50 protein-coding genes and 2 pseudogenes (2 of these 52 running past the window's edge) are annotated in these 56,214 nt (G+C 67.6%); 33 read left to right on the forward strand and 19 right to left on the reverse strand.

The window, feature by feature from the left end; translation table 11 throughout:
* Window positions 1–1,213 carry the 3' portion of a collagen-like triple helix repeat-containing protein gene (locus BX604_RS22320; RefSeq protein ID WP_098553062.1) on the forward strand. The gene continues 2 nt to the left of window position 1, outside the view, so only the last 1,213 of its 1,215 coding nucleotides appear in the window; its start codon straddles the left edge of the window (only 1 of its three bases is visible, at window position 1); the stop codon is at window positions 1,211–1,213.
* Window positions 1,214–1,344: 131 nt separating this feature from the next.
* On the opposite strand, the gene BX604_RS22325 is transcribed toward BX604_RS22320, so the two are convergent.
* Window positions 1,345–2,493: a sigma-54 interaction domain-containing protein gene (locus BX604_RS22325; RefSeq protein WP_098553063.1), complete on the reverse strand. Its 1,149-nt coding sequence runs from the start codon at window positions 2,491–2,493 to the stop codon at window positions 1,345–1,347.
* 511 nt (window positions 2,494–3,004) lie between these two features.
* Here BX604_RS22325 and msuE point away from each other — a divergent pair.
* Both msuE and sfnG read left to right on the forward strand, forming a co-directional pair.
* Complete coding sequence (gene msuE, locus BX604_RS22330) at window positions 3,005–3,565, forward strand: FMN reductase (protein ID WP_098553064.1); 561 nt, start codon at window positions 3,005–3,007, stop codon at window positions 3,563–3,565.
* A 35-nt stretch (window positions 3,566–3,600) separates the two neighbouring features.
* Window positions 3,601–4,704 carry a dimethylsulfone monooxygenase SfnG gene (gene sfnG, locus BX604_RS22335; protein WP_098553065.1) on the forward strand — a complete coding sequence of 368 codons (1,104 nt, stop codon included), beginning with the start codon at window positions 3,601–3,603 and terminating at the stop codon, window positions 4,702–4,704.
* Between the two features lie 175 nt (window positions 4,705–4,879).
* On the opposite strand, the gene BX604_RS22340 is transcribed toward sfnG, so the two are convergent.
* On the reverse strand, window positions 4,880–5,527 hold the full coding sequence (locus tag BX604_RS22340) for a LysE family translocator (protein WP_098553066.1): 648 nt from the start codon (window positions 5,525–5,527) through the stop codon (window positions 4,880–4,882).
* A 106-nt stretch (window positions 5,528–5,633) separates the two neighbouring features.
* Here BX604_RS22340 and BX604_RS22345 point away from each other — a divergent pair, with 106 nt between their 5' ends.
* A complete protein-coding gene (locus BX604_RS22345) occupies window positions 5,634–6,485 on the forward strand; it encodes a LysR substrate-binding domain-containing protein (protein WP_098553067.1) in 852 nt (283 codons plus the stop codon).
* 30 nt (window positions 6,486–6,515) lie between these two features.
* Here BX604_RS22345 and BX604_RS22350 read toward each other — a convergent pair whose 3' ends face one another.
* Window positions 6,516–7,406, reverse strand: a complete 891-nt coding sequence (locus BX604_RS22350) for a LysR substrate-binding domain-containing protein (RefSeq protein WP_098553068.1) — start codon at window positions 7,404–7,406, stop codon at window positions 6,516–6,518.
* A 152-nt stretch (window positions 7,407–7,558) separates the two neighbouring features.
* Here BX604_RS22350 and ydiJ point away from each other — a divergent pair, with 152 nt between their 5' ends.
* The 7 genes from ydiJ to BX604_RS22385 all read left to right on the forward strand — a co-directional run bounded on the left by ydiJ (window position 7,559) and on the right by BX604_RS22385 (window position 16,634).
* On the forward strand, window positions 7,559–10,606 hold the full coding sequence (gene ydiJ, locus BX604_RS22355; RefSeq protein WP_098553069.1) for a D-2-hydroxyglutarate dehydrogenase YdiJ: 3,048 nt from the start codon (window positions 7,559–7,561) through the stop codon (window positions 10,604–10,606).
* A 133-nt stretch (window positions 10,607–10,739) separates the two neighbouring features.
* Entirely contained in the window at window positions 10,740–12,059 is a 1,320-nt protein-coding gene (locus BX604_RS22360; RefSeq protein ID WP_098553971.1) for an NAD(P)/FAD-dependent oxidoreductase, read from the forward strand.
* A gap of 24 nt (window positions 12,060–12,083) precedes the next feature.
* On the forward strand, window positions 12,084–12,890 hold the full coding sequence (locus tag BX604_RS22365; RefSeq protein WP_098553070.1) for an NAD(P)-binding domain-containing protein: 807 nt from the start codon (window positions 12,084–12,086) through the stop codon (window positions 12,888–12,890).
* 74 nt (window positions 12,891–12,964) lie between these two features.
* Window positions 12,965–14,293 carry an MFS transporter gene (locus BX604_RS22370; protein ID WP_098553071.1) on the forward strand — a complete coding sequence of 443 codons (1,329 nt, stop codon included), beginning with the start codon at window positions 12,965–12,967 and terminating at the stop codon, window positions 14,291–14,293.
* Window positions 14,294–14,385: 92 nt separating this feature from the next.
* Complete coding sequence (locus BX604_RS22375) at window positions 14,386–15,870, forward strand: FAD-dependent oxidoreductase (RefSeq protein ID WP_098553072.1); 1,485 nt, start codon at window positions 14,386–14,388, stop codon at window positions 15,868–15,870.
* Between the two features lie 46 nt (window positions 15,871–15,916).
* Window positions 15,917–16,267: a cupin domain-containing protein gene (locus BX604_RS22380; RefSeq protein ID WP_098553073.1), complete on the forward strand. Its 351-nt coding sequence runs from the start codon at window positions 15,917–15,919 to the stop codon at window positions 16,265–16,267.
* 13 nt (window positions 16,268–16,280) lie between these two features.
* On the forward strand, window positions 16,281–16,634 hold the full coding sequence (locus BX604_RS22385) for a RidA family protein (RefSeq protein ID WP_098553074.1): 354 nt from the start codon (window positions 16,281–16,283) through the stop codon (window positions 16,632–16,634).
* Between the two features lie 14 nt (window positions 16,635–16,648).
* Here BX604_RS22385 and BX604_RS22390 read toward each other — a convergent pair whose 3' ends face one another.
* Window positions 16,649–17,695, reverse strand: coding sequence for a GlxA family transcriptional regulator (locus BX604_RS22390; RefSeq protein WP_098553075.1), 1,047 nt, complete (start codon window positions 17,693–17,695; stop codon window positions 16,649–16,651).
* A 38-nt stretch (window positions 17,696–17,733) separates the two neighbouring features.
* On the opposite strand from BX604_RS22390, the gene BX604_RS38500 reads away from it, so the two are divergent.
* The 7 genes from BX604_RS38500 to BX604_RS22420 all read left to right on the forward strand — a co-directional run bounded on the left by BX604_RS38500 (window position 17,734) and on the right by BX604_RS22420 (window position 26,466).
* Window positions 17,734–17,973: a hypothetical protein gene (locus BX604_RS38500; protein ID WP_143748075.1), complete on the forward strand. Its 240-nt coding sequence runs from the start codon at window positions 17,734–17,736 to the stop codon at window positions 17,971–17,973.
* 21 nt (window positions 17,974–17,994) lie between these two features.
* A complete protein-coding gene (locus BX604_RS22395) occupies window positions 17,995–19,395 on the forward strand; it encodes an NAD(P)/FAD-dependent oxidoreductase (RefSeq protein ID WP_098553076.1) in 1,401 nt (466 codons plus the stop codon).
* 50 nt (window positions 19,396–19,445) lie between these two features.
* Complete coding sequence (locus BX604_RS22400; RefSeq protein WP_218926876.1) at window positions 19,446–20,372, forward strand: NAD(P)-dependent oxidoreductase; 927 nt, start codon at window positions 19,446–19,448, stop codon at window positions 20,370–20,372.
* An 8-nt stretch (window positions 20,373–20,380) separates the two neighbouring features.
* On the forward strand, window positions 20,381–21,820 hold the full coding sequence (locus BX604_RS22405; protein ID WP_218926885.1) for an aldehyde dehydrogenase family protein: 1,440 nt from the start codon (window positions 20,381–20,383) through the stop codon (window positions 21,818–21,820).
* 171 nt (window positions 21,821–21,991) lie between these two features.
* Window positions 21,992–22,879, forward strand: a complete 888-nt coding sequence (locus tag BX604_RS22410; protein ID WP_098553078.1) for a LysR family transcriptional regulator — start codon at window positions 21,992–21,994, stop codon at window positions 22,877–22,879.
* 108 nt (window positions 22,880–22,987) lie between these two features.
* Window positions 22,988–24,955: an aconitase family protein gene (locus BX604_RS22415; RefSeq protein ID WP_098553079.1), complete on the forward strand. Its 1,968-nt coding sequence runs from the start codon at window positions 22,988–22,990 to the stop codon at window positions 24,953–24,955.
* A 59-nt stretch (window positions 24,956–25,014) separates the two neighbouring features.
* The gene (locus tag BX604_RS22420; RefSeq protein WP_098553080.1) at window positions 25,015–26,466 is read left to right on the forward strand and encodes an MFS transporter; all 1,452 of its coding nucleotides are present in this window, start codon (window positions 25,015–25,017) and stop codon (window positions 26,464–26,466) included.
* Window positions 26,467–26,521: 55 nt separating this feature from the next.
* On the opposite strand, the gene BX604_RS22425 is transcribed toward BX604_RS22420, so the two are convergent.
* A complete protein-coding gene (locus BX604_RS22425) occupies window positions 26,522–27,427 on the reverse strand; it encodes a LysR family transcriptional regulator (RefSeq protein ID WP_098553081.1) in 906 nt (301 codons plus the stop codon).
* A gap of 103 nt (window positions 27,428–27,530) precedes the next feature.
* Here BX604_RS22425 and BX604_RS22430 point away from each other — a divergent pair, with 103 nt between their 5' ends.
* Window positions 27,531–31,127 carry an indolepyruvate ferredoxin oxidoreductase family protein gene (locus BX604_RS22430; RefSeq protein ID WP_098553082.1) on the forward strand — a complete coding sequence of 1,199 codons (3,597 nt, stop codon included), beginning with the start codon at window positions 27,531–27,533 and terminating at the stop codon, window positions 31,125–31,127.
* 111 nt (window positions 31,128–31,238) lie between these two features.
* Here BX604_RS22430 and BX604_RS22435 read toward each other — a convergent pair whose 3' ends face one another.
* Window positions 31,239–31,532, reverse strand: a complete 294-nt coding sequence (locus BX604_RS22435; protein WP_098553083.1) for a DNA-binding protein — start codon at window positions 31,530–31,532, stop codon at window positions 31,239–31,241.
* 87 nt (window positions 31,533–31,619) lie between these two features.
* Window positions 31,620–32,774, reverse strand: a complete 1,155-nt coding sequence (locus BX604_RS22440) for a branched-chain amino acid ABC transporter substrate-binding protein (RefSeq protein WP_098553084.1) — start codon at window positions 32,772–32,774, stop codon at window positions 31,620–31,622.
* Window positions 32,775–33,046: 272 nt separating this feature from the next.
* Here BX604_RS22440 and BX604_RS22445 point away from each other — a divergent pair, with 272 nt between their 5' ends.
* Window positions 33,047–33,316 (forward strand): hypothetical protein, encoded by a 270-nt coding sequence (locus BX604_RS22445; protein ID WP_143748076.1) that lies wholly within the window; start codon window positions 33,047–33,049, stop codon window positions 33,314–33,316.
* Window positions 33,317–33,384: 68 nt separating this feature from the next.
* Here BX604_RS22445 and BX604_RS22450 read toward each other — a convergent pair whose 3' ends face one another.
* Window positions 33,385–34,281, reverse strand: coding sequence for a DMT family transporter (locus BX604_RS22450; RefSeq protein WP_098553086.1), 897 nt, complete (start codon window positions 34,279–34,281; stop codon window positions 33,385–33,387).
* 57 nt (window positions 34,282–34,338) lie between these two features.
* On the opposite strand from BX604_RS22450, the gene BX604_RS22455 reads away from it, so the two are divergent.
* The 4 genes and pseudogenes from BX604_RS22455 (at window position 34,339) to BX604_RS22470 (ending at window position 37,322) form a co-directional block, all read left to right on the forward strand.
* Complete coding sequence (locus tag BX604_RS22455) at window positions 34,339–35,328, forward strand: LysR substrate-binding domain-containing protein (protein ID WP_098553087.1); 990 nt, start codon at window positions 34,339–34,341, stop codon at window positions 35,326–35,328.
* Window positions 35,329–35,497: 169 nt separating this feature from the next.
* Window positions 35,498–36,154, forward strand: a complete 657-nt coding sequence (locus BX604_RS22460) for a nitroreductase (protein ID WP_098553088.1) — start codon at window positions 35,498–35,500, stop codon at window positions 36,152–36,154.
* 58 nt (window positions 36,155–36,212) lie between these two features.
* Entirely contained in the window at window positions 36,213–36,680 is a 468-nt protein-coding gene (locus BX604_RS22465) for a sodium:proline symporter (RefSeq protein WP_098553089.1), read from the forward strand.
* Window positions 36,681–36,845: 165 nt separating this feature from the next.
* Window positions 36,846–37,322: pseudogene (locus BX604_RS22470) on the forward strand (hypothetical protein).
* Between the two features lie 73 nt (window positions 37,323–37,395).
* On the opposite strand, the gene BX604_RS22475 reads toward BX604_RS22470, so the two are convergent.
* Together BX604_RS22475 and BX604_RS22480 are read right to left on the reverse strand one after the other, a co-directional pair.
* Window positions 37,396–38,568 carry a porin gene (locus BX604_RS22475; RefSeq protein WP_098553090.1) on the reverse strand — a complete coding sequence of 391 codons (1,173 nt, stop codon included), beginning with the start codon at window positions 38,566–38,568 and terminating at the stop codon, window positions 37,396–37,398.
* Window positions 38,569–38,719: 151 nt separating this feature from the next.
* Window positions 38,720–38,929 carry a response regulator transcription factor gene (locus tag BX604_RS22480; RefSeq protein WP_373562429.1) on the reverse strand — a complete coding sequence of 70 codons (210 nt, stop codon included), beginning with the start codon at window positions 38,927–38,929 and terminating at the stop codon, window positions 38,720–38,722.
* On the opposite strand from BX604_RS22480, the pseudogene BX604_RS22485 reads away from it, so the two are divergent.
* Window positions 38,895–39,482: pseudogene (locus BX604_RS22485) on the forward strand (aldehyde dehydrogenase family protein); the annotation flags it as partial. The gene BX604_RS22480 and the pseudogene BX604_RS22485 overlap by 35 nt on opposite strands.
* Before the next feature lie 45 nt (window positions 39,483–39,527).
* Here the strand turns inward: BX604_RS22485 and BX604_RS22490 are convergent.
* Window positions 39,528–41,378: an ABC transporter ATP-binding protein gene (locus tag BX604_RS22490; protein ID WP_098553091.1), complete on the reverse strand. Its 1,851-nt coding sequence runs from the start codon at window positions 41,376–41,378 to the stop codon at window positions 39,528–39,530.
* A 190-nt stretch (window positions 41,379–41,568) separates the two neighbouring features.
* On the opposite strand from BX604_RS22490, the gene BX604_RS39070 reads away from it, so the two are divergent.
* The 4 genes from BX604_RS39070 to BX604_RS22505 all read left to right on the forward strand — a co-directional run bounded on the left by BX604_RS39070 (window position 41,569) and on the right by BX604_RS22505 (window position 45,356).
* Entirely contained in the window at window positions 41,569–41,724 is a 156-nt protein-coding gene (locus tag BX604_RS39070; RefSeq protein WP_179894856.1) for a hypothetical protein, read from the forward strand.
* Between the two features lie 45 nt (window positions 41,725–41,769).
* A complete protein-coding gene (locus BX604_RS22495) occupies window positions 41,770–42,249 on the forward strand; it encodes a carboxymuconolactone decarboxylase family protein (protein WP_257146393.1) in 480 nt (159 codons plus the stop codon).
* A 155-nt stretch (window positions 42,250–42,404) separates the two neighbouring features.
* Complete coding sequence (locus BX604_RS22500) at window positions 42,405–43,643, forward strand: MalY/PatB family protein (protein ID WP_098553093.1); 1,239 nt, start codon at window positions 42,405–42,407, stop codon at window positions 43,641–43,643.
* Window positions 43,644–43,922: 279 nt separating this feature from the next.
* On the forward strand, window positions 43,923–45,356 hold the full coding sequence (locus BX604_RS22505; protein WP_098553094.1) for an amino acid permease: 1,434 nt from the start codon (window positions 43,923–43,925) through the stop codon (window positions 45,354–45,356).
* 83 nt (window positions 45,357–45,439) lie between these two features.
* Here BX604_RS22505 and BX604_RS22510 read toward each other — a convergent pair whose 3' ends face one another.
* On the reverse strand, window positions 45,440–45,784 hold the full coding sequence (locus tag BX604_RS22510) for a carboxymuconolactone decarboxylase family protein (protein WP_098553095.1): 345 nt from the start codon (window positions 45,782–45,784) through the stop codon (window positions 45,440–45,442).
* 92 nt (window positions 45,785–45,876) lie between these two features.
* Window positions 45,877–46,650 (reverse strand): SDR family NAD(P)-dependent oxidoreductase, encoded by a 774-nt coding sequence (locus tag BX604_RS22515; protein ID WP_098553973.1) that lies wholly within the window; start codon window positions 46,648–46,650, stop codon window positions 45,877–45,879.
* A 275-nt stretch (window positions 46,651–46,925) separates the two neighbouring features.
* On the opposite strand from BX604_RS22515, the gene gcvA reads away from it, so the two are divergent.
* Window positions 46,926–47,837: a transcriptional regulator GcvA gene (gene gcvA, locus BX604_RS22520; protein WP_098553096.1), complete on the forward strand. Its 912-nt coding sequence runs from the start codon at window positions 46,926–46,928 to the stop codon at window positions 47,835–47,837.
* A gap of 18 nt (window positions 47,838–47,855) precedes the next feature.
* Here gcvA and BX604_RS22525 read toward each other — a convergent pair whose 3' ends face one another.
* The gene (locus tag BX604_RS22525) at window positions 47,856–48,701 is read right to left on the reverse strand and encodes an AraC family transcriptional regulator (protein WP_098553097.1); all 846 of its coding nucleotides are present in this window, start codon (window positions 48,699–48,701) and stop codon (window positions 47,856–47,858) included.
* A 165-nt stretch (window positions 48,702–48,866) separates the two neighbouring features.
* Between BX604_RS22525 and BX604_RS22530 the strand changes: the two genes are divergently transcribed.
* The 3 genes from BX604_RS22530 to BX604_RS22540 all read left to right on the forward strand — a co-directional run bounded on the left by BX604_RS22530 (window position 48,867) and on the right by BX604_RS22540 (window position 52,524).
* The gene (locus BX604_RS22530; protein WP_098553098.1) at window positions 48,867–50,189 is read left to right on the forward strand and encodes a tetratricopeptide repeat protein; all 1,323 of its coding nucleotides are present in this window, start codon (window positions 48,867–48,869) and stop codon (window positions 50,187–50,189) included.
* Window positions 50,190–50,321: 132 nt separating this feature from the next.
* Entirely contained in the window at window positions 50,322–51,584 is a 1,263-nt protein-coding gene (locus BX604_RS22535; protein ID WP_257146394.1) for an MFS transporter, read from the forward strand.
* A 31-nt stretch (window positions 51,585–51,615) separates the two neighbouring features.
* Window positions 51,616–52,524 (forward strand): LysR family transcriptional regulator, encoded by a 909-nt coding sequence (locus tag BX604_RS22540; RefSeq protein WP_098553974.1) that lies wholly within the window; start codon window positions 51,616–51,618, stop codon window positions 52,522–52,524.
* A gap of 4 nt (window positions 52,525–52,528) precedes the next feature.
* Here BX604_RS22540 and BX604_RS22545 read toward each other — a convergent pair whose 3' ends face one another.
* The 5 genes from BX604_RS22545 to BX604_RS22565 form a co-directional block, all read right to left on the reverse strand.
* Complete coding sequence (locus BX604_RS22545) at window positions 52,529–53,572, reverse strand: alcohol dehydrogenase (protein WP_218926877.1); 1,044 nt, start codon at window positions 53,570–53,572, stop codon at window positions 52,529–52,531.
* The gene (locus BX604_RS22550) at window positions 53,569–54,762 is read right to left on the reverse strand and encodes a flavin monoamine oxidase family protein (RefSeq protein WP_098553100.1); all 1,194 of its coding nucleotides are present in this window, start codon (window positions 54,760–54,762) and stop codon (window positions 53,569–53,571) included. Before BX604_RS22550 ends, BX604_RS22545 begins: the two co-directional genes overlap by 4 nt.
* Window positions 54,763–54,764: 2 nt before the next feature.
* The gene (locus BX604_RS22555) at window positions 54,765–55,442 is read right to left on the reverse strand and encodes a cupin domain-containing protein (protein ID WP_098553101.1); all 678 of its coding nucleotides are present in this window, start codon (window positions 55,440–55,442) and stop codon (window positions 54,765–54,767) included.
* 78 nt (window positions 55,443–55,520) lie between these two features.
* Window positions 55,521–55,802 carry a hypothetical protein gene (locus tag BX604_RS22560; protein WP_098553102.1) on the reverse strand — a complete coding sequence of 94 codons (282 nt, stop codon included), beginning with the start codon at window positions 55,800–55,802 and terminating at the stop codon, window positions 55,521–55,523.
* 273 nt (window positions 55,803–56,075) lie between these two features.
* A protein-coding gene (locus BX604_RS22565) for a cupin domain-containing protein (RefSeq protein WP_098553103.1) crosses the window boundary here: on the reverse strand, window positions 56,076–56,214 show its 3' end. 212 nt of this gene lie beyond the right edge of the window; 139 of the gene's 351 nt are visible here — the last part of the coding sequence; its start codon lies off the right edge, out of view — the gene reads right to left on this strand; its stop codon occupies window positions 56,076–56,078.

Here is a 56,214-nt window from a genome sequence, read left to right on the forward strand (position 1 = left end):
GTACCGATTCCGCATTTTCACGCCCGCAGCGTTGCTGGCCGCCGCTGGCGTGCTGAGCGCTTGTGGCGGCAGCGACGTGACCGCGCCGGCGGCCGGTACCGGCAGCACGAGCGTCACCGACAACAAGCCGCCCGGCCCCGGCATGACCGATGACGGCGGCTTCGGCACCAGCGGTTCACCCGGCACGAAGGGGGTCATCAGCACGGCCGGCCAGCTCGCGATCGCCGTCGGCTCGACCGTCGGCGGCGTGACGCTGCCCGGACTCGGCAATGCCGCGACGCGCAGCGCCGGCGACACGATTTCCAGCATCAACACGATCACGCGCGCGACCGCCGATGCGCTCAGCGACGGGCTCGGGCGGATCGGCACGACGGCCGATCCGGTCGGCACGACACTCGCGAGCGTCGGCAATGTCGTCGGCGCGACCGCGAATCCGGTCACGGGGCTCGCGCAAACCGTCCGGGCACTGGGCACGGGGCCGCTGGCGCCGCTCGCGCCGGTCACGACGCCCGTCGGCGCGGTGCTCGATACGGTGGCCGGCGGCCTCGGCGCGGTCGGCGCGACGCTGTCGTCGAATGCCGTGTACCCGGTCACGCAACCGCTCAGCGCGATCGTGACACCGCTCGTCCTCACGGCCGGGCAGGCCACCCAGCAGATCGGCACGGCGACCGGCCTCGGGCAACCGGTGGCCGACCTGCTCGGGCAGGTCGGCGGTGCGCTGTCGACGGCGGGCTGGCGCGCGGGGACCGTTGCGGCGCAACCGGCGCTCGGCCCGGCGAGCCCGTTCATCGGCACGGCGGGCGGGCTCGTCGGCGCACTCGGCAATACCGTGAGCAACGCGGCCGGACTGTTCAACGCCAACGGCCTGAACGGCGTCGCGCCGATTCCCGGTTTGATCGTGAGCGTCGCGGGCGCGTCGGTGACGACCGTGAGGAACGGTTCGGCGCCCGGCGCGGGGAGCAATGCGGGTGCGTCCGGGCCGCTCGGCGGCCTGCTCTCGGGGCTTGGGTCGACACCGCTCGGTTCGGTGACCGGCGCGCTCGGCGGCACCGCCGGCGCGGCGAGCCCGCTTGCGCCGGTGACGAGTCTCGTGTCGACGGTGACCGGCACGCTGGGCGGTGTGGCGGGCGGTGCGGGATCGGGTGCTTCGGCGAATCCGCTTGCGCCGGTGACGTCGCTGCTCGGTGGAGCGTTGGGCGGCGTCGTGAAATAGTCGTGCATGGTGCGGCGAGCGTCGGGGCCGGCTGCTTGCCGCCGAACGCGCGTCGCATCGTGCGGGACGGGCTTTGTTTTCGCGATTGGTTTCAGGCGACAGCGGAAGCGAATCCCGGCGCGCACGCCTGGTTACTTGATCGCCGCGATCGCCTTCGCGCGAATCAACCGCGCCCGCAACACATTGCGGCTGATGCCGAGCAGTCGCGCGGCCTGAATCTGGTTGCGGTGACTGAAGTCGAACGCGACGCGCATCACGGTGTCCTCGATCCGTTCGAACAGGTGCGCGTGTTCCTCGTCGAACAGCGCGCGCAGCGCCTGTTCGAGCGCTGCCTCGGCCGGCACCGGGTTCGCCGGCGCCGTCCCGCGCGCGGTCGCCACCGGTGCGCATGACGACGCCAGGTTCAGGTCGGTTTCCTGCAGCGTGTCGTGGCGGCTCACCAGCAGCGCGTGATGAATCACGTTCTCCAGCTCGCGGATATTGCCGGGCCACGCATGCGCTTCGAGCCTGCGCGCCGCGCGCGGGTCGATGCTGCGCGGCCCGTGGCCGAGGCGGCCGCGGTAGTCGTCGACGAAGTGGCGTGCGAGCGGCAGGATGTCGGCCGGCCGTTCGCGCAACGTCGGCACGTCGAGCTGCACGACATTGAGCCGGTAGAACAGGTCGCCGCGAAACCGTCCGTCCGCGACGGCCTGCCGCAGATCGACGTTGGTCGCGGCCACCACGCGCACGTCGACCGGCGTGCCGGTGCGCGAGCCGAGCCGCACGACTTCACGCTCCTGCAACACGCGCAGCAGCTTCACCTGCATCGACAGCGGCAGATCGCCGATCTCGTCGAGAAACAACGTGCCGCCGTTCGCGGCCTCGAACCAGCCCGGCTTCGCGCAGAGCGCGCCCGTAAACGCCCCTTTCTCGTGACCGAACAGTTCGCTGTCGACGAGCGTGTCGGACAGCGCGCCGCAGTTCACGGCGACGAACGGGCCGTCGCCGCGGCGGCTGAGGTCGTGAACGCGGCGCGCGATCAGTTCCTTGCCGGTGCCGGTCTCGCCGGCGATCAGGACGTTCGCGTCGCTCGGTGCGACGAGCCGGACGCGTTCGAGCAACGCGAGCGAACGCGGATCGACGAACACGTGCGCGCGGGCCGCTGCCTGGCGTTCGGGCAAGGCAAGGACGGGCGCGACGTGCTCGGCCGCGGAGCCGCGCGCCGGCGCGCGCCGTTCGTCCGCGGACGCAGCGACGACATGAAGACTGACCGGGCGCGACGAGGCAATAGGGGATGTCATGGCGATGAAGGCATCGATCGGTCGAACGGAGCGGACGCGCGCCGACGGGCGGCGCGTTTCGGTTGCTGCCTGATCAGCAGAGTGTTCAGCGTTTTGCGGCGCGCGGGAAACATCAATTTCTGATAACCAAAGCGGGATTGCTGCGCAGCGTGCGGCGACGCCGGAGGGCGGCGCGATGACGGCGGATGCGACGTCATCGCGTTCGATGCGGGACGGGGCCGCCGTCACGATCGGACAAGCCGCACGGCACGGCTGCTGCTTGAGCAGCATCGCATCAGCAGTGCTGTTTGCTCCGGTTCATCGCGCTGCGGAATATCCATGTGACGCGCTGTCGGGAACGCTTGCCGCAGCTGTGTATTTGCCACGGGCGCCCCGCCAGACGGGCGACTGACGGAAGATTCGTGGTGCAGATTACTTTGCATTGCTGAACGCATCGAAAATGGCATGGTCCTTGCAAACCCGAAGCGGTATTGGCGCGGCGACGCGCGGCTCGACGACGGGAACGCATGGAATGAGCAACACAATCAACGTAGTCGCCATATCGGGCGGCCTGCAACGGCCGTCCCGCACGCTGGCGCTGACCGACGCAATCGTCGGCGCGCTCGGCGACGCACTGCCGATCGACACGCAACGGATCGAACTCGGCGAGATCGGCAACCGGCTGGCCGGCGCGCTGAAGCGCGCGCAGGTACCGCCGGATCTCGAAGCGCTGATTCGCGCGATCGAGACAGCCGATGCGCTCGTCGTCGCGAGCCCCGTGTATCGCGCGTCGTACACGGGCATCTTCAAGCACCTGTTCGACCTCGTGCATCACGCGTCGCTGATCGATGTGCCGGTGCTGCTCGCGGCCACCGGCGGCAGCGAGCGTCATGCGCTCGTGATCGATCATCAGCTCCGGCCGCTGTTCAGCTTCTTCCAGGCGCGCACGCTGCCGATCGGCGTGTATGCGTCCGAAAGCGATTTCGACGGCTACGAGATCGCGAACCCGGCCCTGCGCGCGCGCATCGCGCTTGCGGTGGACCGCGCGGTGCCGCAACTGCGCCCGCGTGCGCTGTCGGCCGTCGCGGCCTGACGCCCTTCGTTTTCCCCTTCGATCAGGACATTTTCATGAGCATTCAAGAACCTTCGGCCGACGGCGTCAAATTCGCGTACTGGGTGCCGAACGTCAGCGGCGGACTCGTCGTCAGCACCATCGAGCAGCGTACCGACTGGAGCCTCGAATACAACCAGACGCTCGCGCGCACGGCCGAGGCGGCCGGCTTCGACTATGCGCTGAGCCAGATCCGCTTCACGGCCGGCTACGGCGCGGAATACCAGCACGAGTCGGTGTCGTTCAGCCAGGCGTTGCTGCATGCGACGACGAAGCTCAAGGTGCTCGCCGCGATCCTGCCGGGGCCGTGGCATCCGGCGGTGGTCGCGAAGCAGCTCGCGACGATCGACCATATTTCGAACGGACGCATCGCGATCAACGTCGTGAGCGGCTGGTTCAAGGGCGAGTTCACCGCGATCGGCGAGCCGTGGCTCGAACACGACGAGCGCTATCGGCGCTCGAAGGAATTCATCCAGGCGCTCAAGGGCATCTGGACGCAGGACAACTTCACGTTCAAGGGCGACTTCTACCGCTTCAACGATTACACGCTGAGCCCGAAGCCCGTGCAGAAGCCGCATCCGGAGATCTTCCAGGGCGGCAGCTCGCGCGCCGCGCGCGACAACGCGGCGAGCGTGTCGGACTGGTACTTCACGAACGGCAACACGCCGGAGAACCTGAAGGCGCAGATCGACGACATTCGCGCGAAGGCGGCGGCAAACAACCATCGCGTGCGGATCGGCGTCAACGCGTTCGTGATCGCGCGCGACACCGAGGAAGAGGCGCGCGCCGTGCTCGACGACATCATCCGGCACGCGCACGTCGAGGCCGTGCATGCGTTCGGCGATGCGGTGAAGCAGGCGGGCAGCGCGTCGCCGGAAGGCGAGGGCAACTGGGCGAAATCCACGTTCGAGGATCTGGTGCAGTACAACGACGGGTTCCGCACGAACCTGATCGGCACGCCGCAACAGATCGCCGAGCGGATCGTCGCGCTGAAGGCGATCGGCGTCGATCTCGTGCTGACCGGTTTCCTGCATTTCATCGAGGAAGTCGAGTACTTCGGCAAGCGCGTGCTGCCGCTCGTGCGCGAACTCGAGGCGCAGCAGCAGGCGGTGGCCGCGTGATGCGTGACGGTTCGGAATCCGATGCGACGGCGCACGGTTGCGTGACCGGATGAACATCGGGGCCGGCGACGGGTGTCGCCGGCCGTGATGAAGCACTGCTGCGCGACGGGCGGCGCAGCCCGCGTGTTACGTCATCCGAGCGCTGCCGCATACCGCGGCGTACCCGCCGCGCCCATCACGCCACGCCCGCCATCCGCGATGCATCGACAAGCATCTCGACGCCGAGGCCGCCCAGCACCATCCCCATCGCCCAGCGCTGCGCCAGCAGCAGCGTCGGACGCCCATGCAGGAATTTCGCGATGCCGCTCGAGCAGATCGCGACCATCCCGTTGGCCGACGCGAACGCGGCGATCAGCAGCGAGCCGAGAAAGAGCGACTGGCCGAACACGCTGCCTTGCCGGTAGTCGATGAACTGCGGCAGCAGCGACACGAACAGCATTGCGAGCTTCGGATTCAGCACGCTGGTGGTCGCACCCATCGCGAGCAGCCGCAGCGGCTGCTCGCTGGGTAGCGTCTTGACCTCGAACGGCGAACGGCCGCCGGGGCGCACCGCCTGCCACGCGAGGTACAGCAGATACGCGGCGCCGACCACGCCGAGCACGGTGCCCGCGTACGGCACGCTCAGGAACAGCGTGGTGATCCCGAACGCCGCGCCGAACATGTAGAACAGGTAGCCCACCATCACGCCCGCCAGCGAAATCAGCCCGGCGGTGCGCCCCTGCGCGATCGAGCGCGACATCACGTAGACCATGTTCGGCCCCGGCGTGACCGCGAGCATCCCGCCGATGACCAGAAATCCGTAAAGCGAGCCGGAGGTATGCATGGTTGCCGTTTCCTGCGATGAGCGTCGATGACATGCATTGTCCGACCGTGGAGGTGCACAGTAAAACGGGATAAACTGAATCAATTGCTCAGATTTTCTGAAGAAAATGAAAAAGCTCGACCTCGATGTGCTGGCGATGGTGGTGGCCGTGACGGAGTCCGGTTCGTTCGCGCAGGGCGCGCAAGCCGTGCACCGTTCGCCGTCGGCGGTGAGCATGCAGATCAAGGCGCTGGAAGACGCGCTCGGCAAGCCGCTGTTCATCCGCGACACGCGCAACGTCACGGCCACCGACGACGGCCGCATGCTCACCGAATACGGCCGCCGGATGCTGGCGATGCGCGACGAGGCGTGGGCGTCGGTCGTGCGCCCGGAGATCAGCGGCCGCGTGACGATCGGCGTGCCCGACGACTACATCTCGTCGCTGCTGCCGCAGGTGCTGGGGAAATTCGCCGCGATGCATCCGCGCGTGGAAGTGCGCGTGATCGGCCAGCCGAGCAGCGCGCTCGTGCCGATGCTCAAGGACAACACCGTCGACCTCGCCTGCCTCACGCGCATCAAGGGCGTGACCGGCGAACGGGTTCGGCTCGAGCCGATCGTGTGGACGGGCTCGGCGAAACGCAACGTGTGGGAGGAGCGGCCGTTGCCGGTCGCGTTCTTCACGCACGGCGGCAGCATGGCGCGCGACCACGCGGTCAAGGCGCTGAACCGGCAGAACATCCCGTACCGGATGTCGTACGAAAGCCCGAGCTTTCTCGGTCTGTTGAGCATGGTCGAGGCCGGCCTCGCGGTCGCGCCGCTCGCGCGGTGCAGCATTCCCGCGCATCTCGTCCAGCTGTCGCAGAACGAAGGGCTGCCGCCGCTGGGCGAGCTCGAAGTCGTGCTGGCGCGCAGCGCGCACTCGGCGCGCCCGCCGTGCGATTACCTCGCCGAGCAGATTCTCGACGAATGGCGGGCATGAGCGCGCGGCGGCGCTGCCCGCTGTCGATACTCAGCACGACTTCAGCAACCATTCCCTGAACGCCGCCAGCGACGGCAACGTGTCGTTTTCCGGCGGATACACGAGGTAGTAGCTGCGCTGGCTCGTGATCGCGTCGCCGACCGACACGAGCTCGCGGCGGCTCAGCTCGTCTTCCACCAGCACCTTCGGTACGAGGCCGATCCCCATCCCCGCGCGCACGGCCTGGATCAGGTGCGACGTCAGCTCGAAGCTCGGGCCGATCCGCATCTCGCGATGATCGAGCCCGAAATGCGAGAACCATTCCGCCCACGCATGCTGATTGCTCGTCACCCCGAGCAGCGTTTGGCCGGCCGCCCACGCCGGCGCGTGCGGGTCGGCCTCGCGGCTGCCGTCCGCGTCCGGGCTCGCGATCGCGATCAGGAATTCGTTGTACAGCCGGTGTGCGTGCAGGCCGGGCCAGTCGCCCGCGCCGACGGTGATGGCCGCGTCGAGATCGTCGGTATGGAAGTCGATGCCGCCGATCCGCGAATGCAGGTGCACGGTCACGCCCGGGTGCGCGGCATAGAAGTCGTGCAGGTGCGGCAGCAGCCATTTCGAGCCGAAGGTCGGCAACGTGGCCAGCCGCAGCGTGCCGGCCCCGGCGTGGTGCGACATGGCCTGCAGCGTCGCGCCGCGAATGCGCCCCAGTGCGCCGCTCAGCTCGATGAAGTAGCGGCGCCCGACCTCCGTCAGCTTCACGGAGCGGCCCTCGCGCCGGAACAGCGGCACGCCGAGTTGATCCTCGAGCGTCTGGACCTGCCGGCTGATCGCGCTCTGGCTGAGCGACAGCTCATCGGCCGCGCGGGTATAGCTCTCGTGCCGGGCGGCCGCCTCGAACACGAGCAGCAGCGACATGGACGGGGTCAGACGACGGTAATTCATGAGTTTTATGCAAGTTTTGCCGGGGGAGAATTCGTTTGTTTCTGGCGCTGATTAGCAAGATACTGGATTTCCGGCGTGCATGGAATCTTGCTCAAAACTCATGTTTCTGACCTGACGGCACGCCGGCCCGACCCACCTCTCGCGTTTATCCCATGTCGATCGCCCCGTTGCCCCGTCCCGCCAGCCAGCCTGAAAGCCGTTACCGCGATTTTCTCGCCGCCCTACAGGCCGCCGGCTTCGCCGGGGACATCCGTGCGGATCACGCGAACCGGACCGTGCAGGCCACGGACAACTCGATCTACCAGCGGCTGCCGCAGGCGGTGATCTGTCCCGCGCATGCGGACGACGTGCGGCTCGTCGCGCGGCTGCTCGCCGAGCCCGCGCATCGCGACGTCGCGGTGGCGGCGCGCGGCGGCGGCACCGGCACCAACGGGCAGTCGCTGACCGATGGCGTGGTCGTCGACCTGTCGCGCAACATGAACCGGATCCTGGAGATCAACGTCGCCGAGCGCTGGGTGCGGGTGCAGGCGGGCGTCGTCAAGGATCAGCTCAATGCCGCGCTGAAGCCGCACGGCCTCTTTTTCGCGCCGGAGCTGTCGACCTCGAACCGCGCGACGGTCGGCGGGATGATCAACACCGACGCGAGCGGGCAGGGCAGCTGCACGTACGGCAAGACGCGCGACCACGTGCTCGCGCTCGACTTCGTGCTGATGGGCGGCGAGCAGCTGCACAGCGACGCGCTCGCGGACGACGAACTGACGCGCCGCTGCGCGCAGCAGGACCGGATCGGCAAGGTGTATCGCACCGCGCGCCGCATCGCCGATGAAAAGGCCGCGCTGATCGACGCGAAATTTCCGAAGCTCAATCGCTGCCTGACCGGCTACGATCTCGCGCACCTGCGCGAGCCGGACGGCCGCTTCAACCTGAACAGCGTGCTGTGCGGCGCCGAAGGCTCGCTCGGCTTCGTCGTCGAAGCGCGGCTTAACGTGCTGCCGATCCCGAAGTACTCGGTGCTGGTGAACGTGCGCTACGCGAGCTTCATGGATGCGCTGCGCGATGCGCGCGCGCTGCTCGAACTGAAACCGCTGTCGATCGAGACGGTCGACTCGAAGGTGCTGATGCTCGCGATGAAGGACTTCGTGTGGAGCAGCGTCGCCGAATATTTCCCGCAGGACGACCCGCGTCCGACGCTCGGCATCAACCTGATCGAATTCAGCGGCGACGACGCGCAAGACGTCGATGCGCAGGTACGCGCGTTCGTCGACCATCTGCGCAACGATACGAGCGTCGAGCGGCTCGGCCATACGCTCGCGAGCGGCGACGACGCGGTGAAGCGCGTGTATGCGATGCGCAAGCGCGCGGTCGGCTTGCTCGGCAACGTGCAGGGCGAAGCGCGTCCGCAGCCGTTCGTCGAGGACACCGCGGTGCCGCCCGAAAACCTGGCCGCATACATCGCCGAATTCCGCGCGCTGCTGGATGGCTACGGGCTGCAGTACGGGATGTTCGGCCACGTCGACGCGGGCGTGCTGCACGTGCGCCCGGCGCTCGACATGAAGGACCCGAAGCAGGCGGCGCTGGTGCGCCCGGTGTCGGATGCGGTGGCCGCGCTCACGCAGCGCCATGGTGGCCTGTTATGGGGCGAGCACGGCAAGGGCGTGCGCTCCGAATATGCGCCGGCGTTCTTCGGCGAGCTGTATCCGTCGCTGCAGCAACTGAAGGCCGCGTTCGATCCGCACAACCAGTTCAATCCGGGCAAGATCGCGACGCCGCCGGACAATACGCTGCGGCTGCTCAAGATCGACGAGGTGCCCACGCGCGGCGACCACGACCGGCAGATCGACGAGCGCGTGTGGCAGAGCTACGGCACGGCGATGCACTGCAACGGCAACGGCGCGTGCTACAACTTCGACCCGGACGACGCGATGTGCCCGTCGTGGAAGGCGACCCGCGAACGCGTGCATTCGCCGAAGGGGCGTGCGTCGCTGATGCGCGAATGGTTGCGCCTGCAAGGACAGGCCGGCGTGGACGTGGTCGCGGCGGCGCGCGCCCGGCAGCCGTGGCTGAGCGGCCTCGCGACCCGCTGGCGCAACAGCCGCGCGGCGCGCAACGGGGAAGCCGATTTCTCGCACGAGGTGTATGACGCGATGGCCGGCTGCCTCGCATGCAAATCGTGCGCGGGGCAGTGCCCGGTCAAGGTCAACGTGCCCGAGTTCCGCTCGCGCTTTCTCGAGCTGTATCACCAGCGCTATCTGCGGCCGCTGCGCGACTACCTGATCGGCTCGCTCGAATACACGATGCCGTGGATGGCGCGGGTGCCCGCGCTGTACAACGGGCTGATGCGCGCCGGCTGGGTGCGCACGCTGCTGGAGCGGCACGTCGGCATGGTCGACAGTCCGCTGCTGAGCCGCTTCGATCTCGCGGCCGTGATTCGCCAGTGGCGTGTGCGGCCCGCCGATCCGCAGGCGCTCGCGGCGCTGACCGATGCGCAACGCGCACGCAGCGTCGTCATCGTGCAGGACACGTTCACGCGCTACTTCGATACCGAGCAACTGGCGACGCTGATCGAGCTGGCGGCGCGCGCGGGCTTCCAGGTTTGGCTCGCGCCGCTCGCGCCGAACGGCAAGGCGCTGCACGTCCAGGGCTTCCTGCGCGCGTTCGGGAAGGCGGCGATCCGCAACGCGACGCAACTGGCCGCGCTGGCGCGCCCGGGCATCGCGCTGGTCGGCCTCGATCCGGCGATGACGCTCACGTATCGTCAGGAGTATCTGAAGGTGACCGGGCTCGCCGACGTGCCGAAGGTCGCGCTGCCGCAGGAGTGGCTGCTGCACGCACTGCCGGAATCGGCCGCGGGCAGCGCATCCGGGTCGTACCGGCTGCTGCCGCACTGCACCGAGAAGACCAACGCGCCGGACAGCGGCAAGCAGTGGGGGCAGGTGTTCGCGCGCCGCGGCTTGCGCCTGCAGGTGCAGGCCGCCGGCTGCTGCGGGATGTCGGGGACGTACGGGCACGAGGCGCGCAACCTGGACACGTCGCGCACGATCTATGCGCAGTCGTGGGCCGCGCACGTCGACGCGCCGGACGACGCGGGCGAAGCGCTGGCGACCGGGTATTCGTGCCGCAGCCAGGTGAAGCGCATGTCGGCGCGGCAGCTGCGCCACCCGCTGCAGGCGCTGCTCGATCACGTGCGCGCGGCGGGGTGATGGGCGGCGCGCGGCGTGCGTCGCTGCTTAAGGGGATACCCTGAATGGCACTGGCGTCATAGCAATTGCCTCATTCCTTATATGCGCATTTCGCGCGCCGACTCGATACTTGCGGCACACATTGGTGCTGAACATGAAACGAGTCAACTACTTGCCGGCCGACGACAGATCCTGCGGCTGGTTTCACCTGAGCCGGACCCGGCGACCCGCCGCCGCGCATACGGGCAAGACCTCCGCGCGCTGGGTCGTCGTCGGTGCCGGGCTCACGGGCCTGGCGGCGGCGCGCCGCATCGCGCTGCGCCATCCGAACGATGCCGTCGTCCTGCTGGACGCACAGGAAGTCGGTTATGGGGCGTCCGGCCGAAACTCCGGATTCGCGATCGACCTGCCGCACGACATCGGCGCGCCCGATTACATCGGCGATCCCGCGACGGCGCGGATGAACCTGAAGCTCAACCAGGCCGCGCAGCAGATCATCAAGCAATTGGTCGCCGAGCATGGGATCGAGTGCGACATGCGCGCGGTCGGCAAGTACCAGGCTGCCGTCGAACCGCGCGGCATCGCGGTGCTCGATGCGTACCGGAAAGGGCTCGAAAACCTCGGCGAACACTGCGAGGTGGTTGCGGAAGACGAACTGCCGGAACGCATCGGCACGCGCTTCTACAAGCAGGGGCTGTTCACGCCCGGCACGATCCTCCTGCAGCCGGCGGCGCTCGTGAAAGGGCTCGCCGACAGCCTGCCGGACAACGTCACGCTGCACGAATACACGCCGGTCACGTCCGTCGACTACGGCGACCGGATCACGCTCGCGCATCGGCACGGCGAAATCGTCGCGGACAAGCTGCTGCTGACCAACAACGCATTCGCATCGAGCTTCGGCTTCCTGAAGCGACGACTGCTGCCGGTCTTCACGTATGCCAGCATGACGCGCGTGCTGACCGACGACGAGCAGGCACGGCTGGGCGGCTTGCCCGTGTGGGGCATCATCCCGGCCGATCCGTTCGGCAGCACGTTGCGGCGCACGCCGGACAACCGTCTGCTGGTGCGCAACAGCTTCAGCTTCAACCCGAACGGCCACAGCAGCGAGGCGTTCCTGCAACGCGTCGCGCAGCGCCATCGCGCGTCGTTCGAGCGGCGTTTCCCGATGCTGCCGAACGTGCCGTTCGAATACACGTGGGGCGGCGCGATGTGCCTGTCGCGCAATCACATGGCGCATTTCGGCCAGCTCGCGCCGAACGTCTACGGCGCGCTGTGCTGCGGCGGCCTGGGCATCACGCGCGGCACGATCACCGGCACGTTGCTGGCCGACTGGCTCGCCGGGGAGCGCAACGAACTGATCGAGTTCCTGCTGTCGTCGCCCGGGCCGAATGCGAATCCGCCCGAACCGCTGCTGTCCGCCGGCGTGAATCTGAACCTGATGTGGGGACAGTGCCGCGCGGGCAAGGAAAGCTGAGCATCCGTCACGAGAGAGGACGTCATGATCAAACTGGGTATTCTCGGGGTGGGAGATCTCACCGAAAAGATGGTGCGCGGCCTGCTGCGCGAGACCGGCGACATGGAAATCGTGCTGTCGCCGCGCGGACGCGAGAAGGCGCTCGCGCTCGGCCGCGAGCACGCGTGCCGCGTGATGACCGACAACCAGGCGGTCGTCGATGCGGCCGACATCGTGCTGGTCGGCGTTCGTCCGGCACAACTGGAAGCGCTCGCGCAAGAGGTCGCGCTCCGGCCGGACCAGACGCTGATCTCCGTCGTGAGCGGCGTATCGGTCGCGGAGCTGCAGCGGTTGTTCGGCATCGACCGCTGCGTGCGGGCGATGCTGTCCTATGCGGCCGAGATCAACCGCTCGACGGTCGCCCTCTATCCCGCCGATCCCGGCGCGCAGGCGCTGCTGCACGTGCTCGGCAATCTGATCGTCCTCGCCAGCGAGACGGAGTTCGAACTGGCGACGGTCAGCGCGTGCATGAACGGCTGGTTCTACTTTCTGTTGCATGACCTGCAGCACTGGCTGGAAGACAAGGGCATGCCGCCCGGGCGGGCGCGCGCGCTGGTGCTGAGCAGCATCGAGGATTGCGTGGCCTACGCGCGGCATCGCGATGCACTGCCGATCCGCGATCTGGGCCGTTCGATCGCGACGCCGGGCACGTTTACCGAACAGGGGCTCGAGATGCTCGCGCTGCATCAGGCGAACGCGGCATGGAACGCCGCGTGCGAAGTCGTATTCGATGCGCTGCTGAGCGGATCGGGGCGGGGCCCGGGTTCGAACACCACCGATCCGGCACCCTGACGGCCTGGCCGTCACGTTGGCCGGGTCCATCCATGAAACGTCCGAATTTCTCAATACAAAATTAAGGAGAACGAATGTCGTCGATCAGCAATCTCGAAGACGAACCACTCAACCGGTTCCACAAGAAACTGACCCTCTACTCGGCCGGCGGGCCGTTTCTCGACGGTTACGTGATGAGCATCATCGGTGTCGTGATGATGCAGATATCGGCTGCACTGCATTTGAATACGTTCTGGGAAGGGATGGTTGCCGCGTCGGCGCTGATCGGCATCTTTCTCGGCGGTTTCCTCGGCGGGTGGTTCACGGACCGCTTCGGCCGCAAGGTGCTTTACCTGATCGACCTGGTCGCGATCATCGGTTTTTCGGCCGCCCAGTTCTGGGTGGAGTCGGTGTGGGCGCTGTTCATCTGGCGCCTGCTGATCGGCGTCGCCGTCGGGGCGGACTATCCGATCGCGACCGCGTTCCTCGCGGAGTTCCTGCCCCGCAAATATCGCGGTCCGCTCCTCGCGAGCATGCTGGTGATGTGGTTCGCCGGCGCGGCCTGTGCGTATATCGGCGGTACCCTGATCCTCGAGTTCGGCGGCGCGGATGCATGGCGCTACGTGCTGGCCAGCGCGCTGGTGCCGGGCGTGCTGTTCATGGTGGCGCGCGCAGGCACGCCGGAGTCGCCGCGCTGGCTGCTCAGCAAGGGGCGCCGGGAAGAAGCCGACAAGGTCATCAAGCACGTGTATGGCCCGCGGTTCTCGTCGAAAAACCTGCCGGAGCCGCCGAAGACGCGCGAAGTATCGGTGTGGTCGCTGTTCCACTCGGGCTACGGCAAGCGCATGTGGTTCGTGACGATCTTCTGGACCTGCGCCGTGCTGCCGCTGTTCGCGATCTACTCGTTCGCGCCGACCGTGCTCGGTGCGCTCGGCCTGACCGAGAAATGGGCCGCGCTGGGGTCGGTCGCGATCACGATGCTGTTCGTCGTCGGCTGCCTGGCGGGGATGAAGCTGATCAACGTGATGGGGCGCCGGCAGATGCTGATCCAGAGCTTTCTGTGGTCCGGGGCGGCGCTGGCGCTGCTGGGCTTGAATCCGAATGCGTCCCCGATGATCGTGCTGATCCTGTTCGGCGCCTATGCGATCTTCAACAGCGGCGCGCAGATCCTGGAATTCGTCTACCCGAACGAACTGTTCCCGACCGAGATCCGTGCGACGGCCGTCGGCCTGGGCACGTCGCTGTCGCGGATCGGCACGGCGGTGGGTACGTATCTGGTTCCGGTCGCGCTGACGTCGATCGGCATCGGCCACACGATGCTGGTTGCGGCTGCCGTCTCGTTCGTCGGCGCGTGGTGCGCGTGGGCGATGGCGCCCGAGACGCAGAAGCTGGACCTGCATCAGGCGGCTTCGCTCGATCACTGAACGGCATGGCGGCGAACGGGCACGCGCGGCGGATGTCGCGCGTGCCCGTCGCACGCCAGTCACTTTCCAACCGACATGACGATGGACGAACGATGCGACCGCAACTGAGCAAGCTGGCCGACGAGACCTGGGACGTGGTGGTGATCGGCGCCGGCGCGGTGGGCTGCGCCAGCGCGCGCGAATTGGCCGGGCGCGGCTTCAAGACCCTGCTGGTCGACCGCGGCGATATCGCGACGGGCACGTCGTCGCGCTCGAGCCGGATGCTGTATTCCGGCGTCGGCTATCTGGCGCCGCAGTTTCCGCTGTGGCAGATCCCGTTCCGGCCGGTCGCCGTGATGAAGCGCTTTCTGTATGCGCGCAACATCATGCACTGCCGCGCCGAACTGGTTGCCGACATGCCGCAGCGGCTGACCCGCCACCGCTTCCATTACCCGTTTCGCGCGGGCGACCGCTATCCGCACTGGCTGGTCGGCTTCGGCTTCCGGCTGATGGAGGCCGTCGCGAGCCGCAACGTGCCGCTGGCGTTTCGCCGGCTGTCACCGGAACAGGCGGCCCGCGAGAGCGCGATGGTCGCGGCGCTGGGTGGCCCGCTGGCCGGTGTCGGCGTGTTCGAGGAATACATGTATGCGTGGCCCGAGCGCATCTGCGTCGATACGGCGCTCGATGCCGAGCAGCGCGGCGCGACGCTGCGCACGTACACGAAGGTGAGTGCGCTCGAGCGGCGCGGTGCGGCCTGGCGCATCACGCTCGACGACCAGGCGCCCGGCGCGACCGCGCAAGTGCGCATCAGCGCGCGCGCGGTCGTGAACGCCGCGGGGCCGTGGGTCGATCGCGTGTCCGGCGGCGGCCATCGCGACGTGAAGCGGGTGCTCGGACGCAAGGGCGTGAACGTGATGGTGCGCCTGCCGGACGCATGGCGCGGCCAGGGGCTCGAAGCGTTCTCGAGCAAGGGCGAGACGTTCTACATCTTCCCGTGGGGCGACCATCACTTCATCGGCCCGACCGAAACCGTCGTCAGCGAGGATCCGGACAACGTGCGCGTGCTGGATGCCGAAGTCGACTACATCCTGAGCGAGGCGAACCTGCTGTTCCCCGAGCTGAAGCTCACGCGCGCGCACGTGCGGCACTGCTGGTGCGGCGTGCGCCCGATGTCGACGACGGACGGCGAAACGGTCAGCCTGCCCGTGCGTGCGATCGAGGATCCGAACCTGCCGGGGCTCGTCACGATGACGGGCTCCTACATCATGATGCACCGCCACGCCGGGCGGATGGCCGCGAAGTCGGTCGAGCGGCACCTGGGCAAGCGGCGTGCGGCGCCCAAGGGGATGCTGGTCGGTCCGGGGCGGCAGGCGAACGCGCAAACCGTCGAGCAGATCCTGAAGCAGGAGCACGTCGTGCGGCTGGCCGACCTGATTCGCCGTCGCCTGCCCGACGGGTTGAATCCGGTGCTCGGGCGCGACCGTGCCGAGGAACTGTCGCGCATCGCCGCGACGGTGCTCGGCTGGTCGGAAGCGCGGCGACAGGAAGAGTTGCGGCATTTCGAGTCGGATACGGCCGGGGTTTACCGCGCCCTATGATCCGGAATGCAAAGTGTTTAATTCAACTGAAACAGAGGACGATTTCATGACCCAGGTTCTTACCGTGGTTCGACAGGCCGAAGCGGCCGCGATCGGCGAAACCGCGCCGCCCAGACTGCCGATCGGCGAGATCGTCGCGGCGCAAGGCACGGCCCAGCATCAGGAAGCCGCCGACGTCGGCGCGAGCACCGGCGTGTGGGAAAGCTCGCCCGGCCAGTTCCGCCGTCATCTGAAAAACCGCGAATTCAGCCACATCGTCAGCGGCTGGTGCCTCTTCACGCCGGATGGCGGCGAGCCGGTCGAGCTGCGCGCGGGCGATGCCGTGCTGTTCCCGGCGAACTGCGAAGGCGTGTGGGACATTCGCGAGACGCTGCGCAAGACGTACGTGCTGTTCTGACGCGGAGCCGGACATGAGCGAGATCAAACGATTTGCCGTGCGCCCGCGCGCCAGCGGCATCGTCGTATCCGGCGACCGGATCGAAACGTCGGGCATCGTCGCGGCGGCCGGTGTGCCGACCGACATCGACGCGCAGACGCGCTCGGTGCTGGCGCAACTGGAAGGGCTGTTGCTTGAGGCGGGCGCCGGCAAGCAGCACGTCACGCGCATCCAGATCTGGCTGGCCGACATGAAGGATTTCGATGCGATGAATCGCGTGTACGACGCATGGGTCGGCAACGCCGATCAGCCTGCGCGCGCCTGCGTCGGCGCGCCGCTCGCGCATCCGGATTATCTGATCGAGATTCAGGCGACGGGCGCGCTGTAGTCGAGCCGCGCGCGTCAGCGCGCGGCAAGCAGCCGCTCTACCTCATGCCGGCGTTTGCGGTAAACCGAGGGCGTCTCGCCGTACTGCTTGCGGAACCACAGAATGAAGTGCGACGCATCCGAGAACCCGCACTCGATCGCGATCGTCGTGACGTTCAGGCTCGTGTCCGCGAGTTGCTTGCGGGCGTGTTCGAGCCGGAGCTTTCTCCAGTAGTTCGCGGGCGCATCGTTCGTGTTGTTCAGAAACGCGCGATGCAGTTGGCGCGCGCTGGTGCCTGCGTGATCGGCGACTTCCTTCAGCGTGGCCGACGCGCCGAGATTGGCGCGCATGAACGCGATCGCCTTGCGCACGATCTCGTTCTGGTACACGTGCGGTTCGCTGTCGCGTTCTTGCTCGGGCGCGGTGTCGAGCGCGGTGTCCGCCAGCAGGTACTTCAGCCCCTTCTGCGCGCGAATCTCGCCGCAGTGGCGCCGGATCATGTTCGCGGCGAGATCGATCGCCGTGCCGCCGGGGCACGTGATGATGCCTTCGTCGTCCACGTAGCTCTTGTCGATCAGTGCGGTGGCGAGCGGAAAGCGCTCGCTGAACTCGTCGCGGATCGTGAAGTGAATCGCGCAGCGACGGCCGTCGAGCAGCCCCGCCTTGCCCAGCACGAACGACGCCGAGCACAGCCCGATGATCGGGATGCCGGCCGCATGGACGTTGCGCAACGCATCGAGCAGCCAGTCGGGCGGATTGCGGGTTTCGGCGAGCAGGCCGCCGGCGACCACGACGTAGTCGTACGATTCGAGCTGCTCGAGCCGCTTGGTCGGCAGGATCGGCATGCCGCAGCTCGCGGAGATCGGCTCGTCGTTGCAGGTCATCCAGTCCCACTGGCAGTAGATCTGGCGGCTGCGAAACGATTTGTCCGCCGCGAACCGCAACGAATCGACCAGCCCGGCCACCGGGACCAGCGTGAACTGATTCAGCAGGATGAAGCCGACGCGCAAGTCGGGCCGGCCAGGCGGCGCCTCGTCGGCCTCCTGGCTTCCGTCTCCGTAGTCTTCGTTATCTGTATACATCGCTCATCCCCGAGAAAGATGAGAATCCGGCATGCCGTATGCGCGCAGTGTACGAGTTTGCCGATGTCCTGTATGTGGCAAAAACACCGAAAAATATAACGGGAATGACAGCAAACGAGGGCCTGACGGTATGGTCGGCGCAGCGCGCGCTCGACGCGAAAAATGCGCTGCCGGAGCTAGGGAAACCCCTAGGTGGCCGCATCCCCGGCATTCTAGGAATTGTCCTTCTCGTGATAGCCCCGCCGGTTCCGCAACCGGAAAATCTGCCCCTGTATTGATCTCTAACGGGGCAAAAACTTATGTACCGAGGTTTCTGGTATGCGCAGGCGCTGGATCGCGAATGTGCATTGGCGCCCGCACTCGAGGAATCGACGCAGGCCGACGTGTGCATCATCGGCGGCGGTTACCTGGCGCTGTGGTCGGCGATCCGGATGAAGAAGGCGAAGCCGGGCCTGGATATCGTCGTGATCGAAAAGGATCGCTGCGGCTCCGGCGCGAGCGGGCGCAACGGCGGCTTCGTCAACAACTGGTGGGCGAAGTATCTGTCGCTGATGAGCATCTGCGGCGAAGCCGAGGCACGGCGCATCTGCGAGGCCGCCGAATCGGCGATCGACGAAATCGGCGAATTCTGCCGCGAGCACGACGTCGATGCGCAGTTCCGCAAGGACGGCTGGCTGTGGACGGCGAGCAATCCGCGTCAGCACAACTCGTGGCTGGTGCTGACCGAGAGCCTGGAGAAGTACGGCGTGAACCCGTTCCGGGCGCTGTCGCCGGACGAGGTGCGCGACACGTCCGGCTCGCCGCGGATCCTGTCGGGCATTTTCGATCCCAATGCGGCGACGGTGCAGCCGGCGCTGCTGGCGCGCGGCTTGCGCCGCGTGGCGATCGAGCTGGGCGTGCGCGTCTACGAGAAGACGCCGATGACGCGCCTCGAACGCAGCAAGCCGCCGGTGGTATACACCCCGCGCGGCAAGATCACGGCGCGCAAGGTGGTCATCGCGATGAATGCGTGGGGCGCGCAATTCCCCGAGCTCAAGCGGATGTTCGTGGTCATGTCGAGCGACATGATCGCGACCGCACAGATGAAGTCGCGGCTCGATGCGACGGGCTTCAGGACCGGCGTGTGCGTGAGCGATTCGCGCACGGTGCTCAACTACTGGCGCAACACGCCGGACGGCCGCATCGTGTTCGGCAAGCCGCTGGGCCAGTTCGCCTTCGCGTCGAAGATCGGCGCGCTGTACGACAAGCCGTGTCCGGCAGTCGACGGCGTGACCGCCGAAATGCGATCGTTCTATCCGCAACTGGCCGACGTGCCCGTGGTCAACAGCTGGACCGGGCCGCTCGATCGCGCGATGAAGGGGCTGCCCAATTTCGGTTATCTCGGCGGCCATCGCGACATCGTGTTCGGCATCGGTTTCTCCGGTGCGGGCGTGGGCCCCACGGTGTTCGCCAGCCGCATCATCAAGTCGCTGGTCGAGGAGGCCAACGACGAGTGGGCCAATTGCGGACTCGTTAACCAGCACATGAAGCTGCTGCCGCCCGAGCCGTTCCGTTTCATCGGCGCGCGCATGGTGCGCAACGCGCTGGTGCGCAAGGAGTCGCTCGAGGATCTCGATCGCGACGCCGGCGCACTCACCAATTTCCTCACGTCGCTGGCGCCTGCCGGCTATGCGCCCAAGAAAGTCGTCAGCAAGGGATGAACATGTCGCATCACGTCGTTTTTCTCGATCATGAAGGTATCGCGCCTTCGGTGAAAGTGCCGCCACTGCCGTTCGAGCATACGTGGACCAGCTACAGCTATACGTCGCCGCAGGACCTCGTCGCGCGGCTGCGCGACGCGACCGTCGCGCTGACCTGCAGCGTGCCGCTGCGCGAGGCGCATCTGCGCCAGTTGCCGAACCTCAGGATGATTTCGCTGGCGCTGACCGGCACCGATATCGTCGATCTCGACTACTGTCACGAACACGGCATCGTGGTGACGAACGTGCCCGGCTATGCGGCCAACACGGTGGCCGAGCACGTGATCGCGATGATGTTCGAACTGCTGCGCCGGCCGAGCAGCTATCACCGGCTGATGCGCAAGGTCCATCGCGGCGAGGTGCCGGCGCGCAACATCTATTTCGATTTCCGGATTCGCGATGTGGCCGGCAAGACGCTCGGCATCATCGGCAACGGCGTGATCGCGCGCCGGCTCGCGGAACTCGCGCGCGGCCTCGACATGAACGTGCTGCTCTACGACAAGGGCGGCGAGTTTCGCGGTGCGGGCTTCGTGCCGCTCGCGCAATTGCTCGCGCGCAGCGACGTGCTGTCGGTCAACGTGCCGCTCACCGACGAGACATGCAACATGCTCGGCGCGAAGGAGCTTGCGCAGATGAAGCGCGACGCGATCCTGATCAACACGGCGCGCGGCGGCATCGTCAACGAAGCGGCGCTGATCGACGCCATGCTCAACGAAACGATCGGCGGCGCGGCGCTGGACGTGCTGGTGAACGAGCCGGTCGACGTCGACGACCCGATCTTCCAGCTGATCGATCACGACAACTTCATCCTCAATCCGCACGTTGCGTGGAGCAGCGTCGACGCGATGCAGGGCTTGATCGACAAGGCGCTGAACAACATCGTCGAGTTCGCGAACGGCGACGTGCCGCAATTTGCCATCCAGAAGGTAACCGCATGACTTCCATCATCAAGACCAGCTTCGTCGACGGCCGTTTCGTCGAGCCGGACAGCCAGGCCGATCTCCTCGAGAACCGCAATCCGTCGGCGCCGGCCGAGATCGTCGAGCGCTTCGCGCGCGCCGATGCCGCGCTCGCCGAGCGCGCGATCCAGGCGGCCACGAACGCGAGCCGCACGTGGCGCCGCAGCAACCCGCAACTGCGCGCGACGATTCTCGATCGCATCGGCAGCGAGATTCTCGAACGTCGTCAGGAACTGGCCGAGCTGCTGTCGCGCGAGGAAGGCAAGATCGTGCGCGAGGCGCTGGGCGAAGTGGACCGGGCCGGCCATTCGTTCAAGTTCTACGCGCAGGAAGTGCTGCGCGCGAACGGCGAGAAATACGATTCCGTGCGCGAAGGCGTGGGCGTCGACGTGTTCACGCAGCCGGTCGGCGTGGTCGGCATCATCAGCCCGTGGAATTTCCCGATCGCGATTCCCGCATGGAAGATCGCGCCGGCGCTTGCGTTCGGCAACGCGGTCGTGTTCAAGCCGGCCGAACTGGTGCCGTCGTCCGCATGGGCGCTCGCGGAAATCATCTCCCGCTCCGGCTTGCCGGCCGGCGTGTTCAACATGCTGATCGGGCCGGGCCGCACCGTTGGCGATGCGATCCTGCGTTCGCCGCAGATCGACGCGATCACCTTCACCGGTTCCGAAGGCACCGGCCGACAGGTCGCGCGGATCGCGGCCGAGCGACTGGTGCGCGTGCAACTGGAGATGGGCGGCAAGAACCCGCTCGTCGTGCTGGACGACGCCGATCTCGACATCGCCGTCGAGGTCGCGCTGAACGGCTCGTTCTACTCGACCGGCCAGCGTTGCACGGCCAGCTCGCGCGTGATCGTCACGGCCGGCATTCACGACGCGTTCGTCGAGAAACTCGCGGCGCGCACGCGTGCGTTGCGCGTGGGCGATGCGCTGAGCGCCGACACCGATATCGGTCCCGTGGTCGACCCGGGCCAGCTCAGGCAGAACCTGTCGTACGTCGAGTCGGGCGTGCAGGAGGGCGCGACGCTGGTGTGCGGCGGCACGCATCTGGACAACGACAAGGATGCCTATCATTTCTCGCCGGCGCTGTTTACCGACGTGCAGCCGCACATGCGCATCTACCGCGAGGAGATCTTCGGGCCGGTGCTGGCCGTGCTGAAGGTGCCCGACTACGAAGCGGCGCTGGCGGCGGCGGAAGACACGCCGTTCGGCTTGTCCGCGGGCATCGTCACGACGTCGTTGAAATATGCGGAGGACTTCAAGCGCCGCTCGTCGGCCGGCATGGTGATGGTGAACCTGCCGACGGCGGGCGTGGACTATCACGTGCCGTTCGGCGGCAACCGCGGGTCGAGTCTCGGCCCGCGCGAGCAGGGAACGTATGCGCGGCAGTTCTTTACGCGGGTGAAGACGACGTATCAGCTGGCGTGATGGCGCTGTCGACGCGCGCCGCGGATCCGGAACCGGCATTCGCGACGTGCGTCGGCCGTGGCGGCGTCGGCGCGACGCGTCCCCGCTGCTACTATGACTGCGTACGGACCGCCGCGCCGGTTCGCACGCATCCCCACCTCACATCACGAAAGCCCCCAAGGATCCGGCCGCATGCGTATCGATCCGTACAGCCTGGAGCTGTTCATTTCCGTCGTTCAGGAAGGTTCGATCGCTCGGGCCGCCAGCCGCAACCATATCGCGCCGTCGGCGCTCAGCCGGCGCATCGCCGATCTCGAAGCGGCGATGGGCGTGCCGTTGCTGATCCGCTCGCCGTCCGGGGTCGAATTGACCGAAGCCGGTCGCCACGCGTTTTCCCGCGCCGTATCGGTTCACGACCAGTTGCAGTCGCTTGCGCGCGAGGTCCAGTCGTTGAGCGGCCAGGTTGCCGGCGTGGTGCGCCTGCATGCGAACGCGTCGGCAATCGTCGGCTTCCTGCCGGAACGGCTGAAAGCGTTCCAGGCACGTTACCCGCTCGTGCAGATCGCGTTGACGGAAGAGATCAGCGACGAGGTGGTCCGCGCGTGCGTGGACGACCGTGCCGACGTCGGCATCTCGGCGTGCGGCAAGATCCCGGGCGGGCTGGAATCGTGGCACTTCGCCGACGATCCGCTGATGGTCGTGCTGCCGCTCGATCATGATCTCGCCGCGCTTCCCGCGCCGACGTTCGGCGACGTACTGCGCTTTCCGCTCGTGGCATTGCAGGCCGGCGGTTCGCTCGACCGGACCCTCAAGGAGCGCGCCGATGCCGCGCGCATGCCGCTGAACCTGTCGGTGACGGTCAACAGCTTCGATGCGCAATGCCGGATGGTCGAAGCGGGGCTCGGCATCGGCATCGTTCCGACCAGCGCGGCGTCGGCGTTCGCCGGATCGAACGGGTTCGTGCGCAGGCCGCTCGACGAGCCGTGGGCGCGCGAGCGCGCGCTGCATGTCCATGCGCTCAGGAAATCGTCGCGCCTGAAGGCCGTCCAGGCGCTGATCGACGCGCTCGCGGGCACCTGACGCCACGGGGTTTACGCGGACATCGCGATTTGCGATGCCCCGAATGCCGATCGAGCACTTCGTTTCCGCTGTTGCAGCCGTCTAGATTTCCGTTCAAGGAGAAATCAGATGGCAACAGTGGATGTGGCGGGCCGGATCCTGTTTCTTTGCGACGATCCGGCGCGGGTCGAACGGCAACTCGGCGGCGCCGACCTGACGCAGGCCGAGGCGGGGCCGCTGCGGGACGACGTCTCGACCGATGAAATCACGCCGATGAGCGTGCTGACGCGCTTCGACGAGCGCCTCGGCCGCTTCCCGTATCTCGGCTTTCGAACCGGCGGCCGCAATCCTGTCGGACCGGGCGCCGTGCTCGCCGGCGGCTTTCGCGTGACGGTGGCGGGAAATCGCTACGGCAAGGGGTCGTCGCGCGAGCATAGTCCGCTCGCGGAATACTGCGCGGGCATCCGGCTCGTGATCGCGAAGAGCTTCGAGCGGATTTACCGGCAGAACGCGGACAACCTCGGACTCTTCACGTCGACGGATTTCGGCTTGATCGAACGCATCCGGCGCGGCGAGCCGATCGACATCGAGGAACTCGTCGCGACGCGCGACAGCCTGGCCGCGTCGATCCTGCGCAGCGGGGGTTTGCTGCGCTACGGTGCGCAACAGATGCGCGAGATCGAGCCGGCCGGCGAAGCGGCCGATACGACGAGTGCCGTGCCGCGCACGTTCGCACAGAAGATTCTCGAGCGCCACGCGCTGCGCACGGCCGACACCGGCAGCGCGTTCGTGCCCGGCGCGGGCGTGTTCGTGCGCGCCGACTGGCGCTTCATCCACGAGTACTACACGGGGATGGCCGCGCACATGCTGCACGCGGCGTTCGGCAAGCCGCTGTCGCTGCATCAACCGGAGACCATGCTCGCGTTCGAGGATCACCTGTCGTACGCGCATCGCAGCGCGCTGCACGTGCGCAACGGGCTGCTGCCGGACGTGCGCGAGCTGTCGGATGCGCACCGGCAATTCGCGCAGGACTACGGACTGACGAATCACGGTTACCTGGCCGAAGTCGAGAACGGCGGCGACGAGGGCTCCGAAGGCATTTCGCACGCGCTGATGGCCGAGCGTTATGCATTGCCGGGCCAGGTCGTGGTCGGTACCGATTCGCACACGCCGCACAGCGGCGCACTCGGCTGCATCGCGTTCGGTGTCGGCACCACGGACATGGCGAATGCGTTCGTGACGGGCGCGGTGCGGATGACCGTGCCGCCGTCGCTGCGGATCGAGTACAACGGTGCGATTCCGTGCGGCGTGACGGCCAAGGATCTGGTGCTGCACCTGCTCGCCGATCCGAGGATCCGCGCGGGCTCGGGTGTCGGGAAGGTGTTCGAGTTCGCGGGCGCCGCCATCGCGCAACTGACGACCGACGAGCGCACGACGCTCACGAACATGACGGCCGAACTCGGCGGCTTCACAGGCATCATCGCACCGGACTCGGAAACTGTGCGCTTCCTGAAGGCGCGGCGTGGCATCGACTTCGTGATCGAGCCGTGGATGCGCAGCGATGCCGGGGCGCCCTATGCGGACGTGATCGAGATCGACTGCACGCGCATCACGCCGATGCTCGCGGCGCCCGGCGACCCGGGCAACGGCATCGCGCTGCGCGACCTCGCGGAACGGCCGCGTATCGACATTGCATATGGCGGTTCGTGCACGGCCGGCAAGCGCGAAGACTTCGACCATTACCACGAAGTGCTGGCGTGGGCGGCGGCGCGCGGGCTGCGCGTACCGGCCGACGTGAGCCTCTATCTGCAGTTCGGTACGTCGGACGTGCGCGACTACTGCGCGCGGCGCGGCTATCTCGACACCTTCGAGCGCGTCGGCGCGGTACTACTGCAACCGTCGTGCGGTGCATGCGCGAACTGCGGGCCGGGTGCATCGACGGACGCCGCGCAAGTGACGATCAGCGCGATCAACCGGAACTTCCCCGGCCGGTCCGGCCCGGGCCAGGTCTGGCTCGCGAGCCCGCTGACCGTCGTCGCGAGCGCGCTGGCGGGCCGCATCGCGTCCTTTGCCGAGTTGCAGGCGCAATACCCGTAAGCGGTTCGGCGCCGCACGCGCGGCGCTCACACATTCCAACGACGAGACAGGAGACAGACATGGCCATTCTGGAGCGCGCATCGACTCTGCGCGCCGCCGAACCCGCAGGCGCCGCCGCGACCGCCGCGACGGCGTCGGCGGCCGGCATGGGCGCGATTTCGGCACGACTCGACCGGCTGCCCGCGACGCCCGCGGTCTGGAAACTGATCGCCCTGCTGAGCCTCGGCTTCTTCTTCGAGCTGTACGACCTGCTCTTTACCGGCTACATCGCGCCCGGCCTCGTCAAGAGCCGCATTCTCACGCCGACCACGGCGGGGCTGTTCGGCACGTCGGGCGTCGCGAGCTTCATCGCCGCGCTGTTCGGCGGGCTGTTTCTCGGCACGGCCGCATGCGGTTTCCTCGCCGACCGCTTCGGCCGCCGCTCGATCTTCACGTGGTCGTTGCTGTGGTACGTCGCGGCCAATACGGTGATGGCGTTCCAGGACACCGCGAGCGGCCTGAACTTCTGGCGCTTCGTGTCGGGCATGGGCATCGGCGTCGAGCTGGTCACGATCGGCACCTATCTGTCGGAACTCGCGCCGAAGCATCTGCGCGGCCGCGCGTTCGCGGTCTGTCAGACGGTCGGCTTCGCGGCCGTGCCCGTCGTCGCGTTCCTGTCGTACCTGCTGGTGCCGGCGGCACCGTTCGGCGTCGACGGCTGGCGCTGGGTCGTCCTGCTCGGCGGAGTCAGCGCGCTGTTCGTCTGGTACTTCCGGCGCAATCTGCCGGAAAGCCCGCGCTGGCTCGCGGGCAAGGGCCGGATTCAGGAGGCGGACGAAGTGCTCGCGCGGCTGGAGGCGCAAGTCGCGCGCCAGTACGGGCGGCCGCTGCCCGAGCCCGGCCCGGCCGACCCGGTCCCGCGCGATGCGGGATTCGCCGACATGCTCAGGCCGCCGTACCGGACGCGCACGCTGATGCTCGTCATTTTCCACATCTTCCAGACCGTCGGTTTCTACGGGTTCGCGAACTGGGTGCCGACGCTGCTCGTCAAGCAGGGGATCACCGTGACGTCGAGCCTGCTGTACACCACGATCATCGGGCTTGCCGCGCCGCTCGGGCCGCTGCTCGGCTACTGGATCGCGGACCGCTTCGAGCGCAAGCACGTGATCGTGTGCATGGCCGCGCTCAATATCGTGAGCGGGCTGCTGTTCAGCCAGGCGTCCGCGGCGGTGGCGATCGTGTCGCTGGGCGTGCTGCTGACGCTGGCCGGCAACATCATTTCGTTCACGTACCACGCGTATCAGCAGGAGCTGTATCCGACGGCCATTCGTGCACGCGCAGTCGGCTTCGTCTATTCGTGGAGCCGGCTGTCGGCGGTGTTCAGCTCGTTCGTCATCGCGTTCATGCTGAAGGAATTCGGCATCACCGGCGTGTTCGTGTTCATCGCCGGCGCGATGACGCTCGTCATGCTCGCGATCGGGCTGATGGGGCCGAAAACGCTCGGCCAGTCGCTCGAGCGCATTTCTCACTGACCGGCCGCCCGCGCGTGCCGCGGCCGACGTCGCGGGCCGCTGCACGCGCGGCGGTTCACGTGCCGCACGCGTGGATCAGGAACTGCTGCAGCGCGGCGGCCGGCCCGCTCAACTGCGCGCCTTTCGCCCAGATCATGCCGGCGTCCATTTGCGGCACGGCGTCCAGAATCGGCCGCGCCTCGATCCGCTTGCCTTCGAGCGACCACGGCCGGAACACCATGTCGGACAGCACGGTCACGCCGAAGCCGTGCGCGACCAGCCCGCGCAGCGCCTCCATCGAACTGGTGCGAAACGCGATGTTCGGCGCGATCCCCTTCTTTTTCCAGTAACGCAGCGTCGACTGTTCGCCTTCGTCCACCGTGATCAGGATGTACGGATGCGCGGCGATGTCCTTCAGCGACGGCGCGTCGACCTGCGCGAGCGGATGCGTCGGCGCGACCCACAGCTGGCGCCGCGAGCGGATCAGCACCTGGCTGCCGAACCGGCTCAGCTTGTCGACGTTCGACAGCAGCACCACGCCGATGTCGACGTCGCCGTCGAGTACCGCCCGTTCGGTATCGGCCCGCTCCATGTCGCGCAGGTCGAATTCGATGAACGGATAGGTCGCACGAAAGCGGGCCAGCAACTCCGGCAGGAAATAGCCGAGCACCGTGTACGACGCGGCGATGCGCACGGTGCCGCGCATGTCGTGCGAGCGGAACGGCGGCTTGTGCACCGCATCGCGCGCGGCGTCGAGCACGCGGCGCGCATGGTTGTAGAAATCCTGGCCGTCGGGCGTGAGCGCGACGCCCTGCGGCAAGCGCTCGAAGAGCCGTGTGCCGAGCCCGTGTTCGAGCGCCAGCACCGCGTTGGTGATCGCCGACTGGGACACGTGTTCGTTCGCCGCCGCCATCGAAAACTGGCCGGTCCGGGCGGCCGCCGCGAAGTAGCGCAACTGCCGGAGCGTGAGATCGAATGCCATCTGATTTTCGGATACCAGGATTGTCTATTTGTGATTTTACGATAGCAAATCGGCTTTCTATACTGCGCTGAAAAATCACGATGACTCCGGAGACAACCCCGCCATGAACGCGCCAGAACCCGCTGTTGCGTCCCTAATGCCGGCCGAAACGGCCGTCCCGTCCACCGATGCCGTGTCGCTCGACGACAAATACACGCTCGAAAAGGGCCGCGTCTACATCAGCGGCACGCAGGCACTCGTGCGTCTGCCGATGCTGCAGAAGGCGCGCGACCTGAAGGCCGGGCTGAACACGGCGGGCTTCATCTCCGGCTATCGCGGCTCGCCGCTCGGCGCGCTCGACCAGTCGCTATGGAAGGCGAAGCGGCACCTGCAGGCGAACGACGTCGTGTTCCAGCCCGGCGTGAACGAGGATCTCGCCGCGACGGCCGTCTGGGGCACGCAGCAGATCAACCTGTGGCCGGGCGCGACGCGCGACGGCGTGTTCGGCATGTGGTACGGCAAGGGCCCCGGCGTGGACCGGACCGGCGACGTCTTCAAGCACGCGAACTCCGCCGGCAGCGATGCGCATGGCGGCGTGCTCGTGCTCGCGGGCGACGACCACGCGGCGAAGTCGTCGTCGGTCGCACACCAGTCGGAGCATGCGTTCATCGCGGCGGGCATTCCGGTGCTCTATCCGGCCAACGTGCAGGAATACCTGGATTACGGGCTGCACGGCTGGGCGATGAGCCGCTACTCGGGCCTGTGGGTCGCGATGAAGTGCGTGACCGACGTGATCGAATCGACGGCATCGATCGACCTCGATCCGGACCGCGTGGAAATCGTCACGCCGACCGATTACGCGATGCCGGAAGGCGGCCTGAATATCCGCTGGCCGGATGCTCCGCTCGCGCAGGAGGCGCGGCTGCTCGACGAGAAGTGGTACGCGGCGCTCGCGTATGTGCGCGCGAACCGGCTGAACCGCATCGTGATCGATTCGCCGACGCCGCGCATCGGCATCATCACCGCGGGCAAGGCTTACCTCGACGTGCGCCAGGCGCTGAGCGACCTCGGCCTCGACGACGAAACCTGCGCGAAGATCGGCCTGCGCGTGTTGAAGGTCGGCTGCGTGTGGCCGCTCGATGCGCAGGACGCGCGTGCGTTCGCGACGGGCCTCGAGGAAATCCTCGTCGTCGAGGAAAAGCGCCAGATTCTCGAATACGCGCTGAAGGAAGAGCTGTACAACTGGCGCGAGGACGTGCGCCCGAAGATCTACGGCAAATTCGACGAACGCGACAACGAAGGCGGCGAATGGTCGGTGCCGCGCGGCGACTGGCTGCTGCCCGCGCACTACGAGCTGTCGCCGGCCCTGATCGCGAAGGCGATCGCGCGGCGTGTGGCGCGTGCGGACCTGCCCGACGAGGTGCGCGCACGCATGCTCGCGCGCGTCGCGATCATCGATGCGAAGGAGCGCGACGCGGCGAAGCCGCGCGTGTCCGTCGAGCGCAAGCCGTGGTTCTGCTCGGGCTGCCCGCACAATACCTCGACGCGCGTGCCGGAAGGCTCGCGCGCGCTGGCGGGGATCGGCTGCCACTACATGTCGATGTGGATGGACCGCAAGACGGAAACGTTCAGCCAGATGGGCGGCGAGGGTGTCGCATGGCTCGGCCAGATGCACTTCTCCGGCGACAAGCATGTGTTCGTCAATCTCGGCGACGGCACCTACTTCCATTCGGGCCTGCTCGCGATTCGCGCGGCGATCGCGTCGAACGCGAACATCACGTACAAGATCCTCTACAACGACGCGGTCGCGATGACGGGCGGCCAACCGGTCGACGGGGTGCTGACCGTGCCGCAGATCGCGCATCAGGTGAGCGCGGAAGGCGCGAAGCGCATCGTGATCGTGACGGACGAGCCCGAGAAGTACGACGCCGGCGTCGCGCTGCCCGCGGGCGTCGACGTGCATCATCGCGACCGGCTGGACTCGGTTCAGCGGATGCTGCGCGACGTCGCGGGCACGACGGTGCTGATCTACGACCAGACCTGCGCGACCGAAAAGCGGCGGCGTCGCAAGCGCGGCGCGTATCCCGATCCGGCCCGCCGCGCGTTCATCAACGACGCCGTGTGCGAAGGCTGCGGCGACTGCTCGGTGCAGTCGAACTGCCTGTCCGTCGAGCCGCTCGACACGCCGCTCGGCACGAAGCGCAAGATCAACCAGTCGTCGTGCAACAAGGATTTTTCCTGCGTGAACGGCTTTTGCCCGAGCTTCGTGATGGCCGAGGGCGCGCAGTTGCGCAAGCCGGCGGCGGCGGGCGGGGGCAGCGCGGCCGGCTTCGACTTCGATGCATTGCCGATGCCGGCGCTGCCGGCACTGGCGGGCGCGTACGGGATACTCGTGACGGGCGTGGGCGGCACGGGCGTCGTGACGATCGGCGGGCTGATCGGCATGGCCGCGCATCTCGAACGCAAGGGCGTGACGGTGCTCGACATGGCCGGTCTCGCGCAAAAGGGCGGCGCGGTTCTGAGTCACGTGCAGATCGCGGCGACGCCCGACGCGCTGCACGCGACGCGCATCGCCACGGGCGAAGCGCGGCTCGTGATCGGGTGCGATGCGATCGTGTCGGCGTCGAACGACGTGCTGTCGCGCACCCGGCATGGCGTGACGGTCGCCGCGATCAACAGCGGCGCGACGCCGACCGCGGAGTTCGTCAAGAATCCGAAATGGGTCTTTCCGGGCACGCAGACCGAGGCCGAACTGCGCGAGAGCATCGGCGACGGATGTGCGTTCATCGACGCCAACCAGCTCGCGCTCGCGCTGCTGGGCGACTCGATCTACAGCAATCCGCTGCTGCTCGGTTTCGCGTGGCAGAAGGGCTGGTTGCCGCTGGAACTGACGAGCCTGCTGCGTGCGATCGAACTCAACGGCGTGTCGGTCGACAAGAATCAGCACGCGTTCAGGCTGGGGCGCTATATCGCGCATCACGGCGCCGCGGCGGTCCGGCCGCTCGTCGCGCCGGTTGCCGCGCAGCGGCCCACGGTGGTGCGGATGCCCGAATCGCTCGACACGCTGATCGGCGCGCGCGAGGCGCTGCTGAGCGCGTACCAGAGCGATGCATACGCACGGCGCTATCGCGACGTGGTCGACCGGATTCGGGCCGCGGAGTCGAAGATTGCCGGCGCGGCGGGCCTGTCGCTGACGCGCGCCGTGGCGGCGAACCTGGCGAAGCTCATGGCGTACAAGGACGAATACGAAGTCGCGCGCCTGTATGCCGATCCCGCTTATCTGGAGAAGCTGCGTCAGCAGTTCGACGGCGTGCCGGGGCGCGACTACGCGCTGAACTTCTATCTTGCGCCGCCGTTGCTGGCGAAGCGTGACGAACACGGAAACCTGCAGAAGAAGCGCTTCGGCCCGTGGATCCTGCCGGCCTTCCGGGTGCTGGCGAAATTGAAGGGGCTGCGCGGCACGCCGTTCGACGTATTCGGGCACACCGACGAACGGCGCGGCGAGCGCCGGCTGATTGCCGACTACATCGCGCTCGTCGACGAGTTTTGCGCGACGCTCGATGCGCAACGCCTGCCGGTCGCGCTGCAACTCGCCAGCCTTCCCGACGACATTCGCGGCTTCGGCCACGTGAAGGCGCGCAACGTCGCGGCGGCGGAGAAAAAACGGGAGCGGCTGCTGGACGCGTACCGGATGCCGGCGCGATCCGCGGCCATCGCGTAACGTTCGTCGACGGCGGGCGCGGCTTCTTTCAGGCCGGGCTCGCCGTCATCCGTCATGCAGACGGCGCGGACGCAGCGGTCGGAGCAGGCGTCGCGGCCGGGCCGCGGCGGTTCATGACCCGCTGGTGCGGGCGCGCGGCTTGGCCGCCGCCGGAAACGCGCCGACGCCGCGAGGCCGTTTCGGCTCGATGTCCGTGTTGCCGATCACGTGCCGGAAATCAATCTCGTGCGCGGCGAGCGCGCCGATGAGTGTGGCGATGACCGCGAGGTGAGAAGGGACGGTGCCCTTGCTCGAATAGTTGGTGATGGAACTTTCGTTCATCCGGATCAGACGGGCGAACTCGCGCGCCGTCAACTGTGCTTTCTTCAACTCCTGTTGAAATTCCGCATACGCCATTGCACACATGTTGCTTCATCTCCGCAAAACTTGAATCGGCCCGCGCGGCGCCGGCGCCGACGGGCGGCGTTCCCGTCGTGCCGGCGTCGCGGGGAGTTACATCTTCACCTGGTCGAGGAAGGTCTTCTTGCCGCCCTTGTAGCCGTAGATCGAGATGATCCCGTGCGTCAGGTCGCCCTTCGAGTCGAACGTCGTCGTGCCGATCACGCCGTCATACTTCGTCGACGGCATCGCGGCGAGGATCTTCGCCGGATCGGTCGAATTCGCGCGCTTCATCGCGTCGACCGCGATGTAGACCGCGTCGTACGCGAACGGCGCATCGAACTTGATGCCCTGGTTGAAGCGTTTCTGGTACTTGGCGAGGAATGCCGCGCCGCCCGGCATCTTCTCGAGCGCCGCGCCGGCCTGCGAGCACAGCACGTTGTCGGCCGCCGGGCCGGCCAGATCGGCCAGCGAGTCGGTGCACACGCCGTCGCCGGACAGGATCCGCGCGCGCAGGCCCAGCTGCTTCGCCTGCTTCGCGAGCGGGCCGCCGGTGGCGTCCATGCCGCCGTACATGATCGCGTCGGGGTTCTCGCCCTTGATCTTCGTGAGAATCGCGCGGAAGTCGACGGCCTTGTCGTTGGTCGCGTCGTGCGACAGCACCTTCAGGCCGAGCGCCTTCGCCTTCTTCTCGAACTCGTTCGCGAGGCCCTGGCCGTATGCGGTCGAATCGTCGACCACCGCCACGCTCTTCACGCCCTTCGACTGCGCGTAGCTCGCGAGCGCCGGGCCTTGCTGCGCATCGGTCGCGACTACGCGGTAGGTGGTCTTGAAGCCTTGCTGCGTGTAGGTCGGGTTGGTGGCCGACGGCGAGATCTGCACGATGCCCGCATCGCTGTAGATCTTCGAGGCCGGGATCGACGTGCCCGAGTTCAGATGGCCGATGACGGCGACGACCTTGTCGTCGACGAGCTTCTGCGCGACCTGGGTGGCCTGGCGCGGGTCGGCCGCGTCATCCTGCGCGTCCAGTTGCAGCGTGATCTTCTGGCCGCCGATCGTGAGACCCTTCGCGTTGATTTCCTCGACTGCGAGGCGCGCACCGTTCTCGTTGTCCTTGCCGAGGTGCGAAATGCCGCCCGTCGTCGGTTCGACGCTGCCGATCTTCACGACCTGATCGGCCATCGCGCCCGACGCGGCCGCGAACGCGGCGGCAGCCAGTGCGACGGTAATCAGGGGTTTGCAGCGCATGCCGACAGTGCTTCGTTCCATCTGCCATCTCCGTTGATTGATATTTCTATTGACGCCCGGCCAGCCGGAAACCCTTGTGAGGCGGTCGGTCTGCCGGGCGAGTCTCCATGACCCGTGACGGGTCAGGCTTGCATGTCGCCGGCCGTCGACTGCGACGAAAACGTCGACGTCGAGCGTTGCCCGGGCGAGCGGGCAGTGTCGTCAGGCGACGCGCAATTGGTATGAATATATCCGAACCTGTTTCCGCACGCGTCGGCGAATTACGTAAGCCTGCGCAAATGTGAGGCGATGGCATGGCCGTTTTATCGTCGGTTACGCCGGCGCCACCGTGTTGCACTGTCGATGGCTTCGATTATTCGACCGGGCCGATGTCGATGACCATGGACAGTGCGATGCAATCAATCGGGAACTGTTCGGTCGATTTGTCTGCACAGTTTCTGGCTGTCCGCACGATCGCCATGCAGCTAACGCAACTAACGGTCAAGCCGGGCCGCATCCGCGAATCGGTGCAGCGTGTCCCGCACAGCGTGTATATTTCCGTTTCGCAGATGCGGGGGGCTTGACCGGCCGTGTGCTGCCGGATCGTTCGGGCCGGTATCGCTATCCGGTCACGCCAGCGATCGCCTCGCACCTACGTCCGCCCGCGCAGCGCCACGAAGATCACGCCCGCAATCGCCAGCAGGCCACCGCACACCGTCTCGATACCGGGCCGCTCGCCCGTCAGCGCCATTGACAACACCGTCGCGACCGCCGGCGTCAGATAGAGGAAGTTGGCGGCGCGTGCCGCACCGAAGTGGCCGAGCGCGAAGGTCCAGGTCGCGTAGCCGAGCGCGGCCGGAAACACGCCGAGCACCAGCACCGCGAACCCCGTATCGCGCGACGCGCCGCCGAGCGCCGCCAGCGCGCCGGGCAGCCACGGCGTGAGCAGCAGCGCACCGGCCAGCAGCGTGTAGGCGGCGCAGGGCAGTGCGCCGTACACGGGGATCATGCGCCGCTGCAGGACGAAATAGCTGGCCGAGCACAGCGCCGCGCCGAGTATCAGCGTGCTGCCAGAGCCGAGCACGAGGCCGCCCGGCTGACCGTGCGCGATCACCGCGATGCCGGCGAGGCTGATCAGCGATCCGAGCCAGCCCCAGCGATTGAAGCGCTCGTGCAGGAACACGGCAGCGAGCAGCGCCGTGAAGATCGGCAGCGTGTTCACGATGAAGCTCGCCGCGCCGGCCGACACGGTCTGCTCGCCGGTATTGAGCAGCGCGTTGTAGAGCGCGATGCCGAGGAAGCCGCACGCGAGAAAGCGCAACGCATCGCCTTTCGCGGGGATCGGCGGGCGCCGCCACGCAAGCCACGCGATCACGAGCACGGCGGCGGTCGCGAAGCGCGCCGCGGCGAGCTGCAGCGGGGCGAGCCCGTGCAGGCCGATCCGGATGAACGGGAATGCGGATGCCCACGAGACGATCGTGAAGGCGACCGCGCCAGCCGCGATGAGCGGTTGTCGCGCGCTGCGCGACGACGAGGAAATCGTATTCATGTGCGCATGGTGCGGCGTGGCGAGATGCTAAGCTACCGCACAGATCAACATGCAGGTATGAATATGGCTCACAGCTTGGTTCGGCGGCGGGCGGACGATGCGGCGCATTCCCGTCGGGCGGCGGACGCGCTGTCGGCCTCGGCGCCGGGGCCGCGGCCGCCGCTCGCGAGCCTGGAGACGGTCTGCACGGTCGCGCGCCAGGGTTCGTTTCTCGCGGCGGCCGAGGTGTCCGGCGTCACGCACGGCGCGATCAGCCGGCGCGTGGCCGCCGTCGAGAACTGGCTGGGCCTCGCGCTGTTCGAGCGTCACGCGCGCGGCGTGCGCCTGACGCCGGACGGGCAGCGCTTCGTCGGCCGGATCGAGCAGGCGTTCGCGATCATCGACAGCGCGGCCGACCAGTGGCGCTCGCCGCGTACGCCGCGCCTCGTGCGGATGAGCGTGGTGCCGGCATTCGCGCAGCTGTGGCTGTTCGAGCGGCAGCACGTGCTCGAGCAGGCGGAGCCGGCGTTGCAGATTGATCTGCATATCGGCCTGCGCAACGTGGATATCGCCGGCGGCGAAGCGGACCTGTCGATCCGGTACGGGCGCGGCAACTGGCGTCAGCTCGACACGCGCCCGTTCATGCCGGAGACGCTGTACCCGGTCGCGCATCCGCGGCTCGCCGCGCAACTGGCCACGCTGCGCCGTCGGGGCGGCGATGCCGCGCTGCTCGAGATGCCGTTGCTGCACGACTCCGACGTGACCGGATGGCGCACGTGGTTCGACGCGCTCGGCATCGCGTTCAAGCCGCGCGCGCAGGATCGCCGCTTCGAGGATTACAACCTCGTGCTCGCGGCGGCCGAAGCGGGGCTCGGCGTGGCGCTGGCGCGCACGCCGCTCGCGGATGCGTATCTCGGGCGCAGCGCGCTGGTGCGGGTCAGCCGCCACGAGGTCGATTCGTTGCTCCGGTATCACTTCGTGCATGCGAAGGGGGAGAGTCGGCCGGAAGTGCTCGCGTTGATGGAGCGGATGCGGGCGGCGTTGGGGAATGCGGGACAGGCGGCATGACGCCTGCTACCGGGCAGGACGGCGAGCGGCCGGATGCGGTCGCCGCTCGACCGTGGCCGCCGGATCGTCGACAATGCGACCGCGGCAATCCGCGCGATAATTCGCGGATCCAACAGATAAACGAGAATCGAGATTTTTTGCAGCCGTGTGGATGCACAGGAAATGAGTAATGAATAGACCAGACAAGTCGTCGAAAGCGCGTGCGGCGCTCGATCAGCTGTTTTCGGGCATGGCGCCCGCGGACGCGCAGCGCGCGTCGCGCCCGGGCAACCCGTTCGAAGCGGCTGACGATGCGACGGGTGCCGATGGCCGGTATGAAGTCAAGCTGTCGACGCGAATCCAGCTGCGCGGCTATCCGAGCGCGGATGCGTTCATGAAGCGCATGGCCGAAGCGTGGGGCCTCGACTGGGGCACGTACGACAGTGTCCAGGCGATGGCGACGCTGCCCGCGGGCTGGCGTTCGCGCCGGCAGCCGGAAGTCACGCAGATCGTCGACGGGCGCGATATCGTGCGCGCGGAAAGCAGCCTGCAAGGCGGCGAACTGTCGTATCTGAAGGTGCATCCGCGCTATTACATCGACGCGCGCAAAGGGTTCGGCTGGAGCAAGTCGTCGAAGTCCTCGGACGATCCGGACCTGGATGGCCCCGACTGGAACTGCTACGTGATGGATCGGGAAAAGTCGGTCGAAGTGCACGAGCTGCGGACGTCGTCGTCGAAGGCCGATCTCGACAACGCGCGCGCGACGTTGCTGAAGTGGCTCGACGAGCACTACCCGAAGCATCGCGATCCGTTCGCGTACTGGACGGATTGCGACCGGCCTTTGTAAGTCCGCCGGGCGGCGGTTCGAGCGCCGCGCGGCACGCCGCCTTCGCAGAGGTGGACACTTGAAACAGAACGAGTCGGTCCCGATCCTGTGGGCCGCGTTCGGCGCGGCGCTCAGCTCGACCGTCATCGAACTGCTGCTCTGGTCGCTCGCAGGCGACGACACCTTCTACAACCTGCTTCGCGACGCGCGCCTGACGGCCGCCATCGTGATGGGGCGGGCCGTGCTCGGCACGTCCGCGGGCTTCGATCCGACGATCATGGGCGTGGCGACGCTGGTGCATGCCGCCCTGTCGCTTGCCTATACGGCCGTGCTGGCGACGCTGGTGCGCAACCTGTCGCGCGGCGCCGCGTTGCTCGCGGGCGGCGTGTTCGGGCTCGTGCTCTACGGCGTCAACCTGCACGCGTTCACCGCGATCTTCCCGTGGTTCGTTCCGGTGCGCGGCGCGATCACGCTGGTTGCGCATCTCGTCTTCGGCGTGACGGCGGCCGGTGTCTACTGTCTCGTCCGGCGCGCGCCGCGCGCATGAGCGTCGGCGGTTGCCGCGTCGTCGCTCTTTTGCGTCACGACCCCTGGAATAACCCGGCGTGCACTATCGTTTAATGGTCGGGTGACCCTATACGAAGCGGGCGCCGTCAGTGGCGCGAAGGGTCGAATGGTCGAATGGTCGGGGGCAAACTTGCAGGAGCCGATCATGTGCAACTTGTTTCGGTTCGGAGTCGGCGTCGTCTGTCTCGGGTGTGCAGTGTCCGTCCTGGCGCAAACGTATGACGACTCGATGGACGAAGGCGCGCGTTGCCGGGCGGTCGTCGCGCAGGCGGAAATCGACGGCACGGAACAGCAGATCGTCGGGCGTGCGTGCCGTCAGAGCGACGGGTCCTGGCAGATGGAGCAAAGCTCGGACGGCAGCATCGCGTGATATCCGGACACCGGGTATCCGTACGACGACCCGTGGTACTGGGGGCCGGCGGTGTTCGTCGGCACGGGCGCGAGTTTCGTCTTCATCGACCATTTCCATCACCGCCATCACTTCGACCACTTCGGTCACTTCGGTCACTTCAACGGGGTCGTGCATGGCCGCATCGGCGTGCCGATGGGCGGGGGCTTTCACCGTGGCCCGACCTTCGTCGGCGGAGAGCACGGCGTCGGCGGCGGCATGCGACGGCATTAGGCCGGCGCTCACGGCGCGGCGGACGCACACCGCAGTGCGCGCCCGCCGGGGCATTGCGATGTGACGAGCGCCGTCAGAACTTGTGACGAATGCCGACGATCGCGAGTTCCTGCGTATCGGTGCCCGAGTTCGCGCCGTACGAGCCGACCGAAGCCGCGGCCTTCACGATCGCGCCGCTCGCGTTCAACGTGTTGCCGCTCGCCTTCTGGTAGCCGAACAGCGCGTACACGTCGGTACGTTTCGACAGCGCGTAGTCGGCGCCGAGGTTCACCTGGTTGTAGTGCGCGGAACTCGGGCCCGTCAGCGACGTGTAGTTGTAGCCGACGCCCGCGCGCAATGCCGGCGTGAACTGCCAGTTGAAGAACGCCGAGCCGTTGTTGAACTTCGCGTTCTGCGTGAAGGCCGACAGCGTGTCCGCGCCGTACTGCGTGTTCGAATACGCGAGGCCGAAGGTTGCCGGCCCGGCCACGTACTGGCCGGCCACGCGCACGATCTGGATCGACTTCGCGCTCGAGAAGCCCTGGTTGATCACGGTGTTGAACAGCGTGTCCGAGCTGCTCGACCACGTGCGCACGCCGCCTGCCACCGTCGTGCCGCCGTTCGCGAAGAAGTAGCCGGCGCCGAGCGACAGCGGGCCGTTCGCGTAGCTCAGCCCGAAGCTGTACGTGCGGCCGTTGCCGGTCGCGCCCGCGACGCCGCCGAAGCCGTACAGCGCGGCGAACTGGAAGCCGGAGATCAGCGGGCTCGTGTACTTCACCGAGTTGCTCACGCGCAGGCTGTTGTCGTAGTTGTCGAGGTCGCCCGGCGTCGCGAAGACGCCGCCGAAATAGTTGTCCTCGGTGAGACCCTGCACGAGATCGACGACCGGGTCGTACTGGCGGCCGAGCGTCACGGTGCCGTACGTGCTGCTGCCGAGGCCGACGATGGCCTTGCGGCCGAATTCGCGGTTGCCCTGGCCGAGTGCGCCGGTGCCGATGTTGAAGCCGTTCTCGAGCTGGAACAGCGCGGACAGGCCGCTGCCGAGATCCTCGACGCCGCGCAGGCCCCAGCGGCTGCCCGACAGGTTGCCGCTGCTGAATTTCACGAGGCTCGACGCGTTGCTGCCGTTGGCGTTCTGTACGTTGTGCACGTACGCGATGCCCGCATCGGCGATGCCGTACAGCGTGACGCTGCTTTGCGCGTGCGCGCCGGCGGCGTAGAGCGCGGCCGGCAGCGCGAGCAGTGCGAATGAACGGATGCGTTTCATTGTTGGATTCCCCGATGGTCGGTAGGTCTGACGAGTCGGTGAACGATACGGGCCACGCATCGTCGAGGGAACCAATAAATTGTCGAATCGTTATGAGGCGGCGCGGTGATGGGTGCGCGTGCAACCGGCCGGCGGCGTGCCCGCCAGGCGCTCACGCAGCGTGCCGGCGCGACGCATTCCTGAGCACGAGCGCCATCAGCTGCCGGCGCGAATCGACGCCGAGCTTCGCGAACGCGCGCTTCGCGTAGGTATCGACAGTGGACGTCTTGAGCCCCATCGCCTGCGCGATCGCCGCCGACGTCATGCCCTGGATGAACGACGCGCACACGTGCATCTCGCGCCTGCTCGTGCATCGCGACATCAAGGATGCGTTCGTCGACAAGCTGGTTGCCGCGTCACGGCGTTTCGCGCCCGGCCATCCGCTCGATCCCGCGGTGGCGATGGGCGCGATCGTCGATCGCGTGCAGCTCGACCGCGTGATGAGCTACATCGCCATCGGACGGACGGAAGGGCGCCTCGTGACGGGCGGTGCGCGCGTGCGCGAGGAGACGGGCGGGTTCTACGTCGAGCCGACCGTGTTCGACGTCGATGCGGGCGCAACGATCGCGCGCGAGGAAATCTTCGGGCCGGTGTTGTCGGTGATCGCGTTCGACGACGTCGATGCGGCCGTGCGCATCGCCAACGATACGGAGTACGGACTCGCGGCGGCCGTGTGGTCGGCGGACGTGACGACGGCGCACGCGGTTGCGCGGCGCCTGCGTGCCGGTACCGTGTGGATCAATGGCTACGGCGACGGCAGCGACGACATGAACTTCCCGTTCGGCGGCTACAAGCAGTCGGGTAACGGCCGCGACAAGTCGTTGCACGCGCTCGACAAATACACCGAACTGAAATCGACGATCGTGCGGTTGTGACAGGTACGGCAGGCGGGCGAACGGCCGCCTGCCGCGCCTGCATGACTACGCCGCGCGTTCCGCATCGGCCGTCTCGCCCAGAAACCCGCCGCTCTGGTGCGCCCACAGCGCCGCATAAATACCGCCGGCCTGCAGCAGTTCGGCGTGCGTGCCTTCCTCGACGATGCGCCCTTCGTCGAGCACGATCAGCCGGTCCATCGCCGCGATCGTCGACAGCCGGTGCGCGATCGCGATCACCGTCTTGCCGCTCATCAGGCTGTCGAGACTGCGCTGGATCGCGACTTCGACTTCGGAGTCGAGCGCGCTGGTCGCTTCGTCGAGCACGAGGATCGGCGCGTCCTTGAGCATCACGCGCGCGATCGCGACGCGCTGCCGCTGGCCGCCCGACAGCTTCACGCCGCGCTCGCCGACCTCGACGTCGTAGCCGCTGCGCCCGTGCCGGTCGCGCAGCCGCTCGACGAACTCGGACGCTTCCGCGCGCACGGCCGCGTCGTGCATCTCGCGCTCGGTCGCGTCGGGGCGGCCGTACAGGATGTTCTCGCGCATCGTCCGGTGCAGCAGCGACGTATCCTGCGTGACCATCCCGATCGCCGCGCGCAGGCTGTCCTGCGTCACGTGCGCGATGTCCTGCCCGTCGATGCGGATCGTGCCGTCGTCCACGTCGTAGAAGCGCAGCAGCAGGTTCACGAGCGTCGACTTGCCGGCGCCCGAGCGGCCGATCAGCCCGATCCGCTCGCCCGGGCGGATCGTCAGGTTCAGCCCGTCGAACACTGCCCTGTCGTTGTCGTCGTGCGCGAAGCGCACGTTGTCGAACACGATGCCGCCGCGCTGCACGGCGAGCGCTCGCGCGTCCGGCGCGTCGACCACGCTGCGCACCTTCGTCAGCGTGTTGATGCCGTCCTGGATCGTGCCGACGTTTTCGAACAGCTCGGTCATCTCCCACATGATCCAGTGCGAATAGCTCGACAGGCGCAGCGCCATCGCGATCACGGCCGCGACCACACCCGCGCTCGCCTCGCCGTGCATCCACAGATAGAGCGCCAGGCCGGTCGAGCCGACCAGCAGCAACGTCGACAGCAGATGATTGACGACCTCGAACGCGCTGACGAGCCGCATCTGCGCGTCGCCGGTCGCCTTGAACGCTTCCATCGCGCGTCGCGCATGATCGGCCTCGCGCCGCGTGTGCGAGAACAGCTTGACCGTCGTGATGTTCGAATACGCGTCGGTGATGCGGCCCGTCATCAGCGCGCGCGCATCCGCCTGCTGGCTGCCGACGCGGCCCAGGCGCGGCACGAAGAACGCGCAGGCGATGCCGTAACCGAGCGCCCACAGCACGAGCGGAATCATCAGCCGCCAGTCGAAGCTGGCCGCGAGCGCGAGAATGCCGATCAGGTACGCGGCGACGCCGATCACGACGTCGACCGACATGAACAGCGCGTCGCGCACCGCGAGCGCGGTCTGCATGATCTTGGTCGTCACGCGACCCGCGAACTCGTTTGCGTAGAACGACAGGCTCTGGTCGAGCATCAGCCGGTGAAACAGCCAGCGCAGCCGCATCGGGAAGTTGATCGCGAGCACCTGGTGCTTGACCATCGTATGCAGCGCGATCAGCACCGCGCTGCCGGCGAGGATCGCCGCGAAGCCGACGAGCGTGCCGAAGTGGCGGCCGCCGAAGTCGGCCGGCGTCGACGACGACAGCCAGTCGACCACGCGCCCCATCATCGCGAACAGCGCGGCCTCGTACCCGGCGAGCGCGGCCGACGTCAGCGCGATCAGCAGGATCCAGCTGCGCGCGCCTTTCGTGCACGCCCAGACGAACGAGAAGAATCCCTTTGGCGGCGTGGCGGGATCTTCGAGCGGGAATGTCGGCAGGCGCCGTTCAAACCACGAATACATTGAAACCTCTCCTTGATGCGGCACGGGCTATCGGGCCGGCCGGTCTTGCGTGTCGGCGAAGCGGTGCGAGATTGGCCGGTGCGGCTCGGCAATCTCGCGCGGTCCGGCTGCGAGTGTCGCATCGTTTCGTTTCGGCTGCATGCCGGTTGCCCGAAGGCGGACGGGTAGCGTCGACGCCCGCGGTGGCGCGATGCTGCACGGCCGCGAAAGTTTTTCTTTTCCTGCGTCAAAGAATATCGCGGTTGAGCACGCCGCCACGCGTCGCGAGAATTTCGGGTTCGCGGCCGGTTTGTCGATCATCGGCGATCCGGTGGCAGCGACCCAGGTGAAACTTTCGAAGGAGTGACGGATGAGCAAGATACGAGTCGTCCCGTGGCAGGACGGAGAGCCGGTGCCGCCGGCGGTGCTGGCCGGCATGCGTGCGCGCAGGCCGAACGGGGAACTGATCGGAATCGATCGCGTGTTGCTCAGGAGCATCCCGCTTGCGACGGGCTGGAACGAACTGCTGCGCCGGGTCCGCACGGAATTCAGCCTGGCACTGCCGTATCGCGAGCTGATCATGCTGCGCGTGGCCGTGCTGAACGGCGCCGGTTTCGAATGGGACGTGCATTATCCGGCCTACCTCGAAGCGGGCGGCACGGTCGGGAAGGCCGACGCGCTCAAGGCCGCCACGCCGGACGACACGCTGTTCGACGAGCGGGAGCGGATGCTGATCCGGCTGGCGGATCAGTCCACGCGGCAGGTTGCCGTGGACGCCGACATCATCGACGCATTGAAGGGGCTGTTCGGCGAGCAGCAAACCGTTGAGGCGGTGGCGACGGTGGCCGCGTACAACATGGTTTCCCGCTTCCTGGTGGCGCTGGCGATCTGAAAAACACCGCGCGGCGATGCTGCGCGGTCATCCATGAGCTGTGCTCACTGCACCATGAGAAGATACCATTGTTGCCCGGAATTTCGCGCTGCTACTCTAGTCGCCATACGAAGCCACGCCGTCGGCGTGCCGTCTTATCGCGAGTGAAAGTGAGCATGCAGGCACATCTGGAATGGCCCGGTCGTCGTGCTGCGACCGCCAACGCAGCGTCGATCTTCGATGAAATCGTCGACCGCAAGCACGCCAATTCCCTGAAATGGGCGTTCGGCGAGCGGCTCCTCGCCGCCGACGAACACGCGGCGGACCCGCTGCCGATGTGGGTCGCGGACATGGACTTCCGCGCACCGCAGCCGGTCATCGACGCGCTGCACGACGCCGTCGAATACGGCATCTTCGGCTATTCGCGCGGCGCGACCGACAGCTATGTGCGCGCCGTCGTCGACTGGCAGGCGCGGCGCTTCGGCTGGCAGGTCGAACCGGAATGGGTGGTGCAGTCGAGCGGCGTCATCACGGCGCTGAAGACGGCCATCCAGGCGTTTTCCGCGCCGGGTGAAACCGTCCTGATCCAGCCGCCCGTCTATGCGCATTTTCATGACGACGTGCTGCTGAACGGGCGTCGCCTCGCATTCGCGCCGCTCGAGCGCGCCGGCACGGCATACCGTTTCAACGAGCAGACGTTCGAGGCGGCGATCCGCGACGATACGCGGCTGTTCATCCTGAGCAATCCGCACAACCCGACCGGCAACGTGTGGAGCGAAGGCGAGTTGCGCGCGATGGGCGAGATCTGCGCGCGGCACGGCGTGCTCGTGATCTCGGACGAGATTCACCAGGACCTGATCATCAACCCGTTGAAACGGCATGTTCCGTTCGCGTCGCTCGGCGATGCGTTCGCGCGCAACAGCATCACGTGTACGGCGCCGAGCAAGACGTTCAACCTGCCGGGGCTGCAAAGCGCGAACCTGTTCGTGCCGGACGGCCGCGTGCGCGACGCGTTGCGCCGGCAGTTCGACCGGAACATGTATCAATCGGTGAACACGCTCGGCATGGTCGCGGCAGAGGCTGCCTATACGCACGGCGAGCCGTGGCTCGATGCGCTGCTGCCGTACCTTCGCGACAACCATGCCCATTTCCGCAACGCGATTCACGGGATGACGTCGAGGATCGAAGTGCTGCCCGCCGATTCCCTTTACCTGTCCTGGATGGACTGTCGCGGGCTCGGCATGGACGCCGACGTGCTCAACCGCTTCATGCTGACCAGCGCGCGCGTCTGGCTGGACAAGGGTCAGAAGTTCGGCGTCGAGGGGCACGGCTACATGCGTGCGAACCTCGGGTGCCCGCGCGCCGTCGTCGACGACGCGATCGACCGGCTCGCCAACGCGCTGGCCGCACTGTGAACCGCGCCGCGCGCGGCGGCTGACGGGCAGCGACCGGCCGCGATAACGGCCGGCTGCCCTGCGCGGCACAGGTAACGACGATCGGGACGGTTCGCCAACGAATCGCTCACTTATATCAGGACTGCGAATGATGTAGCGGTGACATGCCACCGCTACATCATTCGCGCCAGGACCTCGTCGCGCGGCGAAATCGACGCGCGCGACGTGGAGCGGCGTGGTCGTGAAGACCCTCGCTCCGGCCTGCCTGCACGAATACACGACAACTCCAATGGAGGCGACATGAAGCAAGACGACACGACCCCGGCATACGAACGGGAAGACCTGAAACGCGATCTGTCGAACCGGCACATCCAGATGATCGCGATCGGCGGCGCCATCGGCACCGGGCTGTTCTACGGCTCGTCGTGGGCGATTCGCACGGCCGGGCCGGCGATTCTGCTGGTCTACGCGCTCGCGGCGATCGCGATTTACTTCGTGATGCGGGCGCTCGGCGAGATGGCGGTCGAAGAGCCGGTGTCGGGCTCGTACGTGTCGTATTCGAATCGCTATATTCACCGGTTCGCGGGTTTCCTGAACGGCTGGAATGCGTTCATCTTCCTGCTTGCGACGAGCGCCGCGGACCTGAACGCGCTCGGGAACTACGTGCACTTCTGGTTCCCGGCGATCCCGATCTGGGTGACGGCGGGTGCGGCCGTGTCGTTGATGTTCTTCGTCAACATCATCGGCGTGAAGATATATGGCGAGGCGGAGTTCTGGTTCGCGCTGGTGAAGGTGGTGGCGATCGTCGCGATGATCCTGTTCGGCGCCGGCATGATCGTGTTCGGCATCGGCAACAACGGAGTGCCGATCGGGTATCACAACCTCGTCGCGCATGGCGGCTTCTTCGCGAAGGGCGTCGGCGGCACGTTCCTGGCGATCGTGATGGTCGCGTTCTCGTTCGGCGGCGTCGAGAATCTCGGGCTCGCGGCCGGCGAAGCGAAGGATGTGAAGACAACGATGCCGAAGGCCATCAATTCGACGTTCTGGCGCCTGCTGATCTTCTATGTCGGCGCGATCGCGGTGCTGCTGATGGTGTTTCCGTGGACGTCGCTGACCAGCAAGGGCAGCCCGTTCGTCGACGTATTCACGAAGATCGGCATCCCGGCCGCCGCGAGCATCATGAACCTCGTGGTGATCATGGCCGTGCTGTCCGCGGTGAACGCGAGCGTGTTCACGAACAGCCGCACCTTCTACAACCTGTCGCTGCAGAAGAATGCGCCGTCGTTCCTTGGCGTGGTCAATCACCGCAAGGTGCCGCACCGCGCGATCCTGATGGTGTTCGCGACGATGTTCGCCGGCGTGCTGCTGAACTACATCATGCCTGAGCAGGCATTCGAGCTGTTCTCGTCGGTGACGGTGTTCGCGCTGGTGTGTGCGTGGGGGTCCATCGTGATCAGCCACCTGCGGTTCCGCCGCGCGCGGATGCGCAATGGCGACGCGGACAAGATCGCCTACCGGATGCCGTTCTATCCGTACAGCAACTATCTGGCGCTGTTGTTCGTTGCCGCCGTCATGATCTGCATCGCGATCCTGCCGGACATGCGGATGTCGCTGATCGTCTCGGCGGTGTGGGTCGGCATGGTGTTCATCGCGTACCGGATCCACACACGGCACGAAACCGCGCGCGACGGCGCGCACGATGCGGCGCGCGATCCGAAGGACGTACCGGCCTGATCGGTCCCGGGTCAACCGTTCGCTGAAGGCGGGCAGCCCGGAACCGAACCGGGGCTGCCCGCGTCATCGCGACCGGCGTCGGCTTACGTCGTCGGCAGTTGCGCGTGTGCTTCGAGCACGCGTGCCGAGTACGTCAGCGCGGCGCCGGCGTTCAGCGCGATCGCGACGCCCAGCGCTTCGGCGATCTCGGCGAGCGTCGCGCCGTGCTCGACGGCCTGCTTCGTGTGCACGGAGATGCAGCCGTCGCAGCGCGTGGTGACGGCCACCGCCAGCGCGATCAGCTCGTGGATCTTCGGTTCGAGCTGGCCGGTTTTGGCCGCCGAGCCGTCGATCATCATCAGGCCGCGCATCACGTCGCCGCTCTGCGCCGCATAGTCGCCGACGCGTTGCAGCAGCGATTCGCGATAGCGGTTCCAGTCCTGCATCATGGTTGCTGCTCCTGTTCGATATGAAATGCCCGGCGACGACGCGTCGCCGGTGTGAGCGGCTACGTGCCCGGTCAGGGCGCGCGGGCCGCGGTTCAGTTGCGGCCGGCCATCACGCCGCCGTCCACGTCCCAGATCGCGCCCGTGACCCAGCCGGCCTTGTCCGACAGCAGGAACGCGACGACTTCCGCGACGTCCTCCGGCGTGCCGACGCGGCCGATCGGATGGAAGCCGTTGAAGCCCTGCAGCGCTGCGTGCACGTCGGCCTTCGGGATGAAGCCTTCGTAGATCGGCGTCTGCACCACCGCCGGCGACACCGCGTTGACGCGGATACCCTTCGGTGCTAGTTCCATCGCGAGGTGCTGCGTCAGCGAATGAAGGCCGGCCTTCGCCATCGAATACGCGGACGACGGCGTCGCGGCGATCGCCTGCTTCGCCCACATCGAACCGATGTTGACGATCGCGCCGGGGCGCCCTTGCGCGACCAGGTTGGCCGCGACCTTTTGCGTGATGAAGAAGGTCGCCTTGTTCAGCTTCATGTACTGGTCGTAGTCGGCTTCCCGATGCTCGAGGAATGGCTTCGGGAAGAACACGCCGGCCGCGTTGACGAGCAGGTCGACGTCCGCATGCTCCGCGTCGATCCGTTCGAGCAGCGCGGCGAGGTCGGCGTCGTCGGACAGGTCCGCGGTCAGCGCGTGGGCCTCGCCGAGCGACGCCAGTTCCTTGCGCGCTTCCTCGGTCTTGTCCGGTCGATGGCCGACGATCACCGCGCGGCCGCCCGCGGCGACGATCGTCCGTGCCGTCTGCAGCCCCATTCCGCTGGTGCCGCCGACGACCAGCAGCTTCCTGCCGTTGAATGCGTTGCTCATGTTGAAAATCTCCGCTTCCACCTGTCCCGCGACAGGTATTGATTGAAGAAGGGCGGCGCGCGGCGAGGGAGTTTGCCGCACGCGCCATGCTGTGCGACCGGAGGCGGCAGGCTGATAGAAAAACCATCTGTCCCGATGCCGCGCGGTATGTGTGGCCCGTTGTGCAGGAATCACGCTAACCTTCGATCTGATGCGGATTTTTCGCCGATTCAGTTCTCGCGACAAACGAGATAAAGTGTTCGGCAACGAAAGAAAATCTTTACTTCGATGACGTCATGAAAACACCGGTCCATCTGAACGCGCTGCGTGCATTCGAAGCGAGTGCGCGCCATCAGAGCTTTTCCGCGGCGGCCGCCGAACTGCACGTCACGCCGGCGGCGGTCGGCCAGCTCGTGCGCACGCTGGAGGAGTGGCTCGGCACGCCGCTGTTCCATCGCGGCACCAGCGGACGCATCCGGCTCGTGCCGACCGATGCCGCCGAGCGCGCGTTGCCGCACATCCGGACCGGCTTCGACACGCTCACGCTGGGGCTGGAATTGCTGAAGGAGGGCTCGGCGAGCGGCGTGCTGACGGTTGCCGTCAGTCCGGCCTTCGCCGCGAAATGGCTGTTGCCGCGCATCGAGAGCTTCCAGGCCGCGTGGCCCGACACCGACGTGCGGCTCGACACCAACCTGAAGCCGGTGGATTTCGTCGCGCAGCGGATCGACATCGGCGTGCGCTACGGCACCGGGCAGTGGGCGGGGCTGGCGGCCGACAAGCTGATGGACGAGGAGGTCTATCCGGTGTGTTCGCCGAAGCTGGCGGCCGAGCGGCGCCGCTTGCAGCGGCCGGCCGACCTCGCGCGGGAAACGCTGATCCACGATCTGTCGATGGACAGCCAGACCGGCTTTCCCGCGTGGGACACGTGGCTGCAGCGCGCAGGCGTGCAGGGCGTCGACGTGTCGCGCGGCATGCAGATCAACAACTCGGCGGCCGTGCTGCAGGCGGCGATCGACGGGCACGGCGTCGCGCTCGCGCGCAGCGTGATGGCGCGCGACGATCTTGCGGCGGGGCGTCTCGTGCGGTTGTTTCCCGACATCGATTTCGCGTCGCCGCTCGCGTATTACGTCGTGTACCGCCCCGAGTGCGCGAGCATGACGAAGCTCGTGGCGTTTCGCGACTGGCTGCTCGCGCAGGCCGCGAGGTAGCGGCGCGCCGGGCCCGCGTCAGCCGTGTTCCGGCGCGTCGGCGGGTGCCGTCGACAGCAGCGGCCCCTGCGCGCCGGCTTCGTCTGCGCGGCCGCGCATATAGGCCTGCGGGCTGCTGCCGAGCTCGAGGCGAAACGCGTACACGAACGCGGACGTCGAGCCGTAGCCGAGCTCCATCGCGGTGCGCGTGACGCCGAGGCCGCCGCCGAGCAGTTCGATCGCGCGAAAGAGCCGCATGCGCCGCCGCCAGGTGCGCAGGCTCATGCCCGTCTCGGCCACGAAGCGGCGCGCCAGCGTCCGCGCCGACATGCCGAGCATCCGCCCCCATTCCTCGGGCCCGCGCGGGTCGGCCGGGTCGGTGTAGAGCGCTTCGCACAGGGTGGCGAGCGCGCCGCCCTGCGGCCACGGCAATGCCGCCGGCAGCGTCGGCGCGCGGCGCAACTGGTCGAGGATCAGATGGGTGATGCGGCCCGCATAGCCGTCGCGATCGGGCTGGCCGTCGATCGCGGTGGCCTCGATGACGAGCGCCTTCAGCAGCGGGGACACCGCGAACACGGTCGGGTTCGCGGTCGGCAGCGCGTGTCCGATCGCTTCCGCGATCCACAGGCTGCGGAATTCGGCGCCGAGCAGCGAGCCGACGCGATGGCGCAGTCCGCTGGGCAGCCACACCGCCTGTTCCGGCGAAATGACGAACGACTTGCCTTCGACGATCACCGTGAGCGCGCCGGCAATCGCGTAGACCATCTGGTGCCAGCGATGCGCATGCTCGGGAAAGCCGTGCCGCGGCGGGATGGCCTGCGCGCGGACCTTCAGCGGCGCGGGCGGCGTCACGCCGGCCGGCGGTTCGATCGTCTCCCACGTCATGGTTGTCCTCCGATTGGCAGATATTCTATATCCGGTGGCAATCAATCGAAATACAGACACCGGGAAAATTGCTCTAATGGCCGTGGTTCCTTTTCCGCCGCGCGATCGGCGACCCCGTATCGCCGCCACGCGGCGCCCCCGCATTCCACCGGAGTAATCTGCTTCATGGCCCGTCACGACCGCTACAGCCTGCCCCTTTCGACGACTTCCGACCTCGCGGCCGAGCGCTATCGTGCGGGCATTGATCTGCTGCTGTCGCTGTGGCCGGGCGCCGCGGAAACGCTCGATGCGGCGATCGCGGCCGATCCCGACTTCGCGCTTGCCTATGCGGCGCGGGCGCGCCTGCATGCGATCCGCGCGGAAGCGACGGACGCGCGCGCGAAGATCGCCACGGCGCTCGAACGGGTCGAGTGCAACGGCACCGAGCGTGAACGCAGCCATGTCGCGGTCCTGTCGCTCGCGATCAACGGCCAGTCGGCGAAGGCGCTGGCCGGTGCGCTCGCGCATGCCGACCGGTGGCCGCGCGACATCGTGATCCTGTCGCTGCCGCTCGGCGCGTTCGGGCTGTTCGCGTTCTCCGGGATGGCCGACCACGACCAGGCGCGCGTGGATCTGTGCGAACGCCATGCGCGCCACTTCGATGCGAACGACTGGTGGTTTCTCACCTATCGCGGCTGGGCGCATGGCGAGAACGGCGATGTCCGGCTCGGCCGCGCGCTGACCGAGCGCGCGCTCGAACTGCGGCGCCACAACGTGAATGCCGCGCATGCGGTCGCGCACGTGCTGTACGAATCCGGCGCGAACGACGACGCGCAAGCGATGATCGACGGCTGGCTGCCCGAATACGATCGCAGCGGCGTGCTCCACAGCCACATCGCGTGGCATGCCGCGCTGATCGCGCTGGAGCGCGGCGATACCGGCCATGCACTGTCGATCTACAACGCGCACGTCGCGCCGTCGGCGTCGCTGGGCGTGCCGATCAACGTGGTCAGCGATACGGCGTCGTTCCTGTGGCGCATGCAGGCGTACGGCCACGCGGTGCCGGACGGGATGTGGGACGACGCGGCGCGCTATGCGTCGGGCTATTTCACGCAGGCCGGCTTCCCGTTTGCGGACGTGCACATGGCGCTGATTGCCGCGGCCACGGGCGACAACGCGGCGCTCGGGCAGCGCGTGGACGCACTGACCGCGCTCGTCGACGCGGCGAAGCTGCCGGCCGGCCCCGTCGTTCCGGCGATCTGCCGGGCCGCGCTCGCCTTCGCGGAAGACGATCCCGCGCGCTGCGCGGAGATACTTGAACCGGTCGCGCGTGAGGTCGTCCGCATCGGCGGCAGCGGCGCGCAACGCGAGATCGTGCAGGACACGCTGCTGGTCGCGTGGATGAGAAGCGGCAACGTGGCGAAGGCGCGCGCGCTGCTTGACGAACGGCTGCATCGCCGCCCGTCGCCGAGAGACGCGCGCTGGCTCGGGCAGCTGGCCGGCGCATGACGCGCGTGCCGGCGCTGGCGCCGGCTTCGCGACCGGCGCCGGCCCATTCCATTTAAATAGTTTTACTGATCAATTGTCGGGTGGCGCATTCGTGCCGCCGGACACGGCCCGGTACGCGGTTGAGGAAGTCGAATGAATTCTGGTGACATGGTGGCGCGCGTCGCGTTGCACAGGCGGCTCGTCGGTGCGATCGGGCCGGTGGCCGCGATTTCGATCGCGCAACTGTTCGGCACGGCGCTCTGGTTCAGCGCGAACAGCGCGGCGGCGGACCTGATGCGTGTATGGCATGCGAGCGCGGCCGATATCGGCTGGCTGACCAACGCCGTCCAGCTCGGTTTCATCCTCGGTACGTTGACGATCGCGCTGAGCGGGGCGGCCGACCGCTTTCCGGCGAGCCGGATCTTCGTGTGCAGCGCGATCGCCGGCGCGGTGTTCAACGTGTGCTTCGCGTGGTTGTCCGGCGGGCTGGTTGCGGGCGCGGTGTTTCGATTCGGCGTCGGCGTCTGCCTCGCGGGAATCTACCCGATGGGCATGAAGCTGATGGTCGGCTGGGTGCCCGACCGGGCCGGCCCCGCACTCGCGCAACTGGTCGCGATGCTCACGCTCGGCACCGCGCTGCCGCACGCGATGCGCGTCGTCGGCACCGGCCTGTCGTGGCAATGGGTGATCACCGCGTCGTCCGTTCTCGCGCTGACCGGGGCATGCGTGATCGCCGCGCTCGGCGACGGGCCGCATGCGCACATGCGCAAGCGGCCGGCGGACGGGCGCGCGGCACCGGGCTCGCGGCCGCCGCCGGTCGTGCACGCCTTCCGGATCCGCGCGTTTCGCGCCGCGACGTTCGGCTATTTCGGCCACATGTGGGAGCTCTACACGTTCTGGACGATCGTGCCGCAGCTGGTCGCACGCACGTCGATCGCAACGCAGCTCGCACACGCCGGCGTTTCCGGCATCGCGTTCGGCGTCATCGGTGTCGGCGCGCTCGGCTCGCTGATCGGCGGCAGCCTGTCGCGGCGTATCGGCAGCGCGAAAGTCGCCGTCGGTGCGCTGGCCTTGTCCGGGCTCTGCGCGGTGACGTTCGCGGCGACGTGGCGGATTCTGCCGCCGGCGGCCATCGCGATCCTGCTGATCGTATGGGGCGCATCGGTCATCGCGGACTCGCCGCAATTCTCGGCGCTGGCGGCGAACGCGTGCCCGCCGGTGCTGGTCGGGGGTGCGCTCGCGATCCAGAACTCGATCGGCTTCGCGGTCACGGTCGTGTCGATCGCCGCGACGACGCTGCTGCTCGAACGCGTCGGGCTCGATGCGACCTGGCTGCTGGTGCCGGGGCCGGTGTTCGGGCTGGCGGCGTTCGCGTGGACGTCGCGCGCCGCGCGCGATGCCGGGAGCGCCGCATGACACGGTCGCGCATGACGAACGGAGCGCGCTCATGCTAGACCTCCAGTACCTGTCGATCCTGATGGAAGTCGAGCGCCTGGGCAGTGTGACGGCTGCGGCGGAGCGGCTGAACGTGACGCAATCGGCGCTGTCGCACATGGTCCGCAAGTTCGAGGAGCGGCACGGCGTCAAGCTGTGGACGAAGAACGGGCGCGGCTTGCGGTTCACGCAGGCCGGCGAGTATCTGCTGTCGCTGGCCCAGCGCGTGCTGCCGCAGATCGAGCATGCCGAGCGCACGCTCGTCGATTTCGCCGAAGGGCGCCGCGGCGCGCTGCGTGTCGGGATGGAGTGCCATCCGTGCCAGAAATGGCTGACGCGATTGACGTCGCAGTATCTCGCCGCATGGCCGGATGTGGATTACGACGTCCGCACGGCATTCCGTTTCGACGGCGTGGCCGCGCTGCTCGGCTTCGAGATCGACCTGCTCATCACCCCCGACCCGGTCGACCTGCCGGAGCTCGTGTTCGTGCCGATCGTCGACTACGAGCTGGTGCTGGTCGTGCATGACGAGCATCCGCTGGCGGCGCGCGAGTTCGCGCGGCCGCGCGACCTGCTCGACGAAGAGCTGATCACGGTTCCGGTGAGCAAGGAGCGGCTCGACATCTACACACGCTTTCTCGTGCCCGGGCACTGCCGCCCGAAATTTCACCGCACGGCGGAACAGACCGACCTGATGCTGCAACTCGTCGCCGGGCAACGCGGCGTGGCGGTGCTGCCGGACTGGCTGGTCGTCGAGGAGGGCGCGCACCTTCCGGTGCGCACGGTGCGGCTCGGGCCGGCGGGCATCCGCAAGCACATCAATCTCGGCGTCCGGCGTGGCGAGGAAGACATCAACTACATCGCGGGCTTTCTCGCGCTCGCCCGCGATGCGGGCATCGGAACCGGCCAGGACGCCGCGTGACGCGTCACACGGCCGGGTTATCCGAGCGCGCCATCGAAAGCACCATGCGGAACCTGACGTCGCCGGAGCGCATCCGCTGGTATGCGTCGTTCGCCTGCTCGAGCGGCATCGTTTCGATCATCGGGCGGGCGCCGGACAGCACGCTGAAGCCGAGCACCTTCTCGCTCTCACAGGGCGTTCCCGTGAGGGAGCCCGCGATGCTGCGCTCGCCGCCGACCAGATGCCCCATCGACACGGGCAGCGGATCCTTGCCCGCGCCGAGCAGCACCAGACGGCCCTGCGGCGACAGTCCGGCCAGCACGCGCGACACGGTGTCGGCGTGGTCGACGGTCGAAACGATCGCACGCGCGCCGCCGAGCTGCCGCAGCCGGGCCGCGGCGTCTTCGTCGTTGCTGTCGAGGTAGACATGCGCGCCGAGCGAGATCGCATCCGCGGCGATGTCGCTGCCGCGACCGATGGCGACGACGTTGAATCCCATCCGGCGCGCGTATTGCACGGCCATGTGCCCGAGCCCGCCGATGCCGAGGATCGCGACGACGTCGCCGGCCTCGGCGCCGCACTTCCTGAGCGCATTGAACGTGGCGATGCCGGCGCAGAGGATCGGCGCGGCTTCCTCGGCGCGCAGCGCGTCGGGAATCGACACCAGGCCGGTGCTGCGCGCGAGCATCATTTCCGCATAGCCGCCGTCGCAGGTCGCGCCGACGACCGGCTGGTTCTCGCACAGCGGGAAGTGGCCTTGCCGGCAGGACGCGCAAGCGTTGCAGTGGCCGCCGAGCCGGCCCACGCCGACACGTTGACCGACCGTCCAGAGCGGCGGCACGTCGGGGCCGAGCGCGGCGATGCGGCCGACGACTTCGTGGCCCGGTACGCGCGACCCGGCGGCGCCCGCGTCGACATGCTCGATGTCGCGCGCATCGGCGCCGCAGATGCCGCATGCGTCGACGGCGATCAGCACGTGTCCGGGCCCCGGGGCCGGGATGGCACGTTCGACCAGTTCGAGAACGCCGGGGCGGCTGATCCGCATCGCGCGGTAGGTGGTCCGGTTCATGATGCGGGGTCCAGGTGGGGGGTGACGGGAAGAAAACGTGTGTCGTCGGGACCGGTTGCGCGAACGCCGAACGATTCCAGCAGCCGGATCCCGTGCGCGGCGGCGTCGATGGCGCCGGCGACGTAGCCCGGAAACGCCCGGGACCATTCGCTGGCGATGCCGATCAGGCGCGGGTGCCACGGACCGGACGGCACACCGGGCGACGCGGGCGTCGGGTGCCCCGCGTTGCCGTCGAGATCGTCGGGTGTCGCGGTATGAGCGTCGCGCGACCAGTCCTTGATGAAATCGGCTTCCGGGGTCGCGGCCCGGGAGCCGAACAGGCGTGCCAGCTGCGTGCGGCAATGCGTCCGCAACACGTCGTCCGGCAAGCGTGCCCGAACGCTCGCCGGGATGCCGAAGAAGCCGAACAGCGCGGCGGCGCCGCCCAGCGTCGATGCGTCGTGGATCTCGCCGAGCGGGCCGCATGCGCTGCGCGCTTCGCCGGACAGGCCGTGCTCGCGCCAGAACGGCGTGCGATAGAGCGCGACGTACTTCGCGTGCGGCGCCATCCAGGTCGCGGTGTGCCGCCACTGCCGCGCGAGGGGCGCGGGCAGCGCCGGCGCGAATCCGATGCGTTCTTCGGCCAGGCGCGGCGGCACGGCCAGCAGCACGTGCGCGACGTGCGTCGTCGTCGCGCGGCCGGTGACGTCTTCGCTGTCGACATCGACGCCGGTCTCGGTGCAGCGTAGCCGCCGTACCGTTTCGCCGGTCACGATGCGCGTTGCGTCGAGTCGCTCGGCCAGCGCATCGATCAGTGCCGACATGCCGCCGACGAGCCGCATCGACGCAGGGGCATTCGTGTAGCCGCGGATCCGGAGCGGTGCGTCGTGGCGCGATCGCTCGACGAGCGTGTCGCCGGCGCCCGGTTGTTCGAACGACGTAATGCCGAGTTCCCGGATGAGTGCGTCGAGCTGTGGTTGAACGTCGGGCCAGAACCATGTCGCGCCGAGGTCGAACCGGTCGGCGTGACGCGCTTGGTGTGCCGGTTGGCCGTTGAGTGGAGCAGGCGACGCGACGGACGCGATGCGCCCGCCGGGCGTGTCGCGCGACTCGAACAGCAGGAAGTCGCGGATCCCGCGTTGCTGGAGCAGGAGCGCGGCGTAGAGTCCGCTCAGTCCCGCGCCGACGATCGCGATGCGTGGTGCCGGCATGGCTAGGCTCCCGGTTCGAGACGGGCCAGATGGCCCGTCTTCAGGTAGACGGTTGCACCGGTTGCGCCGGCGACGAGGTCCGGATAATCGCCGGCCGGGAGCCGCATCCATGCGCCGCGCACGTGCATGCGTCGATCCTCGGCGAGTGCGCCGGCCAGCACGAACAGTTCGGTGCCATGCGCGGCGAGGGCGCGGGCGCGGAACAGCGGTTCGCCGGGCCGCAAGCGCTGCAGCGTGACCGTTTCGACGGCGCTGGCGAACAGCGGGCACACGTGTCGATCGTCCGAGCGATGCCATGACGACGGCGCGCGCGTATCCACGCGAATCCGCGCGCGGTCGTGCGACGCCATTTGCCGCAGCTTGACGAAGATGACGGCGCCGCCGGGGCTGGACGGCCGATGCGACGAGCCGGGCGGATTGCGCAGGTACCAGCCGGCTGGATAGTGTTGGTCGTCTTCCGAAAAGACGCCGGACAGCACCAGGATCTCCTCGCCTTCGGGATGCGCGTGATGGGCGAAGCTTGCGCCGCGCGCATAGCGCACGACGCTCGTCGCGCGTGCCTGTTCGCCGCCGGTCCGGTCCAGCATCACGCGTTCGACGCCTGCTTGCGGGGACGCAATCCATTGGTATTCGTCGGCGCGAATGGCGGCGCGGCGCGAAAAATCTGCGTTGACTATCATGCTTGGGTCGTGCGCCGCGCAGGCCGTTCCGGCTGGCCGAAACCGCTCGCGGCGGCGCGTCCGGTTCGTTGCGTCGCGTTATGCGACCTGATAGACGCGCACGTCGGGCGCGGCGTCGAGCAGCGGCTTGAGCGCGCCGACCACATCGGTTTCGAACAGGTCGCTCGACAGGTAGCCGAGCGCGTTGGCCTCGCTGTCGAACCCGTGCAGGACCTGCACGTCTTCGTCACGCACCAGCAGTTCCTTCGACCGGGCACCCGCGATCGTGTTGAGGAACGGCGCCTTGTATGCGTGATAGACGCGGGCGGCGGCCGCGCGGTTTGCCGCTGCGATCCGGAGCGTGATCTGCAGATAGAACATGTGAATCTCCCAGGTCGGCGCGCCGCCCTTCGATTGCCGGGATGGCAGGGATCGAGGGGCCGGCACGGGTTCGTCACGTGCGGCGACGCCGCAACGTGAGTGCCATTGTTTGGCATGGCGAAGCAGCCCGACAAGCGAGATTAAGTGTCCCTTCCCTAAAGAAAATATTTGTCGCGGCGCGCCGATACGCGCGGTTGCGCGCGACCTGAGGCAGGGGAGCGCAAGCGTACGGGACGCGGCTGTCGTTGCAACGCGCCGCGCCTGTCAGCCGATTCAGTAAATTGCATACACCTTGCGCACCGTCTCGATGACGTCCCACCGCCCCGTCCAGCCCGGCGGCAGGATCACCAGATCGCCCGCGCCGATCTCGACCACGTCGCCGCTCGCCTCGTCGGTCAGGTTCGCGCGGCCC

It is taken from the genome of Burkholderia sp. JKS000303 (genome assembly GCF_002563755.1).
Classification (GTDB): Bacteria; Pseudomonadota; Gammaproteobacteria; order Burkholderiales; family Burkholderiaceae; genus Burkholderia; species Burkholderia anthina_B.

Excerpts from the sequence above, each read along its gene's own strand:
- BX604_RS22350 (WP_098553068.1), bottom strand. The coding sequence starts at position 7,406 with ATGAATTACCGTCGTCTGACCCCGTCCATGTCGCTGCTGCTCGTGTTC.
- BX604_RS22460 (WP_098553088.1), top strand. The coding sequence starts at position 35,498 with ATGAATAGACCAGACAAGTCGTCGAAAGCGCGTGCGGCGCTCGATCAG.
- msuE (WP_098553064.1), top strand. The coding sequence starts at position 3,005 with ATGAGCAACACAATCAACGTAGTCGCCATATCGGGCGGCCTGCAACGG.
- BX604_RS22375 (WP_098553072.1), top strand. The coding sequence starts at position 14,386 with ATGCGACCGCAACTGAGCAAGCTGGCCGACGAGACCTGGGACGTGGTG.
- BX604_RS22420 (WP_098553080.1), top strand. The coding sequence starts at position 25,015 with ATGGCCATTCTGGAGCGCGCATCGACTCTGCGCGCCGCCGAACCCGCA.
- BX604_RS22410 (WP_098553078.1), top strand. The coding sequence starts at position 21,992 with ATGCGTATCGATCCGTACAGCCTGGAGCTGTTCATTTCCGTCGTTCAG.
- BX604_RS22425 (WP_098553081.1), bottom strand. The coding sequence starts at position 27,427 with ATGGCATTCGATCTCACGCTCCGGCAGTTGCGCTACTTCGCGGCGGCC.
- BX604_RS22340 (WP_098553066.1), bottom strand. The coding sequence starts at position 5,527 with ATGCATACCTCCGGCTCGCTTTACGGATTTCTGGTCATCGGCGGGATG.
- ydiJ (WP_098553069.1), top strand. The coding sequence starts at position 7,559 with ATGTCGATCGCCCCGTTGCCCCGTCCCGCCAGCCAGCCTGAAAGCCGT.
- BX604_RS22515 (WP_098553973.1), bottom strand. The coding sequence starts at position 46,650 with ATGAGCAACGCATTCAACGGCAGGAAGCTGCTGGTCGTCGGCGGCACC.
- BX604_RS22440 (WP_098553084.1), bottom strand. The coding sequence starts at position 32,774 with ATGGAACGAAGCACTGTCGGCATGCGCTGCAAACCCCTGATTACCGTC.
- BX604_RS22480 (WP_373562429.1), bottom strand. The coding sequence starts at position 38,929 with ATGTCGCGATGCACGAGCAGGCGCGAGATGCACGTGTGCGCGTCGTTC.
- sfnG (WP_098553065.1), top strand. The coding sequence starts at position 3,601 with ATGAGCATTCAAGAACCTTCGGCCGACGGCGTCAAATTCGCGTACTGG.
- BX604_RS22455 (WP_098553087.1), top strand. The coding sequence starts at position 34,339 with ATGAATATGGCTCACAGCTTGGTTCGGCGGCGGGCGGACGATGCGGCG.
- BX604_RS22530 (WP_098553098.1), top strand. The coding sequence starts at position 48,867 with ATGGCCCGTCACGACCGCTACAGCCTGCCCCTTTCGACGACTTCCGAC.
- BX604_RS22550 (WP_098553100.1), bottom strand. The coding sequence starts at position 54,762 with ATGCCGGCACCACGCATCGCGATCGTCGGCGCGGGACTGAGCGGACTC.
- BX604_RS22510 (WP_098553095.1), bottom strand. The coding sequence starts at position 45,784 with ATGATGCAGGACTGGAACCGCTATCGCGAATCGCTGCTGCAACGCGTC.
- BX604_RS22385 (WP_098553074.1), top strand. The coding sequence starts at position 16,281 with ATGAGCGAGATCAAACGATTTGCCGTGCGCCCGCGCGCCAGCGGCATC.
- BX604_RS22475 (WP_098553090.1), bottom strand. The coding sequence starts at position 38,568 with ATGAAACGCATCCGTTCATTCGCACTGCTCGCGCTGCCGGCCGCGCTC.
- BX604_RS22490 (WP_098553091.1), bottom strand. The coding sequence starts at position 41,378 with ATGTATTCGTGGTTTGAACGGCGCCTGCCGACATTCCCGCTCGAAGAT.
- BX604_RS22415 (WP_098553079.1), top strand. The coding sequence starts at position 22,988 with ATGGCAACAGTGGATGTGGCGGGCCGGATCCTGTTTCTTTGCGACGAT.
- BX604_RS22430 (WP_098553082.1), top strand. The coding sequence starts at position 27,531 with ATGAACGCGCCAGAACCCGCTGTTGCGTCCCTAATGCCGGCCGAAACG.
- BX604_RS22365 (WP_098553070.1), top strand. The coding sequence starts at position 12,084 with ATGATCAAACTGGGTATTCTCGGGGTGGGAGATCTCACCGAAAAGATG.
- BX604_RS22325 (WP_098553063.1), bottom strand. The coding sequence starts at position 2,493 with ATGACATCCCCTATTGCCTCGTCGCGCCCGGTCAGTCTTCATGTCGTC.
- BX604_RS22345 (WP_098553067.1), top strand. The coding sequence starts at position 5,634 with ATGAAAAAGCTCGACCTCGATGTGCTGGCGATGGTGGTGGCCGTGACG.
- BX604_RS22395 (WP_098553076.1), top strand. The coding sequence starts at position 17,995 with ATGTACCGAGGTTTCTGGTATGCGCAGGCGCTGGATCGCGAATGTGCA.
- BX604_RS22505 (WP_098553094.1), top strand. The coding sequence starts at position 43,923 with ATGAAGCAAGACGACACGACCCCGGCATACGAACGGGAAGACCTGAAA.
- BX604_RS22555 (WP_098553101.1), bottom strand. The coding sequence starts at position 55,442 with ATGATAGTCAACGCAGATTTTTCGCGCCGCGCCGCCATTCGCGCCGAC.
- BX604_RS22545 (WP_218926877.1), bottom strand. The coding sequence starts at position 53,572 with ATGAACCGGACCACCTACCGCGCGATGCGGATCAGCCGCCCCGGCGTT.
- BX604_RS22370 (WP_098553071.1), top strand. The coding sequence starts at position 12,965 with ATGTCGTCGATCAGCAATCTCGAAGACGAACCACTCAACCGGTTCCAC.
- BX604_RS22540 (WP_098553974.1), top strand. The coding sequence starts at position 51,616 with ATGCTAGACCTCCAGTACCTGTCGATCCTGATGGAAGTCGAGCGCCTG.
- gcvA (WP_098553096.1), top strand. The coding sequence starts at position 46,926 with ATGAAAACACCGGTCCATCTGAACGCGCTGCGTGCATTCGAAGCGAGT.
- BX604_RS22560 (WP_098553102.1), bottom strand. The coding sequence starts at position 55,802 with ATGTTCTATCTGCAGATCACGCTCCGGATCGCAGCGGCAAACCGCGCG.
- BX604_RS22435 (WP_098553083.1), bottom strand. The coding sequence starts at position 31,532 with ATGTGTGCAATGGCGTATGCGGAATTTCAACAGGAGTTGAAGAAAGCA.
- BX604_RS22360 (WP_098553971.1), top strand. The coding sequence starts at position 10,740 with ATGAAACGAGTCAACTACTTGCCGGCCGACGACAGATCCTGCGGCTGG.
- BX604_RS22450 (WP_098553086.1), bottom strand. The coding sequence starts at position 34,281 with ATGAATACGATTTCCTCGTCGTCGCGCAGCGCGCGACAACCGCTCATC.
- BX604_RS38500 (WP_143748075.1), top strand. The coding sequence starts at position 17,734 with ATGCGCGCAGTGTACGAGTTTGCCGATGTCCTGTATGTGGCAAAAACA.
- BX604_RS22525 (WP_098553097.1), bottom strand. The coding sequence starts at position 48,701 with ATGACGTGGGAGACGATCGAACCGCCGGCCGGCGTGACGCCGCCCGCG.
- BX604_RS22390 (WP_098553075.1), bottom strand. The coding sequence starts at position 17,695 with ATGTATACAGATAACGAAGACTACGGAGACGGAAGCCAGGAGGCCGAC.
- BX604_RS39070 (WP_179894856.1), top strand. The coding sequence starts at position 41,569 with ATGCTGCACGGCCGCGAAAGTTTTTCTTTTCCTGCGTCAAAGAATATC.
- BX604_RS22535 (WP_257146394.1), top strand. The coding sequence starts at position 50,322 with ATGAATTCTGGTGACATGGTGGCGCGCGTCGCGTTGCACAGGCGGCTC.
- BX604_RS22445 (WP_143748076.1), top strand. The coding sequence starts at position 33,047 with ATGGCCGTTTTATCGTCGGTTACGCCGGCGCCACCGTGTTGCACTGTC.
- BX604_RS22500 (WP_098553093.1), top strand. The coding sequence starts at position 42,405 with ATGCAGGCACATCTGGAATGGCCCGGTCGTCGTGCTGCGACCGCCAAC.
- BX604_RS22380 (WP_098553073.1), top strand. The coding sequence starts at position 15,917 with ATGACCCAGGTTCTTACCGTGGTTCGACAGGCCGAAGCGGCCGCGATC.